The organism is Lysobacter enzymogenes, assembly GCF_017355525.1.
Lineage (GTDB): Bacteria > Pseudomonadota > Gammaproteobacteria > Xanthomonadales > Xanthomonadaceae > Lysobacter > Lysobacter enzymogenes_C.
Map to the genome: position 1 here is coordinate 4,817,373 of NZ_CP067395.1, position 55,625 is coordinate 4,872,997.

Here is a 55,625-nt window from a genome sequence, read left to right on the forward strand (position 1 = left end):
GCCGGCGTTCACCCTGTCGAGCTTCGCGCCGGCGCCGCCGGTGTTCATCGATCCCAGGGTCACGCCGGGCGGCGGCGCCGAGTTGCGCCATGGCGAGCAGAGCGGCCCGGCGCAGATGCGCTCGCTCGGCGGCGCGTTCGCGTTCGACCGCGCCGATGCCGCGTTGCTGGTGTCGCTGCTGCCGCGGGTGGTGCACGTGCCCGGTTCGCAGCGGCTGATGCAGTTGGTGCGCATGGTCGGCGAGGAGTACGCGCAGCAGCAGCCGGGCGCGGAGTTCATGCTCAGCCGGCTGGCCGAGATGCTGTTGATCGAAGCGATGCGCGCGGCCAGCGCCGGCGATGCGCCGCCGGGCTTGTTGCGCGGCCTCGGCGACGAGCGCCTGACGCTGGCGTTGCAACGCATGCATGCGCAGGTCGAACGGCCTTGGACGGTGGCGCAGTTGGCCGCGGCGGCGGCGTTGTCGCGCTCGGCGTTCTTCGAGCGCTTCACCCGCGTGGTCGGCATGGCGCCGATGGAGTATCTGCTGGCGTGGCGGATGGAGATCGCCAAGGACCTGCTGCGCCGCGGCGAGCTCAGCGTGGCGCAGATCGCCGAACGCGTCGGCTACGGCTCCGGCAGCGCGTTCAGCGTGGCGTTCGCGCGCCGGGTCGGATCGCCGCCGAGCCGCTATCCGGCGACCGCGGCGCAGGCGTGAGCGCGGCGCCTTTCAGTTCGCCGCCACCGCCACGTTGACCGCCGCGGCCACCAGCACCGCGTTGAAGAAGTAGGCGACGATGGAATGCATCAGCGCGAACCGCCGCATCGCTTGCCCGGTGATCGAGACGTCCGCGGTCTGCGCGGTCATGCCGATCACGAACGAGAAATAGATGAAGTCCATCGCGGTGGGCTCGGTCTCGCCGGGAAACTCCAGGCCGCCGCGCGGCGCGTGCTTGGGGCCGGGACGCCAGTAGAGATGGGCGTAATGGGTGGCCGCCATCATGTGGATGGTCGCCCAGCCCAGCGGGATCGACAGCAGCGCGAACGTCAGCCACGCCGGGCTGGGCCGGTCGGCGGCGTTGATGGTCATGAACAGCACGGCCAGCGCGGTGCTGACGGTGGCGACCACGATCATGAACAAGGTATAGACCGGCACGTCGCTGCGCACCGCGGCCTTGCGCAGGCGTTCGCCGCTCAGTCGCCACAAGGCGGGGATGTCGTAGGCGAGGTAGACCAGAAAGAAGCTGTTGGCGGCGACGATGATCGCGCGCTGCCAACCGAGCCAGCCCGCGAGCGAGAAGCCGAGCGCTAACGCGGCGCCGATCAGCAGGAACAGGACTCGGCGGAAATCGAACATGGACAGTCCTCGTCGGCGCGCCGTCAGCGGAGCGGCGGCGCGGTCAGGATAGCGCCGCGGCCGACACAGCCGCCAGGGCGGCGGCGGTCCGGCGAGCGCGGTGGCGAATCGTCTCGAGCGGGGTGTACTACTGTCGGCCGACCCGGCCGATCGACGCCAAGGAGCCGCATGACCACGGACGACCCGCTCTGGACCCTGATGCTCGCCGCCGTCGGCCAGCGCATCGACAGCCCGCAGGGGCTGGCCCTGATCGAGGCCATCGGCGCCAAGCCGCTGCGTGCGGTGACGCCGCACAACTTCTCCGACTGCACCATCGCCAAGCCGCTGGGCATCGCCGTGTCGGCGACGCCGATTCCGAAGCACCGCGCCTTCTGGCCGCCGCGGCGCGAGAAGCGGGCGTACGTGAACTACATCCACCGGATCGAACTGACGCCGCCGTACTCGGGGCATCTGCCCGGCGGCATGCAGTGGTCGCACACCAAGGCGGATCTGGATGCGATCGCCGACTTCGAGTTGCGCGGCTCCAGTCGGATTCCGTACTGGAACTTCGACGCCCCCGCGCCGGACCTGAAGCTGACGGCCTGTGCCGCGAGCAACGGCCAGTTCCCGCCGACGCAGCCGGCGGCCGACCGGCTGCTGATCCAGTTGGCCGAAGAAGTCGATTTCATCAGCGCCGACGCCGACGCCGAGACCCGCAAGCCGTTGGTGCATGTCGAGGATGCGTTCTTCGCGGCATGGTGCGCCTTGAACGACGTGCTCGACGAAACCCGGTTCGATGCGGACGCGTTGCGGCCCTTGCGCGAGCGCTGCGTCAGCCCGCTAACGTTCCTGCACGGCTTCTGCGGCCGCCTGCTGTGGAGCGGCGATGTGCGGCCGCCGTTGCGCGAGTTCGTGTGGGCGTACTACATGGGGACGCGCACGCCCGATGAGCTGCGTTGGGTGACGGACCTTTCCGCGCAGTTCGGAAGTTCCAACCACTTCAGGGACGATCCCGCGCAGATGACCCAGGATACCTGGGCCAACTACGACGCGGTCGCGCCGCGCATCGCGCAGCGGTTCGCGCAATGGCAGCGCGGCGAATTCGCGCCGAAACAACGGTAGGCGCGCAACGACGCGGCGCGCTCAGCGCCAGACCGCCCACCAGGGTTTGCTCTCCGCCGGCGGCTCGTACGCCGGCACCGGCCGCAACACCGCCCAGCCGCTTTCCGCGTGCGACATATACAAGCGCTGCGCGAACGTGCGCCCGTCGGCGTTGCGCACGTTCTGGGTCACCAGGAAAAACTTGCCGCCGAAGTGTTCGACCGCGACGACGCTGGTGCTGACGCCGAGGAAGTCCGGCAGGCTGGTTTGCCGCCATTCGCGTTCCAGCGCCTGCGCGATGTCGGCCGGCGCGGCCTGCGCCGGCGGCGCGGGCGCGTTGCCGCGCGCGCGCGGGTGGTGCAGCAGCAGTTCGGCTTCGTGTTCGAAATTGCGGCATCGCAGCGCGAGCTCGCGGTCGCCGTTGCGGCAGGCGTCTTCGAGCGCGTGCAGCGCGTTTTCGGGCGTGGACAGGTCTAGCTCGGAGTGGGTCAACGTGATGCCCCGGTCGGTTGAACGGTCGTGCGGGACCGATTGCGCTTCAGCGGCACGGTCGTGCCGTTGGGATGCATCCGTAGGGATCGTAGCTCATTCGCTTGGGCGCGGTTCGATGACGCCGCGGTCGTGGGTCACGGATGCGTCGATTGGGTTAGCGCGATGTGAATCGGTTGCGGCCTGTGAACGAAAGAATTCCTGCGGCGGCGGACTGGACGGCGTATGGACTTGGTCGGGCGCGGCAGGGCACTCTGCATGAGTAGCGCCGCGGCTGCGTACGCCGCGTTCAGGTCTGGATTCAGGGAGGTCGCATGGCGTGGGATTGGAGCGGGCTGCCCGCATCGCTGAATCTCGGCATCACCGCGTTCGTGTTCGTCGCGCATCTGCTGGTCGCGGCGCGCGCGCTGACCCGCGCCAACCGCGCGCCGGCCTCGCGCGCGGCGTGGGTGGCGGTGATCATGCTGGCGCCGGTGGTCGGCATGGTCGCGTACTTGCTGCTCGGCGAAACCAGCATCGGCCGCGCGCGCGTGGAGCGCATCGAGCACGCCTACCAGCGCATGCCCTCGGCCGACGACGAAGCCAATGCGCCGCGCGCGGTCGCCGACAATGCGGCGTCGCTGTTCGAACTCGCAGGTTCGATCAACGGCGCGCATGCGGTCGGCGGCAACCGCATCGCGCTGCTCGGCGCGCCCGAATGCCCGGCCGACCAGCCCAAACGCGATTGCCTGGCCGCGATCGACGCCTTGGTCGCCGACATCGAGCAGGCGCGCGAGAGCGTGCACATCGCGTTCTACATCTGGCTCGACGATCACGCCGGCGGCCGCGTCGCCGATGCGGTCGCGGCGGCGGCCAAGCGCGGCGTGGCCTGCCGGGTGATGGTCGATGCGTTCGGCTCGCGCGCCTTCATCGCCGGCGACCGCTGGAAACAGCTCGGCGCGGCCGGGGTGAAGCTGCTGCGCACGCTGGACGACATCAACCGTTTGCAGCACATCGCGTTCAGCCGCATGGACCTGCGCGACCATCGCAAGATCGTGGTGATCGACAACGCCGTCGCCTATTGCGGCAGCCAGAACTGCGCCGATGCCGAGTTCCGGGTCAAGGCCGCGTACGCGCCGTGGATCGATCTGCTGCTGCGCTGCGAAGGCCCGGTGGTGCGGCAGATCCAGTTCCTGTTCCTCAGCGGCTGGATACCGGAAACCGGCGAACCGGGCCTGGAGCGTTACCCCGACGCGGCCGCGCCGACGCGCTTCGCCGAGGACGCCATCGCCCTGGCGTTCGAGACCGGGCCGATCACCCGCGCCAACGCGATGAGCGACATGTTCGTCGCCTGCATCTACGCCGCGCGCCGCGAGCTGACCATCGTCACGCCGTACTTCGTGCCCGACGAATCGATCCTGCGCGCGATCTGCGCCGCGCCGCGCCGCGGCGTCGCCACCCGCATCGTGTTCCCGCAGCGCAACGATTCGTGGCTGGTCGGGCAGGCCTGCCGCAGCGCGTATGCCGACCTGTTGCAATGCGGGGTGGAGATCCACGAATACCCGCTGGGCCTGCTGCACACCAAGGCGATGACGGTCGACGGCGCGATCGCCTTGATCGGCTCGGCGAACATGGACCGGCGCAGCCTCGATCTGAACTTCGAGAACAATCTGTTGATCGCCGACGAACGCGCGGTGTCGGCGATCCGCGCGCGCCAGGACGCGTATTTGTCGGTGTCGCAGCGGGTGCTGCCGGAGCACGTGAGCGCATGGCCGTTCACGGCGCGGTTGGTGCAGAACGCGGTGGCGATGATGTCGCCGGTGCTTTGAGCGCGCGGATCGCGCAGTCGGGAATGTCGGCGCGCGGTGAATATGCGAAGCGCGTCGAGCCGCGCGTTTCGTCGCCAGCCAGCTTGGCGCCGATACCCTGAGGCCTCACCTTGCCATGTGGAGGTCGCCATGTCCGCGGATACCCGAACGCCGCTGGATCACGTCAATGCGGCGCTGAACCAGCTCAAGGAAATGCGCCATTACTCGAAGAACTACGTCGAGCAGCTGACGGCGCAGTGGCTGTTGTTCGACGGCGAGCTGAAGAAGCTCAAGCAGGCGCAGCGGATCGAGGAATTGATGGTGCGGCAGGGCGAGTTGTACGACGCGCTGGATCAGGAGATTTCGGAGCTGGAAGAAGTCGCGGCGGGGTTGCAGCCGGTGGCGGATGAGACGCCCGCTGCGTTGCATTGACGTCCGACTGTAGGAGCTGCGCGAGCTGCGACCGCGGAACCTGGCTTGCGTCGTAGGTGCGATATCGCGGTCGCGGCTTGCGCCGCTCCTACAGGGGGCACCCGAAAATAGAAACGGCCGGGAGAGTGGCTCTCCCGGCCGTTTTGTATTGCCGCGGTGGCCTGAGGCTCAGCGCTTCGCAGCGGCCTGCTCGCGCTCGATCGCGCGCCAACCGATATCGTGGCGATGGAACTCGCCCTGCCACGAAATCCCGGCGACGACTTCGTACGCGCGTTGCTGCGCTTGCGCCACGCTGTCGCCGAGCGCGCAGGCGCACAGCACGCGGCCGCCGGCGGTCACGGCCTGGCCGTCGGCCAGTTTCGTGCCGGCGTGGAAGACGTAGCTGTCGGCCGGCAGCGGCACGTCCCATTCGTTGATCGGGTCGCCGGTGCGCGGCGTCTCCGGATAGTGCTGCGCGGCCATCACCACGCCGAGCGAGGGGCGCGGATCCCATTCGGCGACGGTCGCGTCGAGGCGCTCGTCGAGCGCGGCGTCGACCAGGTCGAGCAGGTCCGAACGCAGGCGCAGCATCACCGGCTGGGTTTCCGGGTCGCCGAAGCGGACGTTGAACTCGATGACCTTGGGCGCGCCGTCGGCGTCGATCATCAGGCCGGCGTAGAGGAAGCCGGTGAACGGCGCGCCGTCGGCGATCATGCCGTCGACGGTCGGCATCACCACTTCGCGCATGACCCGGTCGTGCACGGCCTGGGTGACCACCGGCGCCGGCGAATACGCGCCCATGCCGCCGGTGTTGGGGCCGGTGTCGCCGTCGCCGACGCGCTTGTGGTCCTGCGAGGTGGCCATCGGCAGCGCATGCTTGCCGTCGACCATCGAGATGAAGCTGGCTTCCTCGCCTTCGAGGAATTCCTCGATCACTACGCGCGCGCCGGCGGCGCCGAAGGCGTTGCCGGACAGCATGTCGCGGATCGCGTCTTCGGCTTCGCCGAGGGTCATCGCCACGATCACGCCCTTGCCGGCGGCGAGGCCGTCGGCCTTGACCACGATCGGCGCGCCCTTCTCGCGGACATAGGCCAATGCGGCGTCGACCTCGGTGTGGACCGCGTAGTAAGCGGTCGGGATGCCGTGGCGGGCGAGGAAGTCCTTGGCGAAGGCCTTGCTGCCTTCGAGCTGCGCGGCGGCGGCGGTGGGCCCGAAGATGCGGCGGCCGGCGGCGCGGAAGCGGTCGACCACGCCGGCCACCAGCGGCGCCTCGGGGCCGACCACGGTGACCGCGACGGCCTCGTCGGCGGCGAGCTTGAGCAGGCCGTCGAGGTCGGTGGCGGCGACCGCGACGTTGCGGCATTTGCCTTCGCGCGCGGTGCCGGCGTTGCCGGGAGCGACCAGAACCTCGTCGACGCGCGGGGATTGGGCGAGCTTCCAGGCCAGCGCGTGTTCGCGCCCGCCCGACCCGATGACGAGGACCTTCATGCGTACTCCAGGGAATGGGGGGTTGAAAGAGGACGAGGCGCTTATGCCGAAAGGGATTTTACGGCAGGGGACGGGGCGGGGCGACCGGGCTGTTACCATCGCCTCGCTTCGGAGCGCGAATCCGGCCTCGGGCCGCAGCGGCTCCGGCGCGGCGACGGCTCCGGCCCCCGGTTTTGCAGCGGTTTCGCCCTCGCGCCCGGTCGGGCCGCCGGCGCGGGCCGCGCGCCCGGCCCCGGACGGCCGCACCGCAGCGGCACGGATGCGGCGACCTCACCGACTTCTTCACGCCTCAACCTGGGAACCGACCGCATGGATTGGCTGCTGCACCGGATCGAACTGGCCATCTCTCCGATCATCGGCGCGATCAACAACGTGCTGTGGAACTACGTGCTGATCTACGGCCTGCTCGCGGTCGGCATCTTCTTCACCGTGCGCCTGGGCTTCCTGCAGGTGCGCCGCTTCCCGCACATGCTCAAAGTGATCGGCCGCGGCACCGACGGCGACGACGCCGGCATTTCGCCGTTCCAGGCGCTGTGCACCTCGCTGGCCGCGCGCGTGGGCACCGGCAACCTCGCCGGCGTCGCCATCGCGATGAGCCTCGGCGGCCCGGGCGCGCTGTTCTGGATGTGGTGCACGGCCGCGGTCGGCATGGCCACCGCGTACGCGGAAAGCTCGCTGGCGCAGCTGTACAAGGTGCGCGACGAGAACGGCCAGTACCGCGGCGGCCCGGCGTACTACATCGCCCGCGGCCTGCGCGCGCCGAAGATGGGCTGGGCGTTCGCCGCCTGCTTGCTGTTCTCGTACGGCGTGGTGTTCAACGGCGTGCACGCCAACGCCATCGCCCAATCGGTCGGCGAGACCTTCAAGTTCTCGCCGACCACGGTCGCGGTGACGCTGGTGGTGCTGACCGGCGCGATCATCTTCGGCGGCCTGCGCTCGATCGCCAAGGTCGCCGAGTGGGTGGTGCCGTTCATGTCGGCCGGCTACATCGGCCTGGCGCTGTGGGCGCTGATCGCGCATTACGACCAGGTGCCGGCGGCGGTCATGATGATCCTGCGCGGCGCGTTCGGCCTGGACCAGGCCGCGGGCGGCATCGCCGGCGGCATGGCCGCGGCGATGCTCAACGGGGTCAAGCGCGGCCTGTACGCCAACGAGGCCGGCATGGGCAGCGCGCCGAACATCGCCGCGGCGGCGACGCCGGTGCCGCACCATCCGTCCAGCCAGGGTTTCGTGCAGTCGCTCGGCGTGTTCTTCGACACCATGTTCATCTGCACCGCGACCGGCCTGATCGTGCTGCTGTCGGGCGTGCTCGGCCAGGGCGGCGACGGCGTGGTCATCACCCAGCGCGCGATGACGGTGTTCTTCGGCGAGTGGGGCGCGTGGTTCGCGTCGATCGCGCTGTTCTTCTTCGCCTTCACCACGATCCTGGGCAACTACTCCTACGCCGAGAGCGGCCTGCTGTACATCGGCGGCGGGCGCAAGTCGCTGTTCGTGCTGCGCATCGTCGCGCTGTGCGTGATCGTGTGGGGCGTGTTCTCGAAGGTGCAGCTGGTGTGGGACGCGGCCGACGCGGCGATGGCGGTCATGGCGACGCTGAACCTGATCGCGGTGGTGCTGCTGTGGAAGGTGGTGGTGAAGCTGACCCGCGATTACGACCGCCAGCTCGACGAGGGCAAGTCGCCGGAGTTCCATATTTCCCAGTATCCCGAGTTGGGGCATGGAGTGGATCACGAGATCTGGAAGGAGCGCGGCAAGCCTGGGGCGTGAGCGGCGGCGCGGGCCGCAGGGTCGTCGCGCGATGACGGGGTCGTCGTAGGCGTTTTGGCGCGGTCGCGGCTTGTGACCGAAGGAAATCCCCGTGGGACGCCGCTCCTACAGGGGCTTCGGGTCAGTGGATGGTGGAGGGCGGCAGTTTGCCGTCCTCGCGCATCCGCTTCACCGCCAGCGTCGCCAGGCTGTCCCACAGCGGCGGCGGCAGCCGGTTCTGGCGCAGGTGCCAGAGCAGGACGATGGATTGCGAACGGCCTTCGCGCCAGGTCAGGCGCGCCTGCCACGACGGCTGCAGCGTGCGCGGGTCGAGCAACTCGACCTTGTAGCGCTGCTCGACGACGACCGAGCCATTGTGTTCGAGTCCGTCCAGCGACACCCGCAGCACCGGCGCCGAGGTTTCGCGCAGCGATTGCAGCACCTGGGTCTGGTGGGCGAGGGCCGCGTTGCGGTTTTCCTGGCGCAAGCTCTGGCCGAAGCGTTCTTCGTCGCTGCGCGCCGAAAGTTGCCGGGTGCGGTAGCCCAATTGCTCGAACTGCACGGCCAGCGCGCGCGCCAGCTGCGCGGTGTAGTCGCCGCGCAGGCCGGTGCCGAGGTCGAGCGAAACGTCGGGCTGGACCAGCAGCACGTTCACCGCGTCGCCGCCGATGCGGTAGTCGCCGAGCGTGCTCGCGTCGACCGACTGGCGCTGCGAGTACTGCCACAGCGCCCACAGCACCAGCGCCGCGCCGAGCACCGCGAGCACGACCAGCTTGCGCGTCAGCGAGCGCAACAGGCTGCGGCCGAGCGCGATGCGCGCCGGCGGCGGAACGGGTTCGAATTTCGGCGGCATGGCGGATGCGCGGCGCGGGCGTTGCGGCGCCCGCGCCGGCGGCGGCTCAGTGGCGGAAGTGGCGCACGCCGGTGAACACCATCGCCAGGCCGTGTTCGTCGGCGGCGGCGACGACTTCGTTGTCGCGCATCGAGCCGCCCGGCTGGATCACCGCCTTGATGCCGGCCGCCGCAGCCGCGTCGATGCCGTCGCGGAACGGGAAGAAGGCGTCGGAGGCCATCACCGAGCCCGGCACGATCAGCCCGGCTTCCTCGGCCTTGAGCGCGGCGATCTTGGCGCTGACCACGCGGCTCATCTGCCCGGCGCCGATGCCGATGCTGCGGTGGTCGCGGGCGTAGACGATCGCGTTGGACTTGACGAACTTGGCGATGCGCCAGGCGAACAACAGGTCGGCCAGCTGCGCCTCGGTCGGCGCCAGCTTGCTGACGACCTTGAGTTCGTCGCGGCCGACTTCGCGCAGGTCCGCGCTCTGGACCAGCAGGCCCGAACCGATGCGCTTGAAATCCAGGGCGTTGCGGCCGTCGCCGCCGGGAATGCGCAGCACGCGCACGTTGGCCTTCTTCTTCGCGTACTCGACCGCGCCTTCTTCGTAATCGGGCGCGATCAGCACCTCGACGAACTGGCGGTCGAGGATGACCTTGGCGGTGGCCGCGTCGAGCTTGCCGTTGAAGGCGATGATGCCGCCGAAGGCCGAGGTCGGATCGGTGGCGTAGGCCAGTTCGTAGGCGTCGCCGCAGGCCACGCCCTCGGCCACGCCGCAGGGGTTGGCGTGCTTGACGATCACGCAGGCCGGGCGCTCGAACTGGCGCACGCATTCCCAGGCCGCGTCGGCGTCGGCGAGGTTGTTGTAGCTCAGCTCCTTGCCCTGCAACTGGACGAAGCTGGCCAGGGTGCCCGGCAGCGGCTGCGCTTCGCGGTAGAACGCGCCGCTCTGGTGCGGGTTCTCGCCGTAGCGCAGGTCCATGACCTTGATGAAGCTGGCGTTGTGCTGGGCCGGGAATTCGAGCCTGGCGCCGTCGTCGCCGATCGCCGAGAGGTGGTTGCTGATCGCCGCGTCGTACTGGGCGACGCGGTTGAACGCGGCCACCGACAAGGCGAAGCGGGTCTTGGCCGACAGCGCGCCGGCGTTGGCGTCGAGTTCGGCCAGCAGCGCCGCGTACTGGGCCGGGTCGGTGGCGACCGCGACGCGGGCGAAGTTCTTCGCCGCCGAGCGCAGCATCGCCGGGCCGCCGATGTCGATGTTCTCGATCACGTCTTCGAACGAGCTGTCCGGATCGGCGGCGACCTTTTCGAACGGATACAGGTTCAGCACCAGCAGGTCGATCGCGCCGATGCCGTGCTGCGCCATCACCGCGTCGTCGACGCCGGCGCGGCCGAGCAGGCCGCCGTGCACCAGCGGGTGCAGGGTCTTGACCCGGCCGTCCATCATTTCCGGGAAGCCGGTGACCTCGGCCACGTCGCGCACCGGCAGGCCGGCGTCGCGGATCGCCTTGGCGGTGCCGCCGGTGGACAGCAGTTCGACGCCGTGCGCGGCCAGGGCGCGGGCGAGTTCGATCAGGCCGGTCTTGTCGGACACGGACAGCAGGGCGCGGCGGATGCTGACCGGCTGGCCGGTCGGAAGTTCGGAGGTCATGCGGGGAGGAGGGCAGCGGAAGGGCGCGGGAATTATAGCCGCGCGGGCCGCCGCGGCCCGCCGTTCAGGGCGGTACGGACGCAGGCGGGGCGGGTTTTTGCGGCTGCCGGCGGCGGTTTTCGGCAAAGCCGGTGCCGCCGCGCGCGCCGGCCGGGCCACTGTGGCGATACCCGTGCGGTCGCCGGCCGTCGCGGCCGCGGCCGGCGCGCATCCGCGCGCGCAGCGGCTAAGCTGTCGGCGGCGCCCCTTCGGCGGGCGCGCGGGAACGCAGGTAACGATGGCCTCGATCTATGCTTTGAAAGGACGCTTCCAGGATCTGCTGCGGCCGCTGGTGCGGCGGCTGCACGCGTGGGGCGCGACCGCCAACCAGGTCACCGTGGCCGCCGCGGGCGTGTCGCTGGCGGTGGCCGCGCTGGTGTACTGGGGCGCGCCGCAGCGGCCGTGGCTGTTCGCGCTGTTGCCGCTGTGGATGTTCGCGCGCATGGCGATGAACGCCATCGACGGCATGCTGGCGCGCGAGTTCGGCCAGCAATCGCGGCTCGGCGCCTACCTCAACGAATTGTGCGATGTCGTGTCCGACACCGCGTTGTATCTGTCGCTGCTGGCGGTGGCGGGGCTGCACGCGGCGCCGTTGCTGGCGTTCGCGCTGCTGGCGGCGCTGACCGAATACGCCGGCGTGCTCGGGCTGATGGTCGGCGCGCCGCGGCGCTACGACGGGCCGATGGGCAAGAGCGACCGTGCCTTCGTGATCGGCGCGCTCGGCCTGTTGCTGGCCTTGGGCTGGGTCTCGGCGTGGCCGGTCGAGATCGTGTTGACGCTGGCTTCGATGCTGTGCGCGTGGACCGTGGTCCGCCGCGTGCGCGCCGGTTTGCGGCATGATGCCGCCCCGGGAGTGGTGGAAGTTCGACAAGGAGAGCGGGAATGAACGAAGTCGTGGTCAAGTCCGGCGGCGCGCGCGCGGCCGAGGAGCGCTGGTTCGCCAGCTTCGACGGCGCCGAGCTGTTCTACCGGCATTGGCCGGCGAGCCAGCCGGGCGCGGGGCCGCGCAAGGCGGTGGTGCTGCTGCATCGCGGCCACGAGCATTCCGGGCGGGTCGAGCATCTGGTGCCGGAACTCGGGCTCGACGACTGCGATTTCTTCGCCTGGGACGCGCGCGGCAACGGCCGCTCGCCGGGCGAACGCGGCGACGCGCCGGGGTTCGAAGCGCTGGTGCGCGACCTCGACCGTTTCGTCGCCCACATCCGCGACAAGCACGGCGTGGACGTCGAGAACCTCGCCCTGATCGCGCAAAGCGTCGGCGCCGTGGTCGCCTCGACCTGGGTCCACGACTACGCGCCGCGGCTGCGCGCGCTGGTGCTGGCCTCGCCGGCGTTCAAGGTCAAGCTGTACGTGCCGCTGGCGCGGCCGGGCCTGGCGCTGATGCAGAAGCTGCGCGGCAATTTCTTCGTCAACAGCTACGTCAAGCCGCAGTGGCTGACCCACGATCAGGAACGCGTCGAGAGTTATCGCACCGACAAATTGATCGCGCGGCCGATTTCGGTGCGGGTGCTGCTGGGGCTGTACGAAGCGGCCGACCGCATCGTCGCCGATGCGCAGGCGATTACGGTGCCGACGCAGCTGTTGGTGTCCGGCGCCGACTTCGTCGTCCATCGCGGCCCGCAGGACCGGTTCTACGAACGCCTCGGCAGCGCGATCAAGGAACGCCACCTGCTGCCGGACTTCTTCCACGACACCCTCGGCGAGAAGGGCCGCGCGGTCGCGGTCAACCGCATCCGCGCGTTCGTGCAGGCGCGCTTCGCTGAGCCGCTGAGTCGCGCCGACCTGAGCCAGGCGCACCGGCGCGGGCCGAGCTTCGAGGAATCGGAAAAACTGTCGTGGCCGCCCGAACGCTGGTCGCTGGCGGACCTGCGCTGGCGCTTCGTGCGCGCGGGGCTGCGCTTCGGCGGCAAGCTGGCGGACGGGATCCGGCTTGGCCTGGACACCGGTTTCGATTCGGGCAGCAGCCTGGACTACGTGTACCGCAACGAGGCGCGCGGCGGGGGGCCGCTCGGGCGCATGGTCGACCGCAATTACCTGGAAGCCATCGGCTGGCGCGGCATCCGCGTGCGCCGCACCCATCTACACGAGCTGCTGCGCGACGCGACCGCGCGCCTGCGCGCGGCCGGGCTGCCGGTGCACGCGGTCGACATCGCCGCCGGCCACGGCCGCTACGCGCTGGAAGCGCTGGCCGGCGCCGGCGCGCACGCCGACAGCATCCGCTTGCGCGACTACAGTCCGCTCAACGTCGACAAGGGCCGCGCGCTGATCGAGGAACTGCAGGCCGGCGCGATCGCCCGCTTCGACCAGGGCGATGCGTTCGATCCCGCCGCGCTGGCGGCGCTGGAGCCCAAGCCGACCCTGGCGGTGGTGTCGGGCTTGTACGAACTGTTCCCCGACAACGATCAGGTGCGCCGTTCGCTCGACGGTCTGGCCGCGGCGGTGCCGCCGGGCGGGTTCCTGGTCTACACCGGCCAGCCCTGGCATCCGCAGCTGGAGTTCATCGCCCGCGCACTGACCAGTCACCGCGGCGGCGCGGCCTGGGTCATGCGCCGGCGCAGCCAGCAGGAGATGGACGATCTGGTCCGCGCGGCCGGTTTCGTCAAGATCGACCAGCGCATCGACCGCTGGGGCATCTTCACCGTATCGATGGCGCAGCGGGTCGCGCAATGACCGCCGCGCTCGCGTCGGCCGCGGCCGTCGCGCCGCGCCGGCCGTGGGGCCGGGCGGCGCTGTGGCTGCTGGTGCTGGGGCCGCTGTTCTTCGCCAGCTACGGCTACGCCAACGCGCTCGCGGCCGCGCGCGCCGGCGTGGCGAGCATCGCGTTCGGCTGGGAAAGCGCGATTCCGTTCTGGGCCTGGACGATCGTGCCGTACTGGTCGATCGACCTGTTCTACGGCATTTCCCTGTTCGTCTGCCGCGACCGCCGCGAGCTCGACACGCAGGCGCTGCGGCTGCTGACCGCGCAAGTCGTCGCGGTGAGCTGCTTCCTGCTGTGGCCGCTGCGCTACAGCTTCGTCCGGCCGCACACCGACGGCGTGTTCGGCTGGCTGTTCGACGTGCTGCTGGGCTTCGACAAGCCCTTCAATCAGGCGCCGTCGCTGCATATCGTGCTGCTGATCGTGCTGTGGGTGCGTTTCGCCCATCATCTGCGCGGCGCGTGGCGCTGGTTGCTGCACGGCTGGTTCGCGCTGATCGGCGTGTCGGTGCTGACGACCTTCCAGCATCACTTCATCGATATCCCGACCGGTTTGCTCGCCGGTTGGTTGTGCGTGTGGCTGTGGCCCGAGCGCATCCGCGCGCCGTGGCGCGAGGCGGCGTTGGCGCGCGATCCCAAGCGTTGGATGTTGGCGGCGGCGTATCTGGCCGGCGCGGCGTTGTGCGCGTGGGCGGCCGGGGCGCTCGGCGGCTGGGCCTTGTGGCTGTGGTGGCCGGCGGCGTCGCTGGCGTTGGTCGCGCTCAATTACGCGGTGCTGGGCCCGCTGGGATTCCAGAAGCGCGAAGACGGGCGGCTCAGCGTGGCGGCGCGCTGGCTGTTCGCGCCGTATCTGCTCGGCGCCTGGATCAATTCGCGGCTGTGGACGCGGCGCGCGTCGCAGCCGGCGGCGGTGCTGGACGGGGTCTGGCTCGGGCGCGTCCCGGGCCGCGGCGAGCGCGCGCGGTTCGCGGCGGTGGTCGATGTCTGCGCCGAGCTGTCGTTGCCCGATGCGGGCGCGGAAGATGCGGTGCGGCCGATGCTCGATCTGGTCGCGCCGACGCCGGTGCAGTTGCGCGACGCGGCCGCGGCGATCGCGCAACGGCAGGAGCGCGGCGAGGTCTTGGTCTGCTGCGCGCTCGGCTATTCGCGCAGCGCCGCGGCGGTCGCGGCGTGGCTGCTGCTCAGCGGCCGCGCGCCGACGGTCGACGAAGCGGTGGCGATCCTGCGCCGTGCGCGTCCGGTCATCGTGTTGCGCGAACCGCATTTGCGCGCGTTGCGCGAGCTGACGGCGGCGCCCGCATCGGCGCCGGTCGCGCCGGGAGCGCGCAACGCATGAGCGAGTCCGGCCGCCCGAGCTCGCCCGCGCGCTTCGGCGCGTTCGAACTGCGCGCGATGGCCGCGTTGCTGGCGCAGGGCCGCAGCCTCGGCGCAGCCGCGCTGCTGTTGACCGGGCTGGCGCTGCTGGGCCTGTTCGGAGCCGCCGGCGTGAGCGGCTGGCGCCCGGCGCTGTGGTGCGCCGCGCTGGCCGGGTTCGTCCAGCTGTACTACGCGGTGCGCGTGGATTTCGACGCGCGCCTGCTGCGCGCGCTGTCCGCGTCGTGCGCAGGCGACGCCGACGGCGGCGCGGCGCGCCTGGATGCGGCGCTGGCCGCGCTGGGCCTGCGCAAGCCCGCGGCGGCGCCGCGCGACTGGCCCGCGCGTTGGCGCGGCGCGCGCGGGCTGTTGCTGAAACAGGCCGGTTTGGTGATCCTGCAAGCGGCGGCGATCCTGGCCGCGGTGGGGATCGCCTGATCGGTGCGGCGTCTGCGCGGTTTCGCGCGGTTTGGGGTTTTCTGGGGATCGCCTGACGGACTTGGCCATGAACGAAAGGGAACAAGCGCAGCACGACGCCGATTGGACCGTGGAACGGCGCGGCCTGTGGCAGCGCCTGCGCGATTACCGGTTCGGTGGCGATCAGGCCGAGGCCTTCCTCGACCGCGTCGGCCATGCGCTGAGCTGCGACCGCGCCGGTGCCGAAGCGGCGCTGGAGGAATACCGGCGCTTCTGCTTTCTCGCGGTCGCCGCCGATCATCCGGTTACGCCGAGCGTGCGCATCGACAAGGTCTGGCACGCCCATCTGACCGACACCCGCGATTACTGGATGCGCTTCTGCCCGCAGGTGCTGCGCCGCGACCTGCACCACACGCCCTCGCTCGGCGGGCAGGCCGAGGATGCGCGCCATCAAGAGCAGTACCGGCAGACCGTCGCCAGTTACGAACGTTTCTTCGACATGCCGCCGCCGTCGCTGTGGCCGCCGCCGTTGCCGGCGCCGAAGCCGGCGCAGCCGGCGCGCGCGCAGATTCCGGCCGGCCGCGCGCCGCTGCCGTCGCCGTGGGCGTCCGAGCCGCGCGGCGGCTTTGTTGCGGTGTCGCTGGCCAGCGCGGCGTTGGCCTTGGTCTATCTGACCGGCGTGAGCACGGAAGGGACCTCGAATCCGCTGGATTTCCACGGCGGCGTTTTCCTGCTGCTGTACGTGGCCGCGCTGCCGTGGGCGTATCTGGCCGGCACCGCGATCAAGCGCACGCTGCGCGGGCCGAACCGGCGCAATGCGGCGCAGGCCGAAGATGCGGTCGAACTGGCTTACCTCGCCGGCGGTTCCGAACGCGCCGCCGATGCGGCGTTGGTCGAGTTGATGCAGCGCGACGTGCTCGGCCTGGATCACGCCGGCACGCCGAAGGAAGCGGCGGCGCGGCCGGACCGCATCTGGCTGCGCATCGACGGCGCGCGCCTGCGCGGCGAATCGCTGCCGCCGTCGCTGCGCACCGCCGCCGACATCGCCCAGCGCGAACAGAGCCTGCAGCGCACCCTGGCGGCGTTGCGGCGTGCGTACGATCCGATCGCCGAACGGCTGCGGCACAAGGGCTGGTGGCTCAGCCGCGCCGCGGATCTGCGCTTGCGCTGGCTCGGCTGCCTGCCGCTGGCGGCGCTGGCGCTGTTCGGGCTGGACAAGATCGCGGTCGGGCTGAGCCGCGGCCGGCCGGTCGGTTTCCTGGTCGTGCTGGTGGGGTTGACCGCGTTCGTCGCGCTGGCGCGCCTGTTGCGCGAGCAGCCGCGTACCCGCGCCGGCGACTGGGCGCTGCACGACGCGCAGCGGGGCCCGCGCGCGGCGGAACTCGGCGTGCAAGTCGCGTTGATGGGCACGATCGGCCTGCACGGCAGCGGCTTCGCCGACTACCACATGCTGCGCACGCCGCCGGGCGCGAGCGGCAGCAGCGACGGCTCCAGCAGCGGCGGCGGTTGCAGCAGCGGCGGAAGCAGTTGCGGTGGCGGCGGCTGCGGCGGTTGCGGCGGCAGTTGAACGGAGTACGACGATGAGCGATTCCCAAGTTTCTTCCGCCGCGGCGCGCGACGCGCGACGCGCGGCCGTGGCCGCCTGGCTGCGCGCGCGCGGCGCCACGCCGAACGGCCTGTCCTTGTTCGCGGTCGCACTGTCGGCGCTGGCCGGCGCGGCGTTCTTCTTCGCCTTGCGCGATCCGCCGCATTACGGCGCTGCGCTGCTGTTGTTCGCCGCCTTGTGCCTGGGCGGCCGCATCGCCTGCAACCGCCTCGACGGGCTGCTGGCGCGCCGCGGCGGCATGGTCGGCAAGGCCGGCGAGGTCTACAGCGACGCGCCCGACCGGCTCGCCGACGCGCTGGTGTTCCTCGGCGTCGGCTACGGCCTGACCCCGTGGCTGCCGTGGGCCTCGGACCTGGGCTGGGCGGCGTCGCTGCTGGCGGTCGGCACGGCCTACGTGCGCGTGCTCGGGCTGGCCTGCGGCCTGCGCGAACACGGCGAAGGGCCGATGCCGCGGCGCACGCGCATGCTGGCGACCGCGCTGGCGGCGCTGTTGGCCGCCGCCGGTCTGGCCTTGGGGTACGCGGCCGCGGTGGCGTGGCTGTTGCTGGCGGCGCTGGCCGTGGTGATCGTCGGCGCGGCGCTGACCATCGCCTTGCGTCTGCGCGCGATCGTGCGCGAACTGGAGTCGCGATGATTTCGAACCTGCTCGCCGCCGGCTTCAGCTCGGCGATCCGTCTGCTGACCGGCGCGCGCGCGCTGTGGCGCTGCTCGCCGTCGGCGGACCATCGCGTGTATTACGGCAACCACGTCAGCCACGGCGATTTCGTCATGATCTGGTCGGCGCTGCCGCCGGCGCTGCGGCGCGAAGTGCGGCCGGTGGCCGGCGCCGATTACTGGCAACGCGATGCGCTGCGCCGTTACCTGATCCGCGAAGTCTTCAACGGCGTGTTGATCGACCGCGAAGCGCAGTCGCGCAAGTACGATCCGATCGAGGTGCTGTGCGAGGCGGTCGACGGCGGCCAGTCGCTGATCCTGTTCCCCGAGGGCACGCGCAACCAGAGCGACGAGCCGCTGCTGCCGTTCAAGAGCGGGTTGTACCACCTGGCGCGGCGCCGGCCGGAACTGGAGTTCGTGCCGGTGTGGATCGACAACCTCGCCCGGGTCATGCCCAAGGGCAAGATCCTGCCGCTGCCGTTGCTGTGCACGGCGACCTTCGGCGACACCCTGCGCCTGGGCGCGGACGAGGACAAGGACGCGTTCCTGCAACGCGCGCGCGCCGCGCTGCTGGCGTTGTCGGAACAGGCAGGAAGCGAAGGCAACGGAGGCCGCGGTTGATGGGACAGGTGATCGAGTTCGTGCGCGCGCAGTCGCATCCGGTGCTGCTGTTCGCCGGCGTCGCCGCGGTGCTGCTGCTGGCGACGTTGATTTCAGAATGGCTGCGCTGGCGCACCCGCGACAAGCCCAGCGCGGTCGTCGCCAACCTGGTCGCGCGCATCCGCGCGTGGTGGGTGATGGTGCTGCTGGTCGGCGTCGCCTTCGCGATCGGCCGGGTCGGCATGATCGTGCTGTTCGCCCTGGTCTCGCTGTTCGCGCTGCGCGAATTCATCACCCTCGCGCCGACCCGGCGCAGCGATTACTACGCGCTGGCGGCCGCGTTCTATCTGGCGCTGCCGTTGCAGTACTGGCTGGTCTATATCGACTGGTACGGCCTGTACACGCTGCTGATCCCGGTGTACGCGTTCTTGCTGCTGCCGATCCTGTCGACCGTCGGCGAGGACACCACGCGCTACCTGGAGCGAACCGCGAAGGTGCAGTGGGGCCTCATGATCTGCGTGTTCTGCATCTCGCACGTGCCGGCGCTGATCAACCTAAAGATTCCCGGCTACGAAGGCCGCAACCTGCTGCTGGTGGCGTTCCTGGTCATCGTGGTGCAGTCCTCGGACGTGTTGCAGTACATCTGGGGCAAGCTGTGCGGCAAGCGCCTGATCGCGCCGCGGTTGTCGCCGTCGAAGACGGTCGAGGGCTTCGTCGGCGGCGTCGCATCGGCCACAGCGTTGGGCGCGGCCTTGTGGTGGATCACCCCGTTCAACCCGTGGCAGGCCGCGGCGTTGGCGCTGGTGATCAATCTGATGGGGTTCTACGGCGGCTTGGTGATGTCGGCGATCAAGCGCGACCGCGGAATCAAGGATTGGGGGCACATGATCGAAGGCCACGGCGGCGTGCTCGACCGCCTGGACTCGGTGTGCTTCGCCGCGCCGGTGTTCTTCCACCTGATCCGTTATTGGTGGGTGTGAGCGAGGGTTCGCGGACGGCCGTCGTGCGATTCCAGCGGGCCCGGCAGCCGTAAACCGACGCCCCGCGCGTATCGGCTGCGGCGAGGTTTATCGAGAACGGCAGGTGCGAATGCTGAGCCGCGCGCAGCCGATCGCCGGCCCGAGCGAAATCGCGGCCGTCGTCCATGCCGGGGATCCCAGTTCCGCAAAGCCGCGCGAACGCGGCGGAGAGGCCTTACTCGAGGCCGTATTCGCGCAGCTTCTTGCGCAATGTGGCGCGATGGATGCCCAGCATCGCCGCGGCGCGGCTCTGGTTGCCGTCGCAGTGCTGCAGCACTTCGGCGAACAGCGGGATTTCGAGCTCGCGCAAGGCGATCTCGTAAAGATTTTCGGTGCCGCTGCCGTTCAGGTCGCCGAGGTAACGACGGATCGAAGTCGCGACGTGGTCGCGCAGCGGGACGCGGGGTCCGGAGCGTGCGCCATCGTTGCGGTCGTTGAGTGCGTTCAAGTGCTTCCCCGTAGCAGGTCTTCGTCCGTCGGAACGTGCAGGGACGCACTGGGCGTGGCACCGACGGGAGGGCGAGTCTAGCGCGCCGGAGTCGCTATAGACAACGCGACGCCGGCCAATCAGCGGAAGTCGAAGGTGAACGCGACCACGCGCGGGGCCGGTTCGACGACCTCGAACTGGACCGCGGCGCTTTGTCCCGGGGCGATCAGTTCGCCGGGGCGGTAGCCGCGGCGGTACTCCTGTGGAGCGAACGCGCGCTGGCCGACCCGGCGGCCATCCACGTCCTCCAGGCTCAGCACCAGCACCGGCCAGGGCTGCGCCCAGCGCGCGTCGTTGCGGAAGCCGGCCGAGACGCGCAGCACGCCGGCGCGTTCGGCGACCGGCAGCACGTTGCGGTCGAGCATGGTCAATGTGGCCGGTTCGTGCCACGCAGGCACCGAACAACCCAGCACGCCGCACACGCCGCTGACCAACGGGCGCCAGCGCGCGTCGGCGGCGAGTTCGGCGCGCTGCGCCAGCAGCAGTTGCAGCGCCAGCGCCGCCGCCAACGCGACGATCGCGGCCGGCCCGCTCCAGTGCAGGCGAGGCTTGGGCGCCTGCGCGCGCGCCTGCTGGCGGGCGAAGCTCGGCGCGCGCCGCGCCGAGGTCACGGTGGTTTCGGATTTGCGTTGGCGGCGTCCGCGCGCGGGCGCGGCGGCGGTGGCGGCCGCGGCGGTGAGCGGCCGCAGTGCGGCGGCGTTGCCGGCGTCGCTGGACTGCGTCGATTCGGTTGTGTCGGCCGGCGTGTCCGCGCTTGCGGCCGGCGCGTCGTCGTGCGCGGGGTCGGCTGCGCTTTGTGTCGCGGCGTCGGTTGCGGCAGCGGCGGGGTGCGCGGTCGCTTGTGCGTCGGCCGCGCTTGCGTGGCCGGAGGCTTCTTCACGCGCGGCTTTCGCGGGTGTTTCGGCGGTGCCGGCGCGGCGCAGGCTGCGGCTGATCTCGTCGCCGCTCGCTGCAGCGGCGACGCCGTGCGCGGGATTCGCCGGCGCTGCGGCGGTCGCGGCTTCGTTGGCTGCCGCTGTCGGCGATTCCGCGACCGATCCGGCGTCGTCCTTCGCAGTCGCGGCGTCCTCGCCCGCATCCGCTCCCGCCGCCTCGCCCTGCAGCGGCCGGCCGCAGCGCGGGCAGTCCCGCGCCGGACCGTCCTTGGCGACGATCAGCGCGACCAGATAACCGCAATGAGGGCAGGCGAGGAACATGCGCGCTTATTCAACCATGCCGCCGCGCTCAGCGACGACGCACGCCTGTGACGCGAATCCAGTCTTCGAGCCGCTCGACCTGGAGCTGCTCGAAACCATCGGCGTAGCGCGCCAGCACTTCGTCTTCCTGCCCGGCGAGGATGCCCGACAAGGCGATGCGACCGCCCGGCGCGACCCGCGCGGCCAGGGTGTCGGCCAACGCGATCAGCGCCGAGGCGAGGATGTTGGCGACCACCACCGGATACGCTTCGACCGGCTCGTCCTGCGGCAGATGCACCTGCATCTGCGCGGCGACGCCGTTGCGTTCGGCGTTGTCGGCGGTGGCGATCAGCGCCTGCGGATCGTTGTCGACGCCGACCGCGTGCGCGGCGCCGAGCTTGAGCGCGGCCAGGGCCAGGATGCCCGAGCCGCAGCCGAAATCGAGCACGCGCCGGCCGGCCAGTTCGCCGGCGTCGGCGAGGCCGTCGAGCCAGGCCAGGCACAGCGACGTGGTCGGGTGGGTGCCCGAGCCGAACGCCAGGCCCGGGTCTAGCCGCACCACCGCGGCTTCGGCGCGGTCGGCCTCGGCCGGCAGGTCCTGATTCCACGGCACGATCCAGGTGCGCCGGCCGAACTGCAGCGGCGCGTACTGGTCCATCCACGCGCGTTCCCAGTCCTGGTCTTCGACGTTGGCGAAATCGACCCGGCTCCAGTCCAGGTCCGGGTCGAACGATTCCAGCGCGGCCAGGATCACCAGCGCGTCGGCGTCGTGCGGGAACAGCGCGCTGAGCACGATCGACTGCCACAGCGGGGTCTCGCCGACGCCGGGCTCGAGGATGGCGCGTTCGTTGCCGCTGTCGGCATCGGCGTCGAGCATGGTCACGGCGAGCGCGCCGACGTCGTCCAGCGCGGCTTCGAAGCGCGGCTGTTCGGCCTCGCTGCAGCGCAGGGTCAGTTCCAGGAAGGGCATGGGCGGGCGCGGATGAGCGAAAACGGCGGCCATTATTGACCCGTTTCGCCGCGATCAGATAGCGTGCGGCGTTTTCCGGACCACGGAACGGCGCCGCGACGATCATGGATGCTCGAATCGATCTCCTCTTTCGCGGCCTGCCTGCCGCCCGCCTGCTGGCGCTGGGCCTCGCGCTGAGTCTGGCCGCGGCTTGTACGCGCGATCCGGCGCCGGCGCCCTCCGCGGCGCCCGCGGCCGCGTCGCCGTCCCCGGTCGCGAAGCCGACCGCAGTGGCGCCCGTTGCGGCGGCCGCGGCCCAGCCGACCGCCGAAGCCGGCGGCCTGCGCCTGGAGCCGATCGCGGACGTGCCCGCGCCGCCCGCCGAAGCCGCCGCCGAAGTCCACGGCGATTGCGCGGTCGCGCCCGCGTCGGTCGAAGCGCGCGCCGCGCAGGCGCGCGGCTGGAAAGTGTTCGGCGAGCGCGAATGGCAGGGCTATCGGGTGGTCGGCGTCGCCGCCGCGCCGGGCGTGCTGGCCGGCATGGGCTGCACCTCCGGCGGCGGGCGCCTGCTGCTGTTCCGCGACGGCCGTTCCGTGGCCCAGGTGTTCGAGCCCGGCGCGCGCGCCGGCGACGCCACCGTCGGCGTGCAAGGCTTCGACGACGGCGAGGACGCGAAGCTGCGCGGCGGCGACGCCGCGCTCGGCGTGTACGACTGGGCGGTGCAGCGGGCGCGGATCCGCGCCGACGACGGCACGCTGCGCTTGCAGGCGCTGCCGGAGGCCGACCTGTACTGCGGCGGCCGCGCCGCGGTGCCGCGGGTCGAAGGCGTGGCCCTGCCGCAGGCGCGCGAGCGCCTGCTCGCGCGCGGCTGGCGCGCCGCGCCGCCGCAGCGCGAGGAGCCCGGCTTCGTCGCCGGGATGATCGAGGCCGGCTACCCCGAAGTCGAAGACTGCGCGGGCACCGGCCAGGGCTTTTGCAGCTTCGCCTACCGCAACCCGGCCGGCGACCGATTGACCCTGGTCACCGCCGGCGAGCTGTCGCGGGCCGAGCGCCCCGGCGACGAGGAGTACTGGCCGCACGCGCGCCACGCCGGCGTCGCCTGCGCCGGGCAGCCCGCCGCGGCGGACGGCGAGTAAGCGCCGACAGCGGATCGCCGGCATCTGAGAAGTGTGAATTTGCGCACTTCCTGTGCCAGGGCGGGCATCCGCCGGGCACTTGACATATCATCGACGCCTTACTGCGCCGCCCCGGCCGGGGTTGGCGCGCCTTCCGATCCCTGCGCCGTCCGGCCGCGAGTCGCGCCCTTTGATGTCCGATGCCTGCCCGTCCGCCTATCCGCAAAACCCGCGCCGGCCTCAGCGCGCGGGCGCGCGCATGAGCGTGCGGCTGCTGTCGGGCCTGGCGGCGCTGGCCTTGCTCGGCGGCGCCCTGGTCTATGCGCACCGGCGCCAGGCCGAGCCGGCGCCGGTGCGGGGCGCCGATGTGGCCCAGGCGGCTGCGGCCGACGAACCGCGGCGCGGCAGCGCGATCGACCGCACCCGCGACCCCGACATCCGCACCGCGCCGCGGCGCCCGGCGCGCGCGCCGCTGCGGCCGCCGTCGCCGCTGAGCCAGCAGTTCGAGCAGACCCCGGACCTGTATTCGTTCGCCCAATCGCTGCGCCTGCGCGCCGATGCCGGCGAGCCCGAAGCGATGTGGCTGCTGACCCGGGTCTACGACTACTGCGCGAACTATTCCAATGCGCCGGTCGACTACCGCAACGACACCCGCACGCTGGAATCGATGAAGCTGCGCGGCGCCGCCGCGATGACCGCCGCGCGCACCCGGGTCAGCGAGCGCTGCGCGCGCTTCGCGCCGGAAGACGGCTTGGGCTATCCGATGATCATGGTCAAGCGCACGGAAGCCGCGCAGGCCGGCAGCCTGGCCGCCGAGGCGTCGCTGCTGAGCGCGGGCAAGCCGCTCGACAAGACCGAAGACTACCGCCGCAACCTGACCGAACGGGTGCTGCGTTCGAAGGATCCGGAGGCGTTCATGGCGCTGTCCGGCGGCATGGGCCTGGCCGCCAGCGGCCGCAGCGCCGGCGACCGCGCGCAGCGCGTGTCCGGCACCCAGTTCTCCGAACTGGCCTGGCAGCTGGCGGCGTGCCGGCTCGGCCAGGACTGCGGGCCGGAAGGCTCGCTGATGACGTCCTACTGCGCCAACGGCGGCATTTGTTCGCAGGACCCGCAGCAGGATTTCGCGAGTTTCGTGTACGACGCGGCGATCCCGCGTCAGGGGGCGGAAGTGGTGCAAGAGATGGTCTATTCGCTGACTGGCGAAGAGAGGATGAAATGAAACGCGAGCACTTCAAACGCACCGCCAAGATCGGTTTTTGGGCTCTGTTGCTGAGCGCCTATTCGGTCGGCGCGGCCGGTGTGATGATCGACGTGTTCGGCGCGGACTATCGCGAGCTGGGACAGGTCGCATTGACGTCGGTGGACTCCCGCACCGAGCGGCGCTCGCTGAGCGCGGCGCAGATCGCGGCGGTCTATCGCGCCCAGAGCGGCGCGCCGTTCTCGTCGTTGCCGCCGGGCAGCACCTTCAAGGTGGTCTGGCCGGACGGTTCCAGCGAGTACGTGATGGTCGTCAGCCCGTCCTCCAGCGGCGGCGTGCAGCCGATTCCGGGGACGCAGGTGCCGGCCAAGGGCAAGAAGCGCGCGCAGGCCGACGACGGCCAGCCGCGCAACGTGCCCGGGGCGACCGAGCTGACCGAAAGCGACGTGCAGGAAATGGCTACGTGGTTGGACGTGGCGCGACGCTGATCGGCGCGACGTCGGGAGCTGCGTGCGCGCAAGGCGCGCGCGGCGGGTGTGTGGGCGCGCCGCCGGCGTAGGCGGCGCGGAAAAGCGCCGACGATGTGCGGAGCACAGGTTTTCGTTGCGGCAGCTTCATCGCGAGACGCCGCCACCGCCCAAACAAAAACCCCTTCCTCGCGGAAGGGGTTTCGTCGTTTCGGCGGCGGCGCTCGGGTCAGACGATCGCGATCGTCTTTTCCTTCTGTTCCTTCAACCGCTTCTCGAGGTAATGGATGTTCATACCGCCCTGCTGGAAACCCGCGTCCGACAGGATGCGCTGCTGCAGCGGAATGTTGGTCTTGATCCCGTCCACCACCATCTCGCTCAACGCCACGCGCATGCGCGCGATCGCGGTCTCGCGGTCGGGGCCGTGCACGATCAGCTTGCCGATCATCGAATCGTAGTTCGGCGGCACGCGGTAGCCTTCGTAGATGTGGCTGTCCACGCGCACGCCGGGGCCGCCCGGCGCATGGAAGTGGTTGATCGGGCCCGGGCACGGCATGAAGGTTTCCGGGTCTTCGGCGTTGATGCGGCACTCGATCGCGTGGCCTTCCAGCACCACGTCCTCCTGCTTGATCGAAAGCTTGCGGCCGGAGGCGATCATCAGCTGCTCGCGCACCAGGTCGATGCCGGTCACCAGCTCGGTCACCGGATGCTCGACCTGGATGCGGGTGTTCATTTCGATGAAGTAGAAGCGGCCGTTCTCGTACAGGAACTCGAAGGTGCCGGCGCCGCGATAGCCGATGCGGATGCAGGCTTCCACGCAGACCTTGCCGATCTCCGCGCGCTGCTCGACGGTGATGCCCGGCGCCGGCGCTTCCTCGACCACCTTCTGGTGGCGGCGCTGCATCGAGCAGTCGCGCTCGCCGAGGTGGATGGCGTTGCCCTGGCCGTCGGCGAGCACCTGGATCTCCACGTGGCGCGGGTTCTCCAGGAACTTCTCCATGTACACCATGTCGTTGCCGAACGCGGCCTTGGCTTCGGACTTGGTGGTCTGGATCGCGGCGTTGAGATGCGCTTCGGTGTGGACCACGCGCATGCCGCGGCCGCCGCCGCCGCCGGCGGCCTTGACGATGATCGGGTAGCCGATCTCGCGCGCGATCTTGATGTTGGCGGCGTTGTCGTCGCCGAGCGGGCCGCCGCTGCCGGGCACGCACGGCACGCCGGCTTCCTTCATCGCGCGGATCGCTTCGACCTTGTCGCCCATCAGGCGGATGGTCTCGGCGCGCGGGCCGATGAAGACGAAGCCGGACTGCTCGACGCGCTCGGCGAAGTCGGCGTTCTCGCTGAGGAAGCCGTAGCCGGGATGGATCGCCTGGGCGTCGGTGACCTCGGCCGCGGCGATGATCGAGGCCATGTTGAGGTAGCTCTCCGACGACGGCGCCGGCCCGATGCAGACCGATTCGTCGGCCATGGCGACGTGCTTGAGGTTGCGGTCGACGGTGGAGTGCACCGCGACCGTGCGGATGCCCAGGGCGTGGCACGCGCGCAGGATGCGCAGCGCGATTTCGCCGCGGTTGGCGATGACGACTTTATCGAGCATGGGATTCGGGATTCGGGATTTGGGATTCGTAAGCCGCGGACGGCTCGCGGATCGTGCGTGGGCCGGAGTCGAGCGTTCTGATCAAGGCGTTCAGACGGGCGAAGGTTCGGTCGAGCAACTGGGCGAGCGACGGATCGGGTGCGACGAAGTTCAGGCGTTCGGCGATTTGCAACTGCGTGTCCAATTCAGCCAGCGAGCCGTGGGCGATCGACAGGAAGCGCAGGTATTCCGCGGTAGAGCGGCGAGCTGCGCCTTCGGCGATGTTCGAGGGCACGCTGATCGCGGTCCGACGCAGTTGCGCGGTCAATCCGAATCGCTCGGAATCGGGAAGCGTTGCGGTGTGCCGGTAGACCGACTCGACCAACGCCATCGCGTCGCGCCAGACGTCCAGGCGCTCGTGCGGCCGCGGTGACGAATCCCGAATCACTAATCCCGAATCCCGGCCGTTCAGCCAATGACGAACAGCGGCTGATCGAACTCGATCGGCTGACCGCTCTCGGCCAGGATCTTGAGCACGGTGCCGGAGACGTCGGCTTCGATCGGGTTGAACATCTTCATCGCTTCGATGATCGCCAGGGTGTCGCCGGCCTTGACCGTCTGGCCGACGCTGACGAAGGACGGCTTGTCCGGGGCCGGCGAGGTGTAGAAGGTGCCGACCATCGGCGCGCGCACGACGTGGCCGTCGGGCAGGTCGTTGCCCAGGGCCTTGGCGCTGCCGCCGGTGGCCGCTTCGGTCGGCGACTGCATCGGCATGGCCGCGGCGCGCGGTTGTTCCGGCGCGGCGTAGACCGGGGCGGCCGGCGCGAGGGCGTAGCTGCCCTTCGGCGCGCGGGCCAGGCGCACCGACTCCTCGCCTTCCTTGATCTCGATCTCGGCGAGGTTGGATTCCTCGAGCAGGTCGATCAGTTTCTTGATTTTGCGCAGGTCCATGCAACGGGCCTCTGGGTTTTGGATCTTGGGTGCGGGCCGCGCGGGGCGCGGTCCGGGCGAAAGGGGGTCAGGATGCCAGCCGTTTGATTGCGGCTTCGAGCGCGTAGCGGTAGCTGTCGGCGCCGAAGCCGCAGACCACGCCGACGGCGAGGTCGCTGAAGTAGCTGTGGTGGCGGAACGGCTCGCGGGTATGCGGGTTGGACAGGTGGATCTCGATGAAGGGGATCGCGACCGCGGCCAGGGCGTCGCGGATCGCCACGCTGGTGTGGGTGAACGCCGCCGGATTGATCAGGATCAGCGCGGTGCCGTCGCCGCGCGCGGCCTGCACGCGCTCGACCAGGACGTGCTCGGCGTTGGACTGCAGGCTCTCCAGCGCATGCCCGGCCTCGCTGGCGCGCGCGGCGAGGCCGGCGTCGATGTCGGCCAGGGTGGTGCGGCCGTAGACCTCGGGCTCGCGCGTGCCGAGCAGGTTGAGGTTGGGGCCGTGCAGGACCAGGAGCTTGGCCATCGGGACCGGGACGGTTGCCTTCAAAGGGCGGCAGTTTGCGTCAAGGCCGCAGGGTTGTCCAGGAGTTGCCCGCCAAATCGGCGAAGTTATCGTGCTTTAAGCGGTTGTTTGAGTGGCGGCTCTAAATGCCGGCACGTTCGCGGCGACAAGCGAGTGTTCGGCGCCGGATCGGCGGCGTTGGCGGCATGGACGGCGCAGGTCGCCGCGCAAGTGGTCGGGTTGCGGCCTATTCGAGCACAGCGCCGGGCGCGGCGGGGAGGGCGGGCGGCACGGGCATTGCGCGGCGGCGGTCGCAGGTCGGGGATGTCGGCAGGTCGGACCTTCGGCGCAGCGACTGTAGGAGCGACGCGAGTCGCGACCGCGACACTATGCTGACGACGCGAGCTGGCTACCCCGCGGTCGCGGCTTGCGCCGCTCCTACAGGACCGGGTATCCGATACAGAAGCGTCAGGCCGGCACCGGCCTACTGCGCCCAGCCGTCGATCTCGCCATCCACGAAAGGCCCGATCCGCTGCTTCAGCAGCCGCCCGTCCGCGCCGACCAGCACGCTGTAAGGCAGCACGCCCTTGGGATTGCCGAGCTGGACGCCGGCATCGCGCGGCCCCGGCGCGTCGAGCAGGATCGGGTAGTGCACCGGCACCCGTTGCAGGAAGGCGGTCACGTCGTCGGCGTTGTCGAGCGCGATGCCGACCACCTGGGTGCCGCCGGCGCCCTGGCTGCGCGCGTAGCGGTCCAGTTCCGGCATTTCCTTGATGCAGGGGCCGCACCAGCTGGCCCAGACGTTGATCAGCATCGGCCGGCCTGCGTAGGCCTTGGGCAACTCGACGGACTGGCCGGCGAGGTCGGGCAGGCGCAGCACGGGGATCGGCTGGCCGCGTTCGGCCATCGCCAGGTCGGCCGGTGGTTTCGGCGCCTGCATCTTCATTTCCGCCTGCAGCATGCGCTGGCCGAGTTCGGTGCGGGCGAACCAGCCGCCGCCGCCGACCACCTGCCCGGCGAGCAGGCCCAGCGCGCCGGCGGCCACGGCCACCGCGATCACTTTCACGCTCGACGGGATCGCCATCGCTTACGGCCCCGCTGCGGCAGCGCGCGCGCGTCCGGCGCGCGCGGCGAAGGGTTCGGCCTTCTCGAAACCGACCAGCCGCAGCTCGCGGCGCTCGGCGCCGTGGGCGTAATAGATCGTCATCGGCGGCCCGATCACGCCGAGCCGCTTCATCAGCGCCTGATCGGTCTCGTCGTTGGCGGTCACGTCGGCCTTGAGCAGGACGAAGCCGTCCAGCGCCTGGTGCACGGCCGGCTCGGGGAAGGTGTACTTCTCCATCTCTTTGCAGGCCACGCACCAGTCGGCGTAGAAGTCGAGCATCAGCGGCTTGCCTGCGGCCTGGGCCGCAGCGATTTCGCGGTCCAGGTCTTCGTTGGATTTGATCTTGCGGAACGGCAGCTCGGTCGATGGCGCCGTGTTGCCGCCGCCGCGCAGGTTGGCCAACGGTTGCAGCGGGTCGTGGCCGCCGGCGAGCGCGCCGAACAACTGCGCCGCGCCGGCCACGCCGAGCAGCAGCGCCACGACCCAGGCCAGCGCGCGCAGGCCGAAGCCCTGGTTCGCGCCGCCGCCGCCGAGCGCGGCCAGCACCGCCGCGCCGAGCAGCAGCGCGCCGTACAGCGCCAGCGTCGCCGCGCCGGGCAGGATGCGCGACAGCATCCACACCGCCATGCCGAGGAACACCAGTCCGAACACGCGCTGCACGCCGACCATCCACGGCCCGCTGGTCGGCAGGCCCTTGCCGGCGGCGACGCCGAACGCGAGCAGCGGCGCGCCCATGCCCATCGCCAGCGAGAACAACGCCGCGCCGCCGAACAGCGGGTCGCGGGTCTGGCCGATGTAGATCACCGCGGCGGCCAGCGGCGGCGCCACGCAGGGGCCGACGATCAGCGCCGACAGCGCGCCCATGATCGCCACGCCGGTCCACGAGCCGCTGCGCTGGCGGTCGCTGACCTGGCCGACCAGGCTGCGCAGCTTGTGCGGCAGCTGCAGTTCGAACAGGCCGAAGCTCGACAGCGCCAGGGCCACGAACAGCAGCGCGAACAGCACGATCACCCACGGCGTCTGGAACGCGATCTGCAGGTTGGCGCCGACCAAGCCGGCGACGACGCCGGCGATGGTGAACACCACCGCGCTCGCCAGCACGTACACCAGCGACAGCGCGAACGCGCGGCGCGCGCCGAGGCCCGGGCCGCGGCCGACGATCAGGCCCGACAGGATCGGGATCATCGGCAGCACGCAGGGGGTGAACGCCAGCAGCAGGCCGAAGCCGAAGAACGTGAGCAGCGCGAAGTAGCGGTTCGGGCCGGACAGGGACGCGGCGAGCAGGCTGTCTTCGGCTTGCGGTGCGGCGTCGGCGGGGGCGGCAGCGGCAGGCGCGGCGGCGGTAGCGCCGGTCGCAGCGGCGGCAGTCGCCGCGTTCGTGTCGCTGCTGGCAGCGCCGCCTGCGGTCGCGGCGGAGCCGCTTGTGTCGGTTGCGGCGCTGTCGTTCGCAGCGGACGCATCAACGCCGGCATCGGCCGTTGCGCTGGCAGCGGCGCCGGCCGCTGCGTTCGCTGCGGCGGCGCCCGCATTCGCTGGCGTCGCATTCGCAGCGGTGGCGGCCGTTGCCGCCGCGGCGACGGCGGCCTGCGTCGTCACCGTCCCGCGCGGCAGATCGACGCTGATCTTGCGCGTCATCGGCGGATAGCAGATGCCGTCGGTCTGGCAGCCCTGGAAACCGGCGGTCAGCACCACTTTGCCGGCCTCGGCGGTCTTGCGCAGCAGCGGCAGCGGCACGTCGATCTGGTCGAAGAACACGGTGACGTTGCCGAAGTGCTCGTCGCGGTGCGCGGTGCCGCGCGGCCACTGCGGCTGGCCGGCGGCGATGTCGGCGCGGTCGGTCTTCAGCGAAGTCTTGTCGCGATACAGGTAATAGCCGCGCGCCGGCGTGAAGCGCAGCAGCAGGGTGTCGCCGTCTTTGGCGATGGCTTCGAAACCGAAGGCCTGTTCCGGCGGCAGCGGCAGCGCGTCGGTGCCGGCGCTGGCGCCTGCGCCTGCGGCCGGCGCGCTCAGCGGCGAGGCGCCGCCGAGCAGCGGATTGCTGGCGCCGCCGCGCGCGCCGAACGTCGCCAGCGGCGCGGCCGCGGGCGCCGGGTCCATGGCGGGCGCGGCATTGGCGGCGGCCGGCGCGGCCAGCGCGACCTCGATCGTGCGCGTCTGCGGCGGATAGCACACGCCGGCATCGGCGCAGCCCTGGTACTTGATCGTCAGCTTGGCGCTGGCGGCCTTGGCCTGGCCGGGCAGGGTCGCGGCCACGTCCTGGTGGTAGGTCTCCACATCGCCGAAGAACTGGTCGCGGTAGGCCTTGCCCTTCGGCAGTTGCAGCGCCTGCGCGGCGAAGCCGGCATCGCTCTTGACCGAGATGCGGTGGCGATAGAGGTAGTAGCCCTTGGCCACCTTCCATGAGATCGCGATGCGGTCCGGCGCCGGCGATTGCGCGCTGACGGCGAAGGCCTCGTCGACCGGCAGCAGGTCTTTTTCGTCCACGGCCAGCGCGTGCGCGGCGGCGGACAGGCCGAGCACGGCCAAGGCGAGGGCGGCGCCGGCGCGCCAAGCGCGCCGGCCGCGGAAAGCGGAGAGGAAGGTCATCGGTCGGGAGTCTGTTCGTTTACCCATCGCGCATACGGCTCGGAGACGTCGCGCGGTTCGACCACGATCATCTCCGGCAGTTCATACGGATGCAGTTGCGCCAATCGTTGCATCGCCGCGCCGTAAACCGTGACGCGGGTCTTGATCAGCAGCTGGATTTCGCTGGCGCGTTCGATCCGGCCCTGCCAGCGGTAGACCGAGGTGGCGCCGGGGATCTGGGTGACGCAGGCCGCCAGCCCTTCTTCGACCAGGGTCTGGGCGACGGTGTCGGCGCTGGCCTGGTCGGGACAGGTGGTGAGCAGCAGCATGGGCTGGGTGTCGACGCGCATGGCCCCAGTGTAAGCGGCCGGCGCGGCGCGGACGCGGGCGGCTGCGACGATCGGCGTCACCGATCCGCGCTGCGCCGCGCGCCTCAACGCCGGCCGGGGCGGGCCGCGGGACGGCGCGCGGCCGCTGGCTTTGCCGATCCGGGGCGTTGGCGCGCATGCACCGGCGCCTGCCGCTCGTGGACGAAATCGACGAACGCGCGCAGCGGCGCCGGCATCTGCCGCCGGCTCGGGTAATACAGATAGAAGCCGGGGAACGCCGGCGTCCACTCGGCCAGCACCCGTTGCAGACGGCCGGCGGCGAGCGCTTCGCGCACGTGGAAGTCGAACAGATAGGCCAGGCCGATCCCGTCGAGGACCGCACGCAGCGCCACTTCGGGCTCGGTGACGATCAGCGGGCCTTCGACCGCGGCTTCGAGCTTCTCCGGCCCGTTCGCCGCGGCGCGTTCGAATTCCCAGTGGTACAGGCTGCCGTCGGTGGGCCAGCGGAAATTGACGCAGCGGTGCTTGCGCAGCTCGCGCGGGTCGCGCGGAACGCCGTTGCGCTGCAGGTACTCCGGTGCGCCGACCACCATCATTTCCGCATCGCCGCCGAGGCGCACCGTGACCATGTCCTGCTCGACCATCTCGCCCAGGCGCACGCCGGCGTCGAAGCGGCCGGCGACGATGTCGACGAGGCGGTCGTCGGTGACCAGGTCGACGACGATGTCGGGATAACGCGCATGAAACTCGCCGAGCAACGGCGCGATGTGCTGCACCGCCGCGATGCGCGAAGCGTTGATCCGCAGCAGCCCGGCGGGCGTATCGCGCTCGTCGCGCACTTGCGCCACCGCTGCGTCGAGATCGTCGAGCGCCGGCCGCAGTTTCGCCAGCAAACGCGCGCCGGCCTCGCTCGGCGCGACCGAGCGGGTGGTGCGGTTGAGCAGGCGCACGCCGAGGCGTTCTTCGAGCGTGCGGATGGTCTGGCTCAGCGCCGACGGCGACAGCCCCAGGTGCGCGGCCGCGCGCACGAAGCTGCCGTGTTCGGCGATGGCGGCGAAGGCGCGCAATTCGGCGTAGTCGCTGCCGCGCATGGATTATGCTCCGTTCGCTAAATGGCCCATGCGGATAATGCCGGACTAACGCAGCAGTGTCCGCGGCGCAGGATGCCGGCATTGCCACCGGAGACGCCGCCATGAGCACTGCCCGCACTGCCGCCGCCCTGCCTGCTTCGCTGACCGACTACCGCCTGCTCGGCCGTTCCGGCCTGCGCGTTTCGCCGTTGTCGCTCGGCGCGATGACCTTCGGCACCGATTGGGGCTGGGGCGCCGACGAAGCCGAAGCGCGGCGGATCTTCGACACCTACCTCGAGCGCGGCGGCAATTTCATCGACACCGCCAACCAGTACACCGGCGGCAGCTCGGAGCGCCTGCTCGGCCAGTTCGCCGAAGGCCGCCGCGAAGAGCTGGTGATCGCCACCAAGTACACCCTGACCGCGCGGCCGAAGGACCCCAACGCCGGCGGCAACCAGCGCAAGAGCATGGTGCGTTCGGTCGAGGACAGCCTGCGCAAGCTGCGCACCGACTACATCGACCTGCTGTATCTGCACGCCTGGGACGAGACCACGCCGGTCGAAGAAGTGCTGCGCGCGATGGACGACCTGGTCCGCGCCGGCAAGCTGGTCTACGTCGGCATTTCCGATACTCCGGCGTGGCAGATCGCGCGCATGCAGGCGATCGCCGACCTGCGCGGCTGGTCGCCGCTGATCGCGCTGCAGATCCAGTACAGCCTGATCGAGCGCACGGTCGAGCGCGAGCTGATGCCGATGGCGCGCGAACTCGGCCTCGGCGTGGTGCCGTGGTCGCCGCTGGGCATGGGCGTGCTGACCGGCAAGTACAGCCGCGCCGATCTCGACATCGGCAGCGGCGTGCCCGAAGCGGTCGGCACGCGCAAGAACGTTGCCGCCAGCAACGGCGCGCTGACGGCGCGCGCGCTCGATATCGCCGAGGTGGTCAAGGACGTCGCGGCGGAACTCGGCAAGACGCCGGCGCAGGTCGCGCTGGCGTGGACGCTGCTCGATCCCGCGGTGACTTCGCCGATCGTCGGCGTGCGCACGCTGGCGCAGTTGGAGGACAACCTCGGCGCGCTCGACGTCCGCTTCGACGAGGCGCAGCGCGCGCGGCTGGATGCGGCGAGCCGGATCGAGCTCGGATTCCCGCACGATTTCCTCAAGTCGCCGATGGTGCACAGCGTCGTGTTCGGCGAGGTCAAGCCGCCGGTTCGGGCCTGATTTCCGCGCTGCGGGAACAACCGGCGGCAACGATGCAGCGGTACTGCACTGTGGCAGGGCCTTCAGGCCCGACGCTTTAGGCTCCGGCCGCCGCGTCGCATCGGATCGGAAAGCGTCGGGCCTGAAGACCCTCCCACACAGAGCGCGCCGCTATCGGGTGCGAAGGCCCGACCGCATCAAATGCCGTCGCAACTGGTTTCCTGGATCGCGCACAGGCGGTCGACCCAGGCGCGGAAACGGCCGCCGGCGAGGCCCGCCTTGGCCGCGGGCTTGATCTCCAGGCTGGCGCCGATATCGCGTTCGACCGGGCCGTACTCGACCAACGCCCAACGCCCCGAACAGCCCGCCAAACGGCCCGAACCGACGAAGGCGTCGCTGTCGAAACCCATCCCGTCGCGTCCGCTCACGACCGCCGGCGCTTTCGCATCCGGACGCTGCCGGCCGACCTGCGCCTGCGACTTGACCGCGAGCTTGCGCCCGCTGACCCAGCCCGTGCCCTTGAACATCGGCCGCTGCGGGCCTTCGACCAGCGCGTCGTTGTCCTGCGCGCCGCGGATCTTGAACCAGCCGTCGGCGCCGGCGATCACCTCGACCTCGACCATCGCGCTGATCGGCGGCTCGTCGCCGCTGCGCCGGATCGGCGGCAAGGTGCCGAGCACCTTGTGCGCGGTGCCCGGGCCGGCGCGGACGTTGAGTCCGGCCGGGTCGGTTTCGTTGACGAAGGCGCCGAACGAGCACGCGGTTTCGCCGACCGGCGGCGCCGCGACGGCGCTGGGTTGCGCTGGCGCCGGCAGCGCGGCGAACAGCGCGGTGGCGGCGAAAACGATGGCGGCCGTGCGTGGCATGGGGCGGGCTCCTTGCGTGATCTTCGCGCCCGGTCGGGCCCGCCGATCATAAACGCCGCGGGCGTCGGCGCATGCGGCGCGGCCGCGCCTGGCGCAGTCGCGGCGGGAAACGGCGCTTCGACGCATTCTCTCGACACCCTCGCCGGTATAAGGTGGCGCACCCAGGAGATCCCCATGCGCGCGCCGTTCCGTTCGTCCACCGCCTTCACCGCATGCGTTCTCGCCGCCGGCCTGTGCGCGGCGTTCGCCGCGCCCGCATCGGCCGCGCCCGCCGCTGCGGCGCCCGCGACCGCGTCGGTCGGCGAAATCACCCACGGCCGGTTCGTGCGCACGCCGGTGCGCCTGCCGCAGGGCGACGCCAAGCGCTTCGTGATGTGGTTCGCCGACGGCGTCGAGGCGGCCGCGCGCAAGACCCGGGTCGACGCGCTCGTCGCCGACGGCGCGATGGTGGTCACGGTCGATCTGGCCGCATTGGAGGCCGCGCTGCGCAAGGACGGCGGCAAATGCAATTTCTCGTCCGGCGACGTCGAGAATTTCTCGCGTTACGTGCAGGCCTACTACCGCCTGCCGACCTATCACCTGCCGTTGCTGCTCGGCGACGGCGAAGGCGCGTCATTCGCGTACGCGATCGCCGCGCAGGGCAACGCCGGCCTGTTCGCCGGCGCGGTGTCGCTGGGGTTCTGCCCGAGCCTGCGCGCCGCGCAGGCGCTGTGCCCGAGCGGTTCGCTGAAGCTGCACGTCGAAGGCCAGCGCGCGCAGTTGCAGGCGCAGCCGCTGCAGGTGCCGTGGCTGCTGGCCGCGCACGGCGGCGGCAAGGCGGCGTGTCCCGCCGCGCAGGCCGAAGCCTTCGCCGGCGCGGTGCCGCAGGCGCGCACGTTCAAGCGCGACGCGCGCGGCGACGCGCTGCCGGGGCTGCGCGCGGCGCTGGTGTCGCTGGGCGCGCAACGCCACGCCAGCCTGCCGCCGCCGCCGGCCGATCTGGCCGGATTGCCGGTCAACGAAATGCCGGCGCAGTCCGGCGGCAACACCGACACCTTCGCGGTGTTCGTTTCCGGCGACGGCGGCTGGGCCGACGTCGACAAGAGCGTCAGCAAGCGCCTGGCCGAAGCCGGCATACCGGTGGTCGGCGTGGATTCGCTGCGTTACTTCTGGAGCCCGCGCACGCCGCAGAGCTTCGGCGCCGACCTCGACCGCATCGTGCGTTACTACAGCGCGCAGTGGAAACGTTCGCGCGTCGTTTTTGTCGGCTTCTCGCAAGGCGCCGACGTGCTGCCGGGCGGCTACAACCAGTTGCCGCCGGCCACGCGCGAACGGGTGCGGCTGACCGCGCTGCTGTCGCCGGGGCAGAAGGCCGAATACGAATTCCACCTCAGCAACTGGATCGGCAGCAGCGGCAAGGGCTTGCCGATCGCGCCGCAGGTCGCGCAGATGCCGGCCGCGCAGGTGCTGTGCATCTACGGCAGCGAAGACGCCGACGCGCTATGCCCGCATCTGCCGGCGGGCGGGGTGCGGATCGAGAAGATGCACGGCGATCATCACGTCGACGGCGATTACGACGGCGTCGCCGCGCGGGTGCTGTCGGCGGCGGGGATCGCCTCGCCGCCCGCGTCGCCCTGAGGCGCCGGCGCGCTGTTGACCGGCGCGCTGCTGGGAAACCGCGCGACCTTGCGTTCGTTCTCGTCGTCGCGGCGCGGGTCCAGCGAAATCAGCCGGGTCACATCGATCAGCGCCGCCGGCAGATGCATGCCGGCCGGCGCGGCGAGATAGCGCGTGCGCCAGACCGGATCGAACTTGGCCTTGAACCGGCGCAGCCCGACGAAGCCGTAGAAGCGCTCGCCGTGGCGCGCGATCAGATTCGCGAAGCGGTTCCAGCGCCCGGCCAGCCGGTGCTGGGCCAGCCCCGACAGCGGCGCCATGCCGAGCGAGAAACGCTCGAAGCCGTGCTCGCGGCCCCATAGCAGCAGCTCGGCGAACATGAAATCCATCGTGCCCTTGGGCGCGTCCGCGGCGTGGCGCATCAGGTCGATCGACAGCTCGCGGCCGTTGCTGGCGTTCCACACGTTGGCGAAGGCGACGATGCGGCCTTCGTGCTCGATCAGCGCCACCGGCAGGCGTTGCAGATAGGCGTGGTCGAAACTGCCGAGCGAGAAGCCCTTTTCCTCGCCGGACTTCAGCTCCAGCCATTCGTCGGAGATGTCCTCCAGCGCCGGCAGCAGCGCGCCGACCTGTTCGGCCGCGACCATGCGGAAGCTCAGGCCCGAGCGCTTGCCGCGGTTCCAGGCCTGGCGCAAGTCGGCGCGGTTGGGGCCCTGCAGGTTGAAATCGGTCAGCGGCACCAGCGCTTCTTCGCCGAGCTTGACCAGGGTCAGGCCGAGGTCGAGATAGGTCTGCCAGTACTGCTCGCCGACTTGGTAGAACACCGGCCGCACGCCCATCCGGTCGGCTTCCTCGCGGAAGCGCCAGATCAGTTCGCGCGCGACCTCCGGCGGGCCGATCGGGTCGCCCATCGCGATCAGCGAACCGCCGTAGCGCTGCATCATCATCAGCCCGCGCTGCTGCGGGTCCAGCAGCAGCGCCTTGTCGCCGGTCAGCGCCAGATGCACCTGGCTGTCCTCGGCGAGCGCCAGGATCGGCCGGATCGCCTCGAGCTGGGCCGCGTCCGCCGCCGGCAGCGCGGTGCGCGCCGCGTGCAGCAGCCGCGCCAGCCCGAACGCGATCACCGCCACGCTGACCAGCAGCATCGCCCGCAGCGCGCGCGGCGCGTTGCCGGAGACCAGGAATTCCCACCACAGCTCGTTGCGGTATTCGACGTGGCTGTAGGCGAAGAACAGCAGCCAGATCGCCGCGATCAGCACCAGCCCGAGGTTGCGCAGCCAGCGCCACGACCAAGCCTCGTCGAGCAAAGCGCCCTGGCGGTAGAACTCGCGCCGCGCCGCCCACAGCGCCAGCGCCACCAGCGGCGGCGCCAGCGCCAGCAGCCAGTGGCCGCCGCGCAGCCACGACGGCAGCGGCAGCAGGATGCACACGCCCAGCGCCAGCGCCCACGCGGCGTGGCTGCGCCGTTGCAGGCCCTGGCCGATCAGCAGCAGGCCGACGCCGCCGAGGCTGGCGAGCAGTTGCGAGGTTTCGATCAGCGGCAGCGGCGCGTGGTTGAGGCGACGCTGCGGCTTGGGCAGGGTGCCGTCGAGGATCAGCGCGGCGCCGAGCACGAACGCGGCCAGCGCGATCACGTGCGGCAGCCACGGCCGCACCGCCAGCCACGCGGTGCGCAGCGCGCCGGCGCTCTGCGCCATCGGTCCGCGCGCGGACGCGACCAGACCGAGCACGGTCGCCAGCACCAGCGGCGCGGCGTAGTAGGTGATGCGGTAGGCCAGCGCCGCCGCCAGCAGGCTGGCGGGCGCGACGCCGGGCAGCAGCTTGAGCAGGCTCCACTCGAACACGCCGATGCCGGCCGGCACGCTCGACACCAAGCCCGCCAGCATCGCCACCAGATAGAGGCCGACGAAACCGACGAAGCTGGTGCCCGATTCGGCCGGAATCGACGGCGCCAGCAGCACGTACAGCGCGCCGCCGGCCAGCGCCAGTTCGACCACGCTCAGCGCGGTCACGCTGAGCACGGTGCGGCGGTCGGGCAGCCACAGCGCGTGTTCGCGGAAACGCAGGGTGCGGCCGTCGCGGCCGACCAGATACAACAAGCCGAGAAAGGCGATCGCGACCGCGCCGCCGGCGACCCGGATCGCCTGTTCGCTCAGCGGCAACAGCAACGCCGCCGGCGCGGGTTCGAACAACAGCGCGCAGGCCAGCAGCACCCAGGCGCCGAACACGAAGCCGAGCGTGCTCATCAGCACCACCTGGCCGATGTCGGCCAGCGACAGCCCGGCCGCGCCGTAGCCGCGCAGGCGCACCGCGCCGCCGGTCAGCGCGGCGAAGCCCAGGGTGTGGCCGACCGCGTTGGCGATGAAGGCGGTCAGGATCAGCCGCATCGGCTTGACCTTGGCCGCGTTGCGGCGCAGGCCGATGGCGTCGAAGCCAACCAAGCAGGCATAACTCGCGAGGCCCAGCAGAAAAGCCAAGGCGATACGGAGAGAGTCGAGCTGCCGCGAAGCCTCCTTGATCGCATGCAACCCATGCCCGCTGAACTCCCCCGCCAGCGCGCGCAGCGCCAGCGCCAGGATCGCCAGGCTGGCGAGCATCGACAGCGCGCGGCGCCAGTTCGAAGACGGGGTTGCGGCCGGTGCGGCGGCGGCGGGCGCGGTGGGGGAAGGCTGGGAGCTCATGCGGCGGGGGCGGCGAAGGTGGGCAAAGCTTTCAGCAAACTGCGCTAAAACGGAATGAGGGGGCGCTGGACGCTTCGTACCGGCAGGTAACGGCATGTACGGCGCTGGCGCGGATCGCCGCGGTTTTCAGCGGTTTCGGCGCTGACGGCGAGGCCGCGGCGGGCCGATCCGAGGATGCGGGCCGGGACGTCGGACTGCGGCAGGGCGACGCAGTTGCGCGGATCGGCGTGCTGATCGACGGGGCGCCGCGGCCGCAGGCGTTGCGGCCTCAGCCGGCCAGAATCCGCTCCCACACCGCCGGCGCGCCGATGCTTTCTTCGATGAAGTTCACGAACGCCTCGACCTTGCGCGGCCGGTACTCGCGCCCCGGATACACCGCATGGATGCCGATCGGCAGCAGGCACCAGTCCGGCAGCACCTCGACCAGACGGCCGGCGGCCAGTTCCTCGGCCACGGCGAAGGTCGCGGTCTGCAGGATGCCGTCGCCGCGCAGCGCCGCGTCGACCAGCGGCACGCCGTAGTTGGCGCGCAGCCGGCCGCTGACCGGAACGCGCAGCGGCGTGCCGTCGCCGCGGCCGCGGCCGTGGAACTCCCACGCCGGCACGTCGCGGAACAGGGTGTAGTGCAGGCAGTCGTGTTCGGCCAGCTGCTCCGGCGCGGTCGGCGCGCCGCGCCGGGCCAGGTACGCCGGCGCGGCGACCAGGATGCGCCGGGTCTGGGCGATGCGCCGCGCGACCAGACGCGAATCGGTCAGCGCGCCGATCCGGATCGCGCAGTCGAAGCCCTCGCCGATCAGGTCGACGTAACGGTCGTCGAACTGCACGTCCAGGGCGATGCCGGGGTGGCGGTCGAGGAACTCGCCCAGCCGCGGCATCACGTACATGCGGCCGAAGTTCATCGGCAGCGACACCCGCAGCTCGCCTTGCGGCTGCGCGGCGCGGTCGTTGACGCGTTCGCCGGCGGCGAGGATCTGCGCCAGCGCCGGCGCGACCTCGGCGTGGTAGTGGCGGCCGGCTTCGGTGAGGCTCAGGCGCCGGGTCGAGCGGTTCAGCAGCTTGGCGCCGAGCCGCGCCTCCAGCGCGTTGAGCCGGCGGGTGATCGCGCCGGGCGTGACCTCCAACTGGCGCGCGGCGGCGGTGAAGCTGCCGTGGCGCAGGATCGCCTCGAAGGCTTCGAGCTCGGAATACAGGCCGCCGATCATTATTGAGGTTGGATCAATGATGAGTTGTCGGCGCGATCCTATATCGCTTCCCTACTCAACAATAGCCTGTGCGTCCCGACCCTCGCCCCTCCGGAGCCCGTCATGGACGCTTTCCAGCTGCAAGGCACCACCCTCGATTCCCTGCGCCGCGTCGACCTGCCCGAGCCGCAGCCCGGCCCCGGCGAGGTCCGCATCCGCGTCGCCGCCGCCTCGGTCAATTACCGCGACTACGCCCTGGCCACCGGCCGCTACCAGGCCGACCTGCCGCGCCCGTTCGTGCCGCTGTCCGACGGCGTCGGCCGCATCGACGCGCTCGGCGCGGGCGTCAGCGGCTGGGCCTTGGGCGAACGGGTGATCGGCCACTACACGACCGCGTGGCTGGACGGCCCGTTCAAATCCGAAAACCACCTCAGCAAGCTCGGCGGCCCGCGCGACGGCTGGCTGGCGCGCTGGATCGTGCTGCCGGCCACCGCGATCGCGCGCGCGCCGGACTACCTCGACGACGCGGCCGCCTCGACCTTGCCGGTGTCCGGCCTGACCGCCTGGAACGCGCTGCGCAAGCTCGAACTCGCGCCCGGCGCCAGCGTGCTGGTGCAAGGCAGCGGCGCGGTGTCGCTGATGGCGCTGCAATTGGCCGCGGCGCGCGGCATGGACGTGATCGCCACCACCGGCGATGCGCGCAAGGCCGAACTGCTGCGTTCGCTCGGTGCGCGCGCGACTGTCGATTACCGCAGCACCCCGGACCTGCCGGCCGCGGTGCGCGCGCTGACCGGCGGGCGCGGCGTCGACGGCATCGTCGATGTGGTCGGCGGGCAGCAGTTGCTGTCGCTGCTCGGCGCCGCCGCCGACAACGCGCACATCGCCCTGATCGGTTTTCTCGACAGCATGGACGTGGCCGGCAATCTGGTCGGCCCGATCATGGTCCACCAGCTCAACCTGCACGGCGTCAGCGTCGGCAGCCTCGCCGACCTGCGCGCGTATCTGGACGAGCTGGACGCGCGCCGGATCGTGCCGGTGGTCGGCGAACGCTACGGCTTCGACGACGGCGCCCGCGCGATCGCCGCGGTGGCCGGCGCGGGCGCGCGCGCGCCGGGCAAGCCGGTGGTGGTGTTCGACCGATCCTGAACAGGCAACGACCTGCGGCCAACCCTAGGCCGCGCGCGCCGGAACCGGGAAAAGCCCGTCCGGCGCGGGTTTCCCTAGGGTCCGTCCCAGCTTTCCGCGCGCCGATGCGCGGGCGCATGGTAGCCATACGCTATCGAGCAGGGGGCAAGGCCATGATCTACGACCGGTTCGGGGACTTCGCGGTTCGCTACAACCCGCCGCCGCCCCCTCCGCCGCCCCCGCCGCCGAAGCCCGAACCGCTGCCGCAAGGCGACGGCAACTTCGCCGGGCAGATCGCCGGCAAGGACCCGAAGAAGGGCAGCGATCTGCAGTTCGCGCAGATGGCCAACGACGTCTATACCCCGATCCCGACCGATGTGCAGGGGACCAACGTCGCCACCGGCACCCAGTCCGGCAAGGAACTCGAAGCCGCGGGTTGGGACCGCTTGCAGCCGCAAGGCGATCATCTGGTCGACAACCAGGGCCGCGAGATCGCGATCGACCCGTCCGAACTCGAAGACCCGGTCAGCGGCTTCCGCGCGGCGATCTACCAGAACGACAAGGGCCAGTATGTGGTCGCCTTCGCCGGCACCAACGACTGGGGCGTCGGCGAAGGCGGCGACTCCGACGACAACCTCGGCCAGGGCGCGGGCTTCCAGACCCAGGAATACAGCCAGGCGATGGCGCTGGGCCGCCGCGCCGAAGCGGTGTTCGGCGACGGCAACGTCGCTTTCGCCGGGCAGTCGCTCGGCGGCGGTCTGGCTTCCGCAGCGACGCTCGCCACCGACTCGGCCGGCGTCACCTTCAACTCCTCGGGCCTGAGCAACGACACGCTCGAAGATCTGGGCTTCAATCCCAACGCGGTGCGCAGCGAGACCGCCGACAGCGGCCAGATCCGCCGCTACGTGGTCAATTACGAGCCGCTCAACACGATCCAGCAGGACGTGCCGATCCTCAACATGGCGCCGGATGCGGTCGGCCGCGAATTCCGCGTCGACATTCCCGACGGCATCTCGCCGTTCGATCTGGGCGCGACCCACGGCGGCGGCGGCGACGGCGCGTCCTACGTCGAAGCGCTGCGCACCGAAACGCCGTACCGTCCCGACGACATGTTCCTCGATCCGGGCGCGCTGGAAGACAAGACGATCCAGCGCGGCGCTGAGCTGGTCTTCAACGGCGTCGGCAGCATCCTCGAGAACGGCACGACGATGGTCGGCGACATCACCGATTCGGTGTCCAACAAGGTCGACGACATCAAGCAGGTCATCGACACCGACTTCGCCGACGGCGACTACGTCGAAGGCAGCTTCAACCTCGCCGGCGACGTGATCGAAGGCGGCTTCAACGTCGTCGGCGACATGGGCAAGGGCACGCTCAACGCGGTCGGCGACCTGACCACCGACGTGACCAACTTCGGCGGCGGCGTGCTGCGCGACCTCGGCGAGTTCACCGGCCTGGAAACGCCGTTCAACGGCGTGGCCAGCTTCGTCGAAGGCACCGGCGAGGTGGTCGACACGGTCGCCGAATTCGGCGGCGACGCGGTCGAGTGGGTGGCCGACGGACTCGGCACGGTCAGCGAAGGCGTGGTCGATTTCGCCGGCGACGTGACCCAGGGCGTGACCGACGTGGCCCAGGCCACCGGCGAAGCCATCAGCGACGGCGTCGACGCCGGCGTGAACTGGGTCAAGAGCTGGTTCTGACGACGCTCGCGAGGCCCGCGAAATCCCGCGAACCCGAACTGGATGAACGCGCACGGCCGCCGCGTTGCGGCCGTCGCGCGCGCTGACCTATGCTGAGCCCATGCCGCCACTCCGCCGCACGTCCCGCTCCGCTTCCGACTCGCGCCGCCCGGCGCGCCCCGCTTCGACGCAGCGCGCGCCGTTGCTGCGCGCCGCGCTGCTCGGCGCGCTGATGCTGGCCGCTTGCGCCGCCTGCGCACGACAAGGACCCGATCCGATGACCCAGAAGATCTTCGCCGCCAGCGGCAACGCCCAGCTGGCCGAGGCGGTGCGCGAAGGCGATACGAAACTGTTGCGCGAGCTGATCGCCGCCGGCGGCAATCCCAACGCCCAGGGCGAGCACGGCGTGACCCTGCTGCAATGGGCGATCCGCAGCGGCAGCCGCTCCGGCTTCGACGCCCTGCTCGCCGCCGGCGCCGACTACCGCCGCAGCGACGAGAGCGGCAACACCGCGCTGCACACCGCCGCGGAATCCTCCAGCGATTATTTTCTCGAACACCTGCTCAAGGCCGGCGCCGACGTCGACACGCCCAACGCGGTGAACCACGCGCCGCCGCTGTTCGCGGCGTTGAAGGCGCGGCGCAAGGACAACATCGCGCATCTGCTGCGCGCCGGCGCCGACCTGCGCGCCGCCGACCGCCAGGGCGGCACCGCGCTGCTGATCGCCGCGCAGATCAACGACACCGCCTCGGTCCTGGCCTTCCTCAAAGCCGGCGCCGACCCGCACGCGCGCGACCGCGCCGGCGCGACGTTCCAGCGCTACCTGTACATGAGCGACGAACGCCTGCTCAAGGGCGAGGCCAAGCGCGACCTCGACGCGATCCAGGATTGGCTGCGCGAGCACAACATCGCGATCGAGGACGGAGTGCAAACCTGAGCGCGGAGGTTTCGTCGCGTCACTGAGGCGCCGCCGCGGATTCGCGGCGGCGTTTTTGTTTTGGTCTGCCTGTCTTTAAAACAGCGGCCTCGGCGCGCAACGCAAACTCCCCCCGCTGAAAAAACGAACGCCCGCATCGCGCGGGCGTTCGTCTTCAAGTCGCCGGTCTACACGGACCGGCGAAACCGATCAGGGAATCAACTGACAATTCGCCGGCTTGGCCGAAGTGAACAATGCCGAGGTCGCCCATTCCGGGTGATCGATGAACGGATTGCGGTTGCCCTGGAAGCTGTAGATCACCTCGTTGCGCTCCTTCTCCGCAGCGTTCGGCGGATCGGCCTGGTGCCATTGCAGCAAGGTGGTCAACAGGCCCATGTAGGCCGGCGAGGACGAGGTGATGACGATCTTGCTGCGGTCGTCGGTCAGCTCCAGGTCCGGTTCGCTCTGGCCGGTGTTGGCGTCGGTGCCGCCTTCGTAGCGGATCGCCATGTACATCACCGCGCGCGCCATGTCGCCCTTGCGCTGGCCCCAGGCTTCGAACGAGCCGGCGTTGCCGTCGGGCGTCTTGAACCAGTTGGAGTTGCCCGGGTAGGCGCCGCTGCCGCCGCCGCTGCCGTTGTTGACCTCGGTGACGCGCTCGCCGCAGCCGCTGCTCAGCGAGCAGTTGGCGTAAGGCTTGTTGCCGCGGTCGGCGTTGTAGGCCGAGTCGGTCAGATACAGCATGTGGGTGTCGGTGTACGGCGCGTTCGGCAGGCCCTTGTTGCCGGTGGCGGTGCCGAAGCCGAGCGAGTTCGGCCAGGTGTGCTCGCGGTTGTACTTCAGGCCGCTGCCGCTGCCGGCGCGGTCGGTGACCTTGACGAAGCTGCGGTTGCGGTAGGCGTCGAGGATGCGGCCGGAGTTGTTCGGATCCTCGTCGGCGATCTCCAGGATGCTCCAGGTGTTGGTGGTGCCGCCGCTGTACGGATAGACCGTGTGGCCCTTGATCGTCTCGTGCAGCGAGCAGCGCAGCTGGCTGGCGCTGGAGGTGTTGACGTGGCTGTAGTAGCCGGTCGGCGTGCCGCCGCCGCCGCTGGCGACGTTGAAATTGACCACGGTGTCGGCGGCCGGGTGGGCGCCGCCGCTGTCGACGACCTTGCTCGCCACCACGGTGAAGGTGCAGGCCTCGCCGGCGTGCAACGCGGTGCCGGTGGACGCGGTGATCGCGGTGCCGCTCGACGGGTAGGTCAGCGCCACCGTGTCCGAAGTCGCGCATTCCAGGAACAGCGCGCCGGCGGCGAGGGTCACCGCCTCGCTGAAGTTCACCGACAGGTCGCCGGCGGACGGGAAGTTGCTCGCGCCCGAGGTCGGCACGGTCGAGGTCACGCTCGGCGGCGTATTCGAGCCCGAACCGGTGAAGGTCTGGCCGTTGTTGCAGGCGCCGAAGGTCTGGGTGGCCGAGTTCTGCCAGGCGAAGTTCGAGTACTGGCTGCCGTTGCCGGACAGCTGCAACGAGGTGCCGGCCGCGGTCGAACCGGATTCGGACACCGGCAGGTTGATGCTGGTCTTGCCCGAGGCGGCGCCGCCGCTGGCGGTGATCTGGCCTTCGTAGCTGAGGAACTGGACCACGTTGCCGGCGCCGTCGACCAGGGCGAAGCCGTCGTTGGGGCCGTTCTGCAGGCCGTTGGTCGGGTAGCTCAGGACGGCGATGCGCGCGGTGCCGCCGCAGGTCACGTTGGAACCGGCCGGCAAGTAGTCGCTGTCGTACTGGGTCGCCGCCGACGGGGTCGAGCCGTTGTACAGCACGATGCGGTAGTCGCTGAGCGTTTCGCCGGCGGTGGCGACGACTTCGATGCGCTCGCCGACGTCGCCCGAGGACGTGGCATCGTCGTAGTGGAATTCGTTGATGAACACCGCGGCGGAGGCCGCCGACGGCAGCAGCGCGGCGATCGCCAGCGCGAGGGCGCCGGTGCGGCGCGCGTACGGAAGCAAAGCGAGGGAACAGCCAGGAACTGACTTGCGCATCGAACGACTCCTTGTGGATGGCGCCGCACGGCCGCGCATGCACGGCGGCCGCGAGTCGGCGGGTGACGACGCGTCCTCCCCAGGACGCGCGTTCGAGTCTAGGCGGCCTTTGTGACATCGCCCGCGACGGGCGGCCAGCGGCGGACAGGAAAAGCGCGACCCGGGTCGCGCTATGACGAATCGGTCTGCGACCGCGGGCACGGCCCGCAGCGGCCGGCGGTCACGCGCCGCCGCGCGCCTTGCCGAGCGCGCGGCTGCGGCCGGTGCGCGATTGCGCCAGTTGTTCGGCGATCTCCACCAGCGGCACCCGCGCGCGCGCCGGCGCTTCGCGGAACGCGGCGATCAGGCGCAGTTCCAGCGGATCGTCGATCAGCAGCGCGTCGGCGGCGGCGACCGAGTCCATCGCCGTGTCCTGCGACAGGTTCATGCGCCCGCGGCCGGTCGCCAGCCATTCGAACTGCACGCCGGTGGCGAGCGCGACCTCGCGCAGGTGGGCGACGTTGGGGAACTTGCCCTGCGCCGACTCCCAGTGCCCGACCGCGCTGCGCTGGACCCCGACGACCGCGCCGAGTTCGGCTTGCGAGAGGCCGGCGTGACGGCGGGCCAGGCGAATGCGCTGCTGTGGCGTCATGTGACCTCCTGCACAAAATTTCAGGGGTTTTTAAGCACTTGCTACCACTGTTCGCCTAGTGAGCGATAGACGCCGTACCCTGTGCGCTTTCGCTGTCATCGATGCCGCGTTGGACCAATGATTACAAGAGCTTGCCGGCTCGAACAAGTGTTCGAGCCAACAGAAGTAGCCTCATTGCAAGGGCCGGCGACTGGCAAGTGTAAAAAGGACTCCGGAAGATGGCGCCACGCTGATACGGACGTCGGCTAACGACACGACGTCGGTTCGGGGGAAAGGGCGCCGGATAGCGCCATGCGCAGGACTGCCGTCTCCGCACCAAAGAGCGCGTTCCACGGGACGCGCTCTTTTCTTTTGTGCGGCGCGGACGTGTCGCGGGGTATCGGTTGCGGTCGCGCGGCGTCAGTCGAGCGGCCGCAACTGCTCGTCGATCGAGCGGGTCTTGTCGGTGATTTCGTCGCCGGTGTGCTGAGTGCTTTTGCGCTCGATCAGCAGCAGATGGCATTCCTCGTCGGCGACCGGATTGTGGCGCACGCCCTTGGGCACGACGAACAGCTCGCCCTCGCCGAGTTCGACCGTGCGTTCCTCCATCTCGATGCGCAGCCGGCCCTTGAGCACGTAGAACAACTCGTCCTCGTCGGCGTGCGCGTGCCAGGCCAGGGTGCCGTGCACGCGCGCGACCTTGACGTAGGCGTCGTCGACTTCGGCGACGACGCGCGGCGACCACAGTTCGGCGAGCGACGCGGCGATGCGGGCGGGGGAGGCGGACATGTGCGGTTCCTGGCGTTGGGCTGGGAGGCGGCGCGAAGCGCGGCGAAGGCAGGGTAATACCACGCCGGCGCGGTCGGGCCATGCGGCGATCGGCAGGGTGCACGGTGTCCGTGGCGAGGGTCCGAGGTTGTTCTGGCCGATGCCGGATCGTGCGGCGAGTTGCGCACGACCCAGGCCAAGGGCCGGTCCGGCCGGCCCTCACGGCAATTACTGCTGCGCTTCGACCCAGGCGCGCAGCGCCGGGTCGCGCACCGCCATCACCTCGAACAAGCCCAGCGCATGCAGCGCCGGCAACACCTCGCGCGCGTCGCGTTCGGCCTGCGCGCGCGCCGGCGCGGGCGCGGTCGGGTCGGCGAGCACGCGCGCGTTGGCCAGGAACGCGGCGACCGAGCCCTTGCGCGCGACGATGCCGCCGACAAGCACTTCGTTCTGGTGACCGGGAAGAATGTCTTCGGCGCGCATGGGGCGGTTCCTGAGGTGTGCGGTTGGGGAGTCCATGCTGGGCCGCGCGGACCCGCTCTGCTACGTTGCAGCGGCCATCCGTCATCGCGTTCCGGCCAATGTCCGATCTTCGATCCGCGCCCGCTGCGTCCGCGCCCGCCGAGTCCGCGCGCGAACGCCTCGCCGCCGCCGATGCGCTCGCCGGCGCCGCGCCGCTGGCGTTCGCGCTGGGCCTGAGCGCGCACGGCGTACGCGAGACGCCCGAGCACGCCCACGCGCGCGGCCAGTTGTTCGGCGCCCACCGCGGCCTGCTCAGCGTCGGCACCGGCCGCGGGCTGTGGCTGGTGCCGGCGAGCGATGCGGTGTGGGTGCCGCCGCACCGGCCGCATTCGCTGCGTTCGCACGGCCCGGCCTTCGACGGCTGGAGCGTGTACGTGGCCGAAGCCGCCTGCGCGGCGCTGCCGGCCGAGCCGTGCGCGTTGGCGGTGTCGCCGCTGCTGCGCGCGGCGGTCGCGCGCGCGGCGCAGTGGCCGTCCGCGGCGGCGCTGGACCCGGCCCAGGAGCGGCTGGCGCAGGTGCTGCTGGACGAGATCGCGCTGGCCTGCGCCAGCGGCGGCCCCGACCGGCTCGGGCTGCCGATGCCGCAGGATCCGCGCCTGCTGCGGGTCGCCCGCGCCCTGGCCGACCAGCCGGCCGACCCGCGCGGCCTGGCCGCCTGGGCCGCGCTCGCGCATCTGTCCGAGCGCAGCCTGACCCGCCATTTCGCCGCCGAAACCGGCTACAGCCTGCTGCAATGGCGGCAGCGCGCGCGGCTGCTGCGGGCGCTGGAGCGGCTGGCGGCGGGGGAGGCGGTGACGACGGTGGCGCTGGAACTGGGCTACGACAGCGTCAGCGCGTTCGCGGCGATGTTCCGGAGGCATCTGGGCGTAGCGCCGACCCAGTACCTGCGCAGGTTGCAGGGGCAATGAGCGGGCGGGTCCGCAGAGGCGGCCGGGAGCGGGCGGACGCCAGGCGACGGCTGTCTGCCGGAGGGCCTTCAGGCCCGGCGCTTTCTTGCCGGACCGCCTCGAACTGAGCCGAACGCGTCGAGCCTGAAGGCCCTCCGCCAGGACAGCCCCCGCCCACAGGAAGGACTATCGCCACGGGGTTTTCCGGGGCCTGCTCCCTCAGCCCGGGCCCGAGCAGCCGAACGGCTGTCACCGACCCGGCGCAGCATTTGTCGCGGCCCCCCTTGAAACCGATCCGGGGCGCCCTATCTCGGCTGAGTCCCGGTTCGACCGGGCGCTTTTGTCCCCGGCATTGGCACTCGCCGGCGACGACTGCTAAAATTCACGTTCTTTATCCACCAATTCAACCACTTACAGAGGTCGCCATGAATCTCAAGCCGCTCCACGACCGCGTTGTCGTCAAGCCGATCGAAGCCGATGAAGTCTCCGCCGGCGGCATCATCATCCCCGACGCCGCCAAGGAAAAGTCGACCAAGGGCGAAGTCGTCGCCGTCGGCCCGGGCAAGGCGCTGGACAACGGCAGCGTGCGCGCGCCGCAGCTGAAGGTCGGCGACAAGGTCATCTACGGCCAGTACGCGGGCAGCAGCTACAAGCAGGACGGCATCGAGTACAAGGTCCTGCGCGAAGACGACGTTCTGGCGATCGTGGGCTAAGAGCCGGGAATCGGGATCGGAGATTCGGGATTCGCAAAAGCGCATGCGCTGCGATTCCGATGTCCGTCCCGTCTCCGCGAAAGCGCTCTAGCTGATCCCAAATCCCCAATCTCAAATCCCGGAGTTCGCAACAATGGCTGCCAAAGAAATTCGTTTCGGTGAAGACGCCCGCGCCAAGATGGTGCGCGGCGTCAACGTGCTCGCCAACGCCGTCAAGGCCACCCTCGGTCCGAAGGGCCGCAACGTCGTGCTCGAGAAGAGCTTCGGCGCGCCGACGATCACCAAGGACGGCGTGTCCGTCGCCAAGGAAATCGAGCTGGCCGACAAGTTCGAGAACATGGGCGCGCAGATGGTCAAGGAAGTCGCTTCCAAGACCTCCGACAACGCCGGCGACGGCACCACCACCGCGACCGTGCTGGCCCAGGCGCTGATCCGCGAAGGCATGAAGGCGGTCGCCGCCGGCATGAACCCGATGGACCTCAAGCGCGGCATCGACAAGGCCGTGACCGAGGCCGTGGTCGAGCTGAAGAAGCTGTCCAAGCCGTCCTCGACCTCGAAGGAAATCGCCCAGGTCGGCGCGATCTCGGCCAACTCCGACCACAACATCGGCGACCTGATCGCTCAGGCGATGGACAAGGTCGGCAAGGAAGGCGTCATCACCGTCGAAGACGGTTCGGGCCTGGAGAACGAACTCGACGTGGTCGAGGGCATGCAGTTCGACCGCGGCTACCTGTCGCCGTACTTCATCAACAACCAGCAGTCGATGCAGGCCGAACTGGACGATCCGTTCATCCTGCTGCACGACAAGAAGATCTCCAACGTGCGCGACCTGCTGCCGGTGCTGGAAGGCGTCGCCAAGGCCGGCAAGCCGCTGCTGATCGTCGCCGAGGAAGTCGAAGGCGAAGCGCTGGCGACCCTGGTGGTCAACACCATCCGCGGCATCGTCAAGGTCTGCGCCGTGAAGGCTCCGGGCTTCGGCGACCGCCGCAAGGCGATGCTGGAAGACATGGCCGTGCTGACCGGCGGCACCGTGATCTCCGAGGAAGTCGGCCTGCAGCTCGAGAAGGCGACCATCAAGGATCTCGGCCGCGCCAAGAAGATCCAGGTCTCCAAGGAAAACACCACCATCATCGACGGCGCGGGCGAGAGCTCGGGCATCGAAGCGCGCATCAAGCAGATCAAGGCGCAGATCGAGGAGACCTCTTCGGACTACGACCGCGAGAAGCTGCAGGAGCGCGTGGCCAAGCTCGCCGGCGGCGTCGCGGTGATCAAGGTCGGCGCCGCCACCGAAGTCGAGATGAAGGAAAAGAAGGCCCGCGTCGAAGACGCGCTGCACGCCACCCGCGCTGCCGTGGAAGAAGGCATCGTCCCGGGCGGCGGCGTCGCGCTGATCCGCGCCAAGGCCGCGATCGGCGGTCTGAAGGGCATCAACGAAGACCAGAACCACGGCATCGCCATCGCCCTGCGCGCGATGGAAGCGCCGCTGCGCGAGATCGTGACCAACGCCGGCGAAGAACCGTCGGTCATCCTCAACAAGGTCATCGAAGGCAAGGGCGCCTACGGCTACAACGCCGCCACCGGCGAATACGTCGACATGATCGAGGCCGGCATCCTGGATCCGACCAAGGTCACCCGCACCGCGCTGCAGAACGCCGCGTCGATCGCCGGTCTGATGATCACGACCGAAGCGATGGTCGCCGAGCTGCCGAAGAAGGACGAGCCGGCGATGCCGGGCGGCGGCGGCATGGGCGGCATGGGCGGCATGGACTTCTAAGTCCGAAGCGCCCGCTGTCTTGAGCGAAACGAAAAGCCCCGCAGCGATGCGGGGCTTTTCTTTTGCGTCTCGATCGGCTCCGGCGCGCGCGGCGCTCAGGGCTGGAAGCGCGAGCGGCTCCACTCGACCAGCTGGGCCACGCTGGTTCCGGCGTACACGTCCTGGTCGACCTCGCCGGCGACGCCGCCGACGCTGCCTTGTTGCGAGTACTGCCAGAACGTCCACGCGTTCCAGCCGGTCGGCAGGGTCGGCGCGGCGACGCCGTATTCGGCGATCCACAGCGGGTAGCGGCCGAAGTCGGCGCTGACGTCGTTGTTCCAGAACGAGAGGTTGGTGTAGATCATCGGCGTGCGGCCCAGCGCCTGTTCGACCGCGTTCAACCAGACCTGCAGGTTGGCGGCGACGCCGCGGCCCTCGTAGTCGCCGTTGCTGGATTCGATGTCGATCACCGGCGGCAGGTCGCCGGCGTCGAGCGCGCCGACCGTGGCGACGAAATGGCCGGCCTGGGCGACCGGGTCGTCGCCGGTTTCGTAGAAGTGGTACGCGCCGCGCGCCAGCCCGGCGGCGCGCATGCCTTGCCAGTTGGCCTGGAAATCCGGGTCGGTGTAGGTGATGCCGTCGGTGGCCTTGGCGAACGCGAAGGCGATGCCGGCGGCGGCGACCGCGGACCAGTCGACCTGGCCCTGGTAGTGGGAGACGTCGATTCCCTGCAGATGGCCGGCAACGTTCATGGCGGTTCCTGTGCGGTGGGCGGAAGGCGGGCTCGGGTGCTTCAACGCTGCGCCGCGAGCGGCGTGAAGCGGCCGCGCGCGCTCACATGATCTCGTCGAGCAGCGCGCGGTTGAGCGGGATCACGTACGCGGCCATGTCCAGTACCGTGTGGTTCGCGGTCGCTCTGGAATTGGCGAATTCCTCGATCACGCTGACGCACTGGTCGCGCTGGCGCCGCGGCAGGAAGCGCAAGATCGGCACCAGCCGGCGATGGCCGATGGTGCGCCACAGCGCGACCGAGTCCAGGCCGGCCATCCAGCGGCCGGCGTCCTCCTCGCGCAGGGCCAGCGCCGGATGGCCGCCGATCGCGCGCACGTCCTGGTTGCGCAGCTGCTTGATGTGGCGGTTCGCGCTCAGGCGGCTGTTGGAATGGGCGTGGCCGACTTCGCCGCTGGCCGGGCCGTAGCTGGTCGGCACGTCCTTGGCCGCGGCGCCGAAGCCGAAACCCGACAGCAACTGCTCCTGGTCCTGCAGGTCCTCGGCGAGGATGCTGAGGGTGCGCATCCGGGTGCCGCCGAGCAGCGACTCGCACGGGAAGAAATAGCCGAACACGGCGAACACCCGCTCGTGCAGCGCTTCGTACTGGTCGCGGCGCTGGCGCGCCGCCAGCGCGCGGTCGACGGCCTCGATCAATTCCGGCGCGACGTCCAGGTCGGTGTCCGGCTCCAGCGCCAGCATCACCTGCGGCAGGATCATTTCGTCGACCAGATGGATCGAGGTGATCTCGTGCCGCTGCAGGCGCTCGATGTCGTGGCGGAAGTTCGCCGACAGGCCGAAGCCGTTGACGCCGCCGCCGCCGTTGGCGTTGTGGATGCTGCGGGTATGCAGCTCGTGCAGCACCCGGCTGGCGGTGGCGCTGACGGTCCAGCGCATGCTGAAGGCGACGCCGCCGGAATGCGGGCGCCGCTGCGGATGCCGGTAGACCACCGGCGACTGGGTCGAGCGCGCGCCGAACTCGACCGCGCTCGGGTCGGCGCCGAAGCGCAGCCCGCGGTCGAGCCGGCGCGCGGTGAACAGCGCGCGCACCGCGTCCAGCGGCAGCGCGGTGAACTCGTCGGGCGTGCCCACGGTGAACGGCGCGAGCGCGACCTGCAACTGCGCGAGCAGGTCCGGCGCGTCGGCGTCGTTGCGCAGGCCCCAGGCGGCTTCGGTCGGCGTCGCGGTCGGCACGGTCGGGGTCGGCACCGGGCGCGGGGCCGGCTTGGGCTCCGGTTCCGGTTCCGGTTCCGGCTCAGGTTCCGGCTCAGGTTCCGGCTCGGGCTCGGGTTCTTCGACCGGCGCGGCGCGCGCCGGCCGCACCCGCACCGTGCTGCCGTCGCCGATCAGTTCCGCGATCGTGGTTTCGGTCTCGGTGTCCGGGTCCAGGTTGGTGTTGCCGACCAGGAAGCGCTCGCCCGGGGTCATCCCGGCGCGCTCGGCCAACTGCTCGCGCAGCTGCGCCAGCACCGTCTCCGGGTTCATGCGCAGGACGATGTCGCGGTCGGAATCGCCTTCGAATGCGATGGTGAGGAGCATGCGGATGTTCTCGTGTGCGCAAGGCGGGCCAGGAGCGACGCTCAATCGGCGTCGATCACGAAGAAGTGCACGCGCAGCAGGCCGATGCGTTGCCGCAGCGGGTCGTTCTCGGCCTGCACTTGGATGCGTTCGAAGCGCTGCTCGGCGCTGCCGTCGGCCCAGATCACGCCGGCGTTGACCCGCGCCGCGGCCTCGCCGCCGTCGGGCGCCGCGCGCACGACGCCGGCGCGCACGCCCGCCATCGGCAGCGAGGGCGGGCGCGGGAAGCGCAGGTGGCGTTCGTCGAACACGCGGCCGGCGACGGGATCGAGGAACTGGCGCACTTCCCAGGTCGAGACCTCGCAAGTCCACAGCCGCTGCAAGGCGTCGCGGTCGTGCGAATCGCTGAGCCGCGCGCGCATCAGGTCGACGGTGATGAGCCGGTTGTCGCGCTGGAACCGGCGCACGGTGGCGCTGCGGAAATTGCCGGGCTCGGGACGGCCGACCGCGTACAGCCGGTCGACCACCGGATCGGCGCCGGTCGCGATGCGGAAGCCGAAACCCAGGCCCAGCTCCGCGCGCGAGCGCACCTCGATCGACAACGCCGCGCCGCGGGTGGCCGCGACCACGTTCGGGAACAGCCGGTCCGGCGCGATGCGCAGGCGCGCGTCGGTGAACATGCGCACCTGCGCGCCCTGGTTGCGCAGCTGCGCGTCGGGGTCTTCGGCGTTGAGGCCGAAGCGCACGGACAAGGCTTCGTTGTCGTACAGCCAATCGGCGGGTTCGCCGTCGAGGTCGTGGGAGCTGGACATGGCCGGGCCTCAGGTGCGGCGGACGGTGAAACTCAAGGTGGTGCCGCGCACGGTGAAGGTGGCGGTCTGGCCGTTCGGCGCGTAGGCGACCGACGGCCCGTTGCGGGTGCGGCCGGCGACCGCGCTGACTCGCGGAAACACCCGGTCGCCGACCTGCAGCGCCTGGTCGCCGAAGCGCAGCTGGGCCAGGTCGATGGAGCGGATCTGGTTGATCGGGAAGCGGCCGCTGGCGCCGGCGCGGCCGCCGTTGGCGCGCTCGATCGCGAAGCTCATGACGAAGCCTGCGTTGTTGGCGCAGGCGATGTGCTGGACGAACAGCTCGGTCTCGCCGGATTCGGAAGGATTCATGACGGGCGCCTCGGATGACGGAAAAGGGCGACGGCGGTTGCAACAACGTCAACGACCGTCGGGGCGGTGTGTGAGCGAACGTGGGTCGCCGCCGGGGCGCGGCATTTACTAGCGGTCGTGCGGGCTCGACAATGCCGCCGATTCCCCCCGGATCGGATGGCCTATGCGTGGCTTGGTCGGCTTGCTGTCGTTGCTGTTGCTGCTGACCGGCAGCGGCTGCGCTGTGGTCAAGGTTAAGGAACGCGGTTTCGGCGACTACGCGGCCGAACGCAATCTCGATGCGCTCAGCGGCGGCCGGCTCAGCGCGGCCGCGTCCTCGGCGCTGAGCTCGGCCGGGCTCGACCCGGCCGCCTGCGCGCGCGAGCCCGAGCCGTGCATCGGTGCGCTGCGCCCGCTGGCGTCGGCGGAAGAATGGCTGGCGACCTCGGCCGAACTGGAGCTGCTGCGCATGAACGCGCTGCCGGCGACCGTCGGCAAGGCCGCCGAAGCCGACGCGTTCGCGCGCCGCAATGCGACCAAGCCGGAGCCGGCGCGGATCGACCCGGCCGCGATCGCCGCCGACCCGCGCACCCGCGCCGCGGTCGCCACCGCGCGCTACGCCTACGCCTACCTGTTCGCGACCGCGCGCACGCCCGAGCAGCGCGTGTTCGAGGCGCGCCAGCAGCAGGTGCTGCAGTACTACAACCGCGCGGTCGAGGCGATCGCCCAGGCCGCGTTCGAAGCCGGCGGCGGCGAAGCCGGGGCGACGCCGCTGCAGGTCGGCGGCTTGCGGCTGAGCATCGCCCTGCACGGTTACGAAGCCTCGGAAATCCAGCAGACGCCGGAAGCCCTGCTCGCCTCCGACACGCTCGGCTTCGCCAACCTGCGCGCGGTGTACCGGCGCGACGGCTTCGGCACCGGGCTGGTGGCGGTGTTTCCGCGCCGCCATCGCAGCAACGTGATCGCCGACGACGGCGCCGCGGCGGCGCTGTCGAAAACGCCACCTACC

Annotated in this window: 51 protein-coding genes and 2 pseudogenes (2 of these 53 cut by a window edge); 25 read left to right on the forward strand and 28 right to left on the reverse strand. The window is 70.6% G+C overall.

The features are described 5' to 3' along the window. On the forward strand, positions 1-694 hold the 3' portion of the coding sequence (locus JHW38_RS20365) for an AraC family transcriptional regulator (protein ID WP_207523130.1). The gene continues 212 nt to the left of window position 1, outside the view; the window shows 694 of its 906 coding nt (coding positions 213-906); its start codon lies off the left edge, out of view; the stop codon is at positions 692-694. Between the two features lie 12 nt (positions 695-706). Here JHW38_RS20365 and JHW38_RS20370 read toward each other — a convergent pair whose 3' ends face one another. After that, a complete protein-coding gene (locus JHW38_RS20370) occupies positions 707-1,333 on the reverse strand; it encodes a DUF1345 domain-containing protein (RefSeq protein ID WP_207523131.1) in 627 nt (208 codons plus the stop codon). Between the two features lie 168 nt (positions 1,334-1,501). Here JHW38_RS20370 and JHW38_RS20375 point away from each other — a divergent pair, with 168 nt between their 5' ends. Next, positions 1,502-2,434: a hypothetical protein gene (locus tag JHW38_RS20375; protein WP_207523132.1), complete on the forward strand. Its 933-nt coding sequence runs from the start codon at positions 1,502-1,504 to the stop codon at positions 2,432-2,434. 21 nt (positions 2,435-2,455) lie between these two features. On the opposite strand, the gene JHW38_RS20380 is transcribed toward JHW38_RS20375, so the two are convergent. After that, positions 2,456-2,905, reverse strand: a complete 450-nt coding sequence (locus tag JHW38_RS20380; RefSeq protein WP_207523133.1) for a hypothetical protein — start codon at positions 2,903-2,905, stop codon at positions 2,456-2,458. Positions 2,906-3,216: 311 nt separating this feature from the next. Between JHW38_RS20380 and cls the strand changes: the two genes are divergently transcribed. Further along, positions 3,217-4,710 carry a cardiolipin synthase gene (gene cls, locus JHW38_RS20385; RefSeq protein WP_207523134.1) on the forward strand — a complete coding sequence of 498 codons (1,494 nt, stop codon included), beginning with the start codon at positions 3,217-3,219 and terminating at the stop codon, positions 4,708-4,710. A 129-nt stretch (positions 4,711-4,839) separates the two neighbouring features. Beyond that, the gene (locus tag JHW38_RS20390) at positions 4,840-5,121 is read left to right on the forward strand and encodes a hypothetical protein (RefSeq protein ID WP_207523135.1); all 282 of its coding nucleotides are present in this window, start codon (positions 4,840-4,842) and stop codon (positions 5,119-5,121) included. Positions 5,122-5,289: 168 nt separating this feature from the next. Here JHW38_RS20390 and purD read toward each other — a convergent pair whose 3' ends face one another. After that, the gene (gene purD, locus JHW38_RS20395; protein WP_207523136.1) at positions 5,290-6,588 is read right to left on the reverse strand and encodes a phosphoribosylamine--glycine ligase; all 1,299 of its coding nucleotides are present in this window, start codon (positions 6,586-6,588) and stop codon (positions 5,290-5,292) included. A gap of 309 nt (positions 6,589-6,897) precedes the next feature. Here purD and JHW38_RS20400 point away from each other — a divergent pair, with 309 nt between their 5' ends. Beyond that, a complete protein-coding gene (locus JHW38_RS20400; RefSeq protein WP_207523137.1) occupies positions 6,898-8,355 on the forward strand; it encodes an alanine/glycine:cation symporter family protein in 1,458 nt (485 codons plus the stop codon). 121 nt (positions 8,356-8,476) lie between these two features. Here the strand turns inward: JHW38_RS20400 and JHW38_RS20405 are convergent, their stop codons facing one another. After that, entirely contained in the window at positions 8,477-9,187 is a 711-nt protein-coding gene (locus tag JHW38_RS20405; protein WP_207523138.1) for a hypothetical protein, read from the reverse strand. A gap of 46 nt (positions 9,188-9,233) precedes the next feature. Next, complete coding sequence (purH, locus tag JHW38_RS20410; protein ID WP_207523139.1) at positions 9,234-10,820, reverse strand: bifunctional phosphoribosylaminoimidazolecarboxamide formyltransferase/IMP cyclohydrolase; 1,587 nt, start codon at positions 10,818-10,820, stop codon at positions 9,234-9,236. 277 nt (positions 10,821-11,097) lie between these two features. On the opposite strand from purH, the gene JHW38_RS20415 reads away from it, so the two are divergent. The 8 genes from JHW38_RS20415 to JHW38_RS20450 all read left to right on the forward strand — a co-directional run bounded on the left by JHW38_RS20415 (position 11,098) and on the right by JHW38_RS20450 (position 19,164). Next, complete coding sequence (locus JHW38_RS20415; RefSeq protein ID WP_207523140.1) at positions 11,098-11,745, forward strand: CDP-alcohol phosphatidyltransferase family protein; 648 nt, start codon at positions 11,098-11,100, stop codon at positions 11,743-11,745. Then, on the forward strand, positions 11,742-13,529 hold the full coding sequence (locus JHW38_RS20420; protein WP_207523141.1) for a bifunctional alpha/beta hydrolase/class I SAM-dependent methyltransferase: 1,788 nt from the start codon (positions 11,742-11,744) through the stop codon (positions 13,527-13,529). The genes JHW38_RS20415 and JHW38_RS20420 overlap by 4 nt, the downstream gene beginning before the upstream one ends. After that, positions 13,526-14,890, forward strand: coding sequence for a phosphatase PAP2/dual specificity phosphatase family protein (locus tag JHW38_RS25795; RefSeq protein WP_207523142.1), 1,365 nt, complete (start codon positions 13,526-13,528; stop codon positions 14,888-14,890). The genes JHW38_RS20420 and JHW38_RS25795 overlap by 4 nt, the downstream gene beginning before the upstream one ends. After that, a complete protein-coding gene (locus tag JHW38_RS20430) occupies positions 14,887-15,345 on the forward strand; it encodes a hypothetical protein (protein WP_207523143.1) in 459 nt (152 codons plus the stop codon). Before JHW38_RS25795 ends, JHW38_RS20430 begins: the two co-directional genes overlap by 4 nt. Positions 15,346-15,412: 67 nt before the next feature. Then, positions 15,413-16,891 (forward strand): TIGR04222 domain-containing membrane protein, encoded by a 1,479-nt coding sequence (locus JHW38_RS20435; RefSeq protein WP_207523144.1) that lies wholly within the window; start codon positions 15,413-15,415, stop codon positions 16,889-16,891. Between the two features lie 13 nt (positions 16,892-16,904). After that, entirely contained in the window at positions 16,905-17,564 is a 660-nt protein-coding gene (locus JHW38_RS20440; protein WP_242691008.1) for a CDP-alcohol phosphatidyltransferase family protein, read from the forward strand. Continuing rightward, positions 17,561-18,205: a lysophospholipid acyltransferase family protein gene (locus tag JHW38_RS20445; protein WP_207523145.1), complete on the forward strand. Its 645-nt coding sequence runs from the start codon at positions 17,561-17,563 to the stop codon at positions 18,203-18,205. The genes JHW38_RS20440 and JHW38_RS20445 overlap by 4 nt, the downstream gene beginning before the upstream one ends. Further along, positions 18,205-19,164: a phosphatidate cytidylyltransferase gene (locus tag JHW38_RS20450; protein WP_207523146.1), complete on the forward strand. Its 960-nt coding sequence runs from the start codon at positions 18,205-18,207 to the stop codon at positions 19,162-19,164. Before JHW38_RS20445 ends, JHW38_RS20450 begins: the two co-directional genes overlap by 1 nt. Positions 19,165-19,378: 214 nt before the next feature. On the opposite strand, the gene fis is transcribed toward JHW38_RS20450, so the two are convergent. From fis to prmA, 3 genes are all read right to left on the reverse strand, one after another. Beyond that, a complete protein-coding gene (gene fis / locus JHW38_RS20455; RefSeq protein WP_057946280.1) occupies positions 19,379-19,651 on the reverse strand; it encodes a DNA-binding transcriptional regulator Fis in 273 nt (90 codons plus the stop codon). A 119-nt stretch (positions 19,652-19,770) separates the two neighbouring features. Next, the gene (locus tag JHW38_RS20460) at positions 19,771-20,886 is read right to left on the reverse strand and encodes a DUF3426 domain-containing protein (protein ID WP_207523147.1); all 1,116 of its coding nucleotides are present in this window, start codon (positions 20,884-20,886) and stop codon (positions 19,771-19,773) included. Between the two features lie 28 nt (positions 20,887-20,914). Continuing rightward, positions 20,915-21,835 carry a 50S ribosomal protein L11 methyltransferase gene (gene prmA / locus JHW38_RS20465; protein WP_207523148.1) on the reverse strand — a complete coding sequence of 307 codons (921 nt, stop codon included), beginning with the start codon at positions 21,833-21,835 and terminating at the stop codon, positions 20,915-20,917. A 104-nt stretch (positions 21,836-21,939) separates the two neighbouring features. Between prmA and JHW38_RS20470 the strand changes: the two genes are divergently transcribed. The 3 genes and pseudogenes from JHW38_RS20470 to JHW38_RS20480 all read left to right on the forward strand — a co-directional run. After that, positions 21,940-22,950 (forward strand): hypothetical protein, encoded by a 1,011-nt coding sequence (locus JHW38_RS20470; protein ID WP_207523149.1) that lies wholly within the window; start codon positions 21,940-21,942, stop codon positions 22,948-22,950. Positions 22,951-23,188: 238 nt separating this feature from the next. Beyond that, positions 23,189-24,148, forward strand: coding sequence for a hypothetical protein (locus JHW38_RS20475; RefSeq protein WP_242691010.1), 960 nt, complete (start codon positions 23,189-23,191; stop codon positions 24,146-24,148). Continuing rightward, positions 24,145-24,495: pseudogene (locus tag JHW38_RS20480) on the forward strand (hypothetical protein); the annotation flags it as partial. The gene JHW38_RS20475 and the pseudogene JHW38_RS20480, both read left to right, overlap by 4 nt. Before the next feature lie 328 nt (positions 24,496-24,823). Here the strand turns inward: JHW38_RS20480 and accC are convergent. The 8 genes from accC to JHW38_RS20520 all read right to left on the reverse strand — a co-directional run bounded on the left by accC (position 24,824) and on the right by JHW38_RS20520 (position 32,698). Continuing rightward, positions 24,824-26,191, reverse strand: a complete 1,368-nt coding sequence (accC, locus tag JHW38_RS20485) for an acetyl-CoA carboxylase biotin carboxylase subunit (protein WP_207523150.1) — start codon at positions 26,189-26,191, stop codon at positions 24,824-24,826. Next, the gene (locus JHW38_RS20490) at positions 26,181-26,618 is read right to left on the reverse strand and encodes a four helix bundle protein (protein ID WP_207523151.1); all 438 of its coding nucleotides are present in this window, start codon (positions 26,616-26,618) and stop codon (positions 26,181-26,183) included. The genes accC and JHW38_RS20490 overlap by 11 nt, the downstream gene beginning before the upstream one ends. Positions 26,619-26,638: 20 nt before the next feature. Continuing rightward, positions 26,639-27,121 (reverse strand): acetyl-CoA carboxylase biotin carboxyl carrier protein, encoded by a 483-nt coding sequence (gene accB, locus JHW38_RS20495; RefSeq protein WP_207523152.1) that lies wholly within the window; start codon positions 27,119-27,121, stop codon positions 26,639-26,641. 67 nt (positions 27,122-27,188) lie between these two features. After that, entirely contained in the window at positions 27,189-27,629 is a 441-nt protein-coding gene (gene aroQ / locus JHW38_RS20500) for a type II 3-dehydroquinate dehydratase (protein WP_207523153.1), read from the reverse strand. A gap of 463 nt (positions 27,630-28,092) precedes the next feature. Beyond that, positions 28,093-28,692, reverse strand: a complete 600-nt coding sequence (locus tag JHW38_RS20505) for a TlpA family protein disulfide reductase (protein WP_207523154.1) — start codon at positions 28,690-28,692, stop codon at positions 28,093-28,095. Positions 28,693-28,695: 3 nt separating this feature from the next. After that, a complete protein-coding gene (gene dsbD / locus JHW38_RS20510) occupies positions 28,696-31,299 on the reverse strand; it encodes a protein-disulfide reductase DsbD (RefSeq protein WP_207523155.1) in 2,604 nt (867 codons plus the stop codon). Continuing rightward, positions 31,296-31,628, reverse strand: a complete 333-nt coding sequence (gene cutA, locus JHW38_RS20515; RefSeq protein ID WP_207523156.1) for a divalent-cation tolerance protein CutA — start codon at positions 31,626-31,628, stop codon at positions 31,296-31,298. The genes dsbD and cutA overlap by 4 nt, the downstream gene beginning before the upstream one ends. An 83-nt stretch (positions 31,629-31,711) precedes the next feature. After that, entirely contained in the window at positions 31,712-32,698 is a 987-nt protein-coding gene (locus tag JHW38_RS20520; protein ID WP_207523157.1) for a LysR family transcriptional regulator, read from the reverse strand. A 101-nt stretch (positions 32,699-32,799) separates the two neighbouring features. On the opposite strand from JHW38_RS20520, the gene JHW38_RS20525 reads away from it, so the two are divergent. Next, the gene (locus tag JHW38_RS20525) at positions 32,800-33,894 is read left to right on the forward strand and encodes an aldo/keto reductase (RefSeq protein WP_207523158.1); all 1,095 of its coding nucleotides are present in this window, start codon (positions 32,800-32,802) and stop codon (positions 33,892-33,894) included. Positions 33,895-34,070: 176 nt separating this feature from the next. Here JHW38_RS20525 and JHW38_RS20530 read toward each other — a convergent pair whose 3' ends face one another. After that, positions 34,071-34,739: an SH3 domain-containing protein gene (locus JHW38_RS20530; RefSeq protein ID WP_207523159.1), complete on the reverse strand. Its 669-nt coding sequence runs from the start codon at positions 34,737-34,739 to the stop codon at positions 34,071-34,073. 174 nt (positions 34,740-34,913) lie between these two features. Between JHW38_RS20530 and JHW38_RS20535 the strand changes: the two genes are divergently transcribed. Then, positions 34,914-36,356 (forward strand): virulence factor family protein, encoded by a 1,443-nt coding sequence (locus tag JHW38_RS20535; RefSeq protein WP_207523160.1) that lies wholly within the window; start codon positions 34,914-34,916, stop codon positions 36,354-36,356. Positions 36,357-36,418: 62 nt separating this feature from the next. On the opposite strand, the pseudogene mprF reads toward JHW38_RS20535, so the two are convergent. Further along, positions 36,419-39,016 (reverse strand): annotated as a pseudogene (gene mprF / locus JHW38_RS20540) (bifunctional lysylphosphatidylglycerol flippase/synthetase MprF); the annotation flags it as partial. Positions 39,017-39,284: 268 nt separating this feature from the next. Next, positions 39,285-40,217 (reverse strand): LysR family transcriptional regulator, encoded by a 933-nt coding sequence (locus JHW38_RS20545; protein WP_207523162.1) that lies wholly within the window; start codon positions 40,215-40,217, stop codon positions 39,285-39,287. 102 nt (positions 40,218-40,319) lie between these two features. Between JHW38_RS20545 and JHW38_RS20550 the strand changes: the two genes are divergently transcribed. The 3 genes from JHW38_RS20550 to JHW38_RS20560 all read left to right on the forward strand — a co-directional run bounded on the left by JHW38_RS20550 (position 40,320) and on the right by JHW38_RS20560 (position 43,937). Next, the gene (locus JHW38_RS20550; protein WP_207523163.1) at positions 40,320-41,342 is read left to right on the forward strand and encodes a zinc-dependent alcohol dehydrogenase family protein; all 1,023 of its coding nucleotides are present in this window, start codon (positions 40,320-40,322) and stop codon (positions 41,340-41,342) included. Between the two features lie 152 nt (positions 41,343-41,494). Further along, positions 41,495-43,021 carry a hypothetical protein gene (locus JHW38_RS20555; protein ID WP_207523164.1) on the forward strand — a complete coding sequence of 509 codons (1,527 nt, stop codon included), beginning with the start codon at positions 41,495-41,497 and terminating at the stop codon, positions 43,019-43,021. A gap of 256 nt (positions 43,022-43,277) precedes the next feature. Further along, the gene (locus tag JHW38_RS20560) at positions 43,278-43,937 is read left to right on the forward strand and encodes an ankyrin repeat domain-containing protein (protein WP_207523165.1); all 660 of its coding nucleotides are present in this window, start codon (positions 43,278-43,280) and stop codon (positions 43,935-43,937) included. Between the two features lie 189 nt (positions 43,938-44,126). On the opposite strand, the gene JHW38_RS20565 is transcribed toward JHW38_RS20560, so the two are convergent. The 4 genes from JHW38_RS20565 to JHW38_RS20580 form a co-directional block, all read right to left on the reverse strand. Then, positions 44,127-45,938, reverse strand: a complete 1,812-nt coding sequence (locus tag JHW38_RS20565) for an endonuclease (RefSeq protein ID WP_207523166.1) — start codon at positions 45,936-45,938, stop codon at positions 44,127-44,129. 220 nt (positions 45,939-46,158) lie between these two features. Further along, positions 46,159-46,569 (reverse strand): helix-turn-helix transcriptional regulator, encoded by a 411-nt coding sequence (locus JHW38_RS20570; RefSeq protein WP_207523167.1) that lies wholly within the window; start codon positions 46,567-46,569, stop codon positions 46,159-46,161. A 399-nt stretch (positions 46,570-46,968) separates the two neighbouring features. Then, a complete protein-coding gene (locus tag JHW38_RS20575; RefSeq protein WP_207523168.1) occupies positions 46,969-47,337 on the reverse strand; it encodes a cupin domain-containing protein in 369 nt (122 codons plus the stop codon). 207 nt (positions 47,338-47,544) lie between these two features. Then, on the reverse strand, positions 47,545-47,799 hold the full coding sequence (locus JHW38_RS20580; protein ID WP_207523169.1) for a hypothetical protein: 255 nt from the start codon (positions 47,797-47,799) through the stop codon (positions 47,545-47,547). Positions 47,800-47,897: 98 nt separating this feature from the next. Here JHW38_RS20580 and JHW38_RS20585 point away from each other — a divergent pair, with 98 nt between their 5' ends. After that, positions 47,898-48,746, forward strand: coding sequence for an AraC family transcriptional regulator (locus tag JHW38_RS20585; RefSeq protein ID WP_207523170.1), 849 nt, complete (start codon positions 47,898-47,900; stop codon positions 48,744-48,746). Here the strand turns inward: JHW38_RS20585 and JHW38_RS26050 are convergent. Continuing rightward, positions 48,667-48,978, reverse strand: a complete 312-nt coding sequence (locus tag JHW38_RS26050) for a DUF6053 domain-containing protein (RefSeq protein ID WP_428995262.1) — start codon at positions 48,976-48,978, stop codon at positions 48,667-48,669. The two genes, JHW38_RS20585 and JHW38_RS26050, sit on opposite strands and share 80 nt — an antisense overlap. Before the next feature lie 172 nt (positions 48,979-49,150). Here JHW38_RS26050 and JHW38_RS20590 point away from each other — a divergent pair, with 172 nt between their 5' ends. Continuing rightward, positions 49,151-49,438: a co-chaperone GroES gene (locus JHW38_RS20590; protein WP_057946296.1), complete on the forward strand. Its 288-nt coding sequence runs from the start codon at positions 49,151-49,153 to the stop codon at positions 49,436-49,438. 133 nt (positions 49,439-49,571) lie between these two features. Beyond that, positions 49,572-51,212, forward strand: coding sequence for a chaperonin GroEL (groL, locus tag JHW38_RS20595; RefSeq protein ID WP_091804324.1), 1,641 nt, complete (start codon positions 49,572-49,574; stop codon positions 51,210-51,212). A gap of 95 nt (positions 51,213-51,307) precedes the next feature. Here the strand turns inward: groL and JHW38_RS20600 are convergent, their stop codons facing one another. The 4 genes from JHW38_RS20600 to JHW38_RS20615 all read right to left on the reverse strand — a co-directional run bounded on the left by JHW38_RS20600 (position 51,308) and on the right by JHW38_RS20615 (position 54,637). Beyond that, positions 51,308-51,943, reverse strand: coding sequence for a GH25 family lysozyme (locus JHW38_RS20600; RefSeq protein ID WP_207523171.1), 636 nt, complete (start codon positions 51,941-51,943; stop codon positions 51,308-51,310). A gap of 82 nt (positions 51,944-52,025) precedes the next feature. Further along, positions 52,026-53,498, reverse strand: a complete 1,473-nt coding sequence (locus JHW38_RS20605; RefSeq protein ID WP_207523172.1) for a hypothetical protein — start codon at positions 53,496-53,498, stop codon at positions 52,026-52,028. Between the two features lie 41 nt (positions 53,499-53,539). Then, the gene (locus JHW38_RS20610) at positions 53,540-54,289 is read right to left on the reverse strand and encodes a hypothetical protein (protein WP_207523173.1); all 750 of its coding nucleotides are present in this window, start codon (positions 54,287-54,289) and stop codon (positions 53,540-53,542) included. Between the two features lie 9 nt (positions 54,290-54,298). Further along, positions 54,299-54,637 (reverse strand): hypothetical protein, encoded by a 339-nt coding sequence (locus tag JHW38_RS20615; protein ID WP_207523174.1) that lies wholly within the window; start codon positions 54,635-54,637, stop codon positions 54,299-54,301. Between the two features lie 163 nt (positions 54,638-54,800). Between JHW38_RS20615 and JHW38_RS20620 the strand changes: the two genes are divergently transcribed. After that, positions 54,801-55,625, forward strand: partial view of an esterase/lipase family protein gene (locus JHW38_RS20620; RefSeq protein WP_207523175.1) — the beginning only. 1,269 nt of this gene lie beyond the right edge of the window; 825 of the gene's 2,094 nt are visible here — the first part of the coding sequence; the start codon lies at positions 54,801-54,803; its stop codon lies off the right edge, out of view.

Bases quoted from the DNA above. Each gene is read 5' to 3' on its own strand.
- JHW38_RS20450 (WP_207523146.1), top strand. From the start codon at position 18,205: ATGGGACAGGTGATCGAGTTCGTGCGCGCGCAGTCGCATCCGGTGCTG.
- accB (WP_207523152.1), bottom strand. From the start codon at position 27,121: ATGGACCTGCGCAAAATCAAGAAACTGATCGACCTGCTCGAGGAATCC.
- JHW38_RS20570 (WP_207523167.1), bottom strand. From the start codon at position 46,569: ATGACGCCACAGCAGCGCATTCGCCTGGCCCGCCGTCACGCCGGCCTC.
- JHW38_RS20560 (WP_207523165.1), top strand. From the start codon at position 43,278: ATGACCCAGAAGATCTTCGCCGCCAGCGGCAACGCCCAGCTGGCCGAG.
- JHW38_RS20445 (WP_207523145.1), top strand. From the start codon at position 17,561: ATGATTTCGAACCTGCTCGCCGCCGGCTTCAGCTCGGCGATCCGTCTG.
- JHW38_RS20525 (WP_207523158.1), top strand. From the start codon at position 32,800: ATGAGCACTGCCCGCACTGCCGCCGCCCTGCCTGCTTCGCTGACCGAC.
- purD (WP_207523136.1), bottom strand. From the start codon at position 6,588: ATGAAGGTCCTCGTCATCGGGTCGGGCGGGCGCGAACACGCGCTGGCC.
- JHW38_RS20390 (WP_207523135.1), top strand. From the start codon at position 4,840: ATGTCCGCGGATACCCGAACGCCGCTGGATCACGTCAATGCGGCGCTG.
- JHW38_RS20610 (WP_207523173.1), bottom strand. From the start codon at position 54,289: ATGTCCAGCTCCCACGACCTCGACGGCGAACCCGCCGATTGGCTGTAC.
- JHW38_RS20605 (WP_207523172.1), bottom strand. From the start codon at position 53,498: ATGCTCCTCACCATCGCATTCGAAGGCGATTCCGACCGCGACATCGTC.
- JHW38_RS20580 (WP_207523169.1), bottom strand. From the start codon at position 47,799: ATGCGCGCCGAAGACATTCTTCCCGGTCACCAGAACGAAGTGCTTGTC.
- JHW38_RS20405 (WP_207523138.1), bottom strand. From the start codon at position 9,187: ATGCCGCCGAAATTCGAACCCGTTCCGCCGCCGGCGCGCATCGCGCTC.
- prmA (WP_207523148.1), bottom strand. From the start codon at position 21,835: ATGCCCTTCCTGGAACTGACCCTGCGCTGCAGCGAGGCCGAACAGCCG.
- JHW38_RS20565 (WP_207523166.1), bottom strand. From the start codon at position 45,938: ATGCGCAAGTCAGTTCCTGGCTGTTCCCTCGCTTTGCTTCCGTACGCG.
- groL (WP_091804324.1), top strand. From the start codon at position 49,572: ATGGCTGCCAAAGAAATTCGTTTCGGTGAAGACGCCCGCGCCAAGATG.
- dsbD (WP_207523155.1), bottom strand. From the start codon at position 31,299: ATGACCTTCCTCTCCGCTTTCCGCGGCCGGCGCGCTTGGCGCGCCGGC.
- JHW38_RS20435 (WP_207523144.1), top strand. From the start codon at position 15,413: ATGAACGAAAGGGAACAAGCGCAGCACGACGCCGATTGGACCGTGGAA.
- JHW38_RS20615 (WP_207523174.1), bottom strand. From the start codon at position 54,637: ATGAATCCTTCCGAATCCGGCGAGACCGAGCTGTTCGTCCAGCACATC.
- purH (WP_207523139.1), bottom strand. From the start codon at position 10,820: ATGACCTCCGAACTTCCGACCGGCCAGCCGGTCAGCATCCGCCGCGCC.
- JHW38_RS20475 (WP_242691010.1), top strand. From the start codon at position 23,189: ATGAGCGTGCGGCTGCTGTCGGGCCTGGCGGCGCTGGCCTTGCTCGGC.
- JHW38_RS20590 (WP_057946296.1), top strand. From the start codon at position 49,151: ATGAATCTCAAGCCGCTCCACGACCGCGTTGTCGTCAAGCCGATCGAA.
- JHW38_RS20585 (WP_207523170.1), top strand. From the start codon at position 47,898: ATGTCCGATCTTCGATCCGCGCCCGCTGCGTCCGCGCCCGCCGAGTCC.
- JHW38_RS20370 (WP_207523131.1), bottom strand. From the start codon at position 1,333: ATGTTCGATTTCCGCCGAGTCCTGTTCCTGCTGATCGGCGCCGCGTTA.
- JHW38_RS20530 (WP_207523159.1), bottom strand. From the start codon at position 34,739: ATGCCACGCACGGCCGCCATCGTTTTCGCCGCCACCGCGCTGTTCGCC.
- JHW38_RS20440 (WP_242691008.1), top strand. From the start codon at position 16,905: ATGAGCGATTCCCAAGTTTCTTCCGCCGCGGCGCGCGACGCGCGACGC.
- JHW38_RS25795 (WP_207523142.1), top strand. From the start codon at position 13,526: ATGACCGCCGCGCTCGCGTCGGCCGCGGCCGTCGCGCCGCGCCGGCCG.
- accC (WP_207523150.1), bottom strand. From the start codon at position 26,191: ATGCTCGATAAAGTCGTCATCGCCAACCGCGGCGAAATCGCGCTGCGC.
- JHW38_RS20375 (WP_207523132.1), top strand. From the start codon at position 1,502: ATGACCACGGACGACCCGCTCTGGACCCTGATGCTCGCCGCCGTCGGC.
- JHW38_RS20600 (WP_207523171.1), bottom strand. From the start codon at position 51,943: ATGAACGTTGCCGGCCATCTGCAGGGAATCGACGTCTCCCACTACCAG.
- JHW38_RS20420 (WP_207523141.1), top strand. From the start codon at position 11,742: ATGAACGAAGTCGTGGTCAAGTCCGGCGGCGCGCGCGCGGCCGAGGAG.
- JHW38_RS20550 (WP_207523163.1), top strand. From the start codon at position 40,320: ATGGACGCTTTCCAGCTGCAAGGCACCACCCTCGATTCCCTGCGCCGC.
- cutA (WP_207523156.1), bottom strand. From the start codon at position 31,628: ATGCGCGTCGACACCCAGCCCATGCTGCTGCTCACCACCTGTCCCGAC.
- JHW38_RS20575 (WP_207523168.1), bottom strand. From the start codon at position 47,337: ATGTCCGCCTCCCCCGCCCGCATCGCCGCGTCGCTCGCCGAACTGTGG.
- JHW38_RS20505 (WP_207523154.1), bottom strand. From the start codon at position 28,692: ATGGCGATCCCGTCGAGCGTGAAAGTGATCGCGGTGGCCGTGGCCGCC.
- JHW38_RS20460 (WP_207523147.1), bottom strand. From the start codon at position 20,886: ATGTTCCTCGCCTGCCCTCATTGCGGTTATCTGGTCGCGCTGATCGTC.
- JHW38_RS20400 (WP_207523137.1), top strand. From the start codon at position 6,898: ATGGATTGGCTGCTGCACCGGATCGAACTGGCCATCTCTCCGATCATC.
- JHW38_RS20430 (WP_207523143.1), top strand. From the start codon at position 14,887: ATGAGCGAGTCCGGCCGCCCGAGCTCGCCCGCGCGCTTCGGCGCGTTC.
- aroQ (WP_207523153.1), bottom strand. From the start codon at position 27,629: ATGGCCAAGCTCCTGGTCCTGCACGGCCCCAACCTCAACCTGCTCGGC.
- JHW38_RS20520 (WP_207523157.1), bottom strand. From the start codon at position 32,698: ATGCGCGGCAGCGACTACGCCGAATTGCGCGCCTTCGCCGCCATCGCC.
- JHW38_RS20555 (WP_207523164.1), top strand. From the start codon at position 41,495: ATGATCTACGACCGGTTCGGGGACTTCGCGGTTCGCTACAACCCGCCG.
- cls (WP_207523134.1), top strand. From the start codon at position 3,217: ATGGCGTGGGATTGGAGCGGGCTGCCCGCATCGCTGAATCTCGGCATC.
- JHW38_RS20545 (WP_207523162.1), bottom strand. From the start codon at position 40,217: ATGATCGGCGGCCTGTATTCCGAGCTCGAAGCCTTCGAGGCGATCCTG.
- JHW38_RS20415 (WP_207523140.1), top strand. From the start codon at position 11,098: ATGGCCTCGATCTATGCTTTGAAAGGACGCTTCCAGGATCTGCTGCGG.
- JHW38_RS20535 (WP_207523160.1), top strand. From the start codon at position 34,914: ATGCGCGCGCCGTTCCGTTCGTCCACCGCCTTCACCGCATGCGTTCTC.
- JHW38_RS20470 (WP_207523149.1), top strand. From the start codon at position 21,940: ATGGATGCTCGAATCGATCTCCTCTTTCGCGGCCTGCCTGCCGCCCGC.